This window comes from Veillonellales bacterium (assembly GCA_039680175.1).
GTDB lineage: Bacteria > Bacillota > Negativicutes > JAAYSF01 > JAAYSF01 > JBDKTO01.
Genome location: JBDKTO010000112.1, coordinates 1 through 56,044, shown reverse-complemented (window position 1 = coordinate 56,044; position 56,044 = coordinate 1). Strand labels below are relative to the sequence as shown.

The window sequence follows — 56,044 nt, the reverse complement described above, 5'->3', positions numbered from 1 at the left end:
GTGAAACAAGGTTGCTGTGGGCTCCGTATCATGGCAAGCGGGCAGGAGTAAAGCTTCATACTGCCTTAAATTTATCTACGGAACTTCCGCAAAAAGTGCTGGAAACCACCGGCCTGCAACACGACGGCCCTTTGTTGAATGAATTAGCGGATAAAGCTTGTATTATAGTTGCAGACAGAGCCTATTTTCAAATTGAGCGTTCCGATACTTATTTTAAAGATTGTCAACCGTTTGTAATCCGCGTAAAAACAAACATTGAAATCACAAAAAAGAAATCTTTACGCCGGGTATGTCTTGACTCTTCAAACGTCACTGCAGATTACACCTGCCTGCTAGTACATCACCCATTTAGCAAAAAGATACGAATATGCATCTGATAAGAGTATAATAAAGTAAAAACCGCAGGTGCAAAAGAATGAGTCAAAAATATTATGTTACATTGTCTGAAGATGAACGCAAAGAATTGAAAAAAATCATTAAAGAAGGAAAAACCCAAGGCTATAAAATCAAACATGCGCAAATTCTTCTAAAATTGGACGAAATACCGGAAAACAAAGGCTGGACGAATAAAAAGATCGAACAAACCTATGATGCCTGTCGGTGTTCCGTAATCCAAATTGCCAAACGGTATGTTGAAGAGGGTTTGGAAAGTGCTCTGGGTCGAAAATCGCAGAAAAACCGAGCCCATAAATTTGATGGAGAAATTGAAGCAAAAATTATAGCCTTAACTTGTACAGCACCGCCTGAAGGACATGAACGTTGGACAATACTCTTCCGCCCAAAAATGACGACTTCCAAACTTGTATTTCAAATTTAAGTGCCTCTCAAATAGGCATAATGGCACTTTTCCCTTTTAGATACCCCATGATCTCCGATACACTGTATTTTTGTGGAATCGAAATTAGTACGTGTATATAATCTGCCATCATATGTCCCTCTATAATTTCAATTCCTTTCTATTATTTACACAAATCTTTTATAATATCCCTTATAGACAAGCGAATCGACCTATTAAATCGGCCGTTGCAAATATCACTAGCATATAAGCTATTCAGATTCTTATGTATAAAAAAATACTGCCAGTGCGAGGCAGTAAAAAGAAATCATGCAAAAAGTATAGGGATTATGTTCAATGGTTAGAAGTTGTTATGTTTGGGAAATTCTCCAACACAGTCAAAAATATAATTCTCAACTTTTTCTATTTATTTTGTAAACAATACTACCAACCGCGTTCCTGCATACACTCATTTCCCGGGATAGTAGATATATCAATTCCAACCATTGCATCTCCCAGATCTTTTGACACTTCGGCGAGTACATTTGGATCATTATAATATGTTGTAGCAGCAACAATCGCTTTGGCTCGTTTAGCCGGATCGCCGGATTTGAAGATACCGGACCCGACAAAAATACCATCGCAACCTAGCTGCATCATAAGTGCAGCATCGGCTGGAGTAGCAATACCACCTGCTGCAAAATTTACGACAGGTAACTTTCCTAATTTTTTTGTCTCTACAACAAGTTCGAGCGGTGCGGCAATCTTTTTTGCAAAGGCTGAAACTTCTTCATCCGGCAGATTCTGTAATTCTCGAATTTGACTCATGACCATACGGATATGGCGTACCGCTTCAATTACATTGCCGGTTCCAGGTTCTCCTTTTGTGCGAATCATTGCTGCACCCTCGGCAATACGACGCAAAGCTTCACCTTCGATTTTTTGCACCACAGACAAAAGGTATTTTAAATTTATGCTTATTAATATGAAACTTATCATCAGCAGGTGTTAAGACTTCACTTTCATCTATATAGTCCGCGCCGAGCGACTCTAGAATCTGTGCCTCGACAAAATGACCAATTCGCGCCTTGGCCATAACGGGAATCGTAACGGAATCCATAATTCTTTGTATAATAGCCGGATCAGCCATACGCGCCACACCGCCGGCGGCACGAATGTCAGATGGAACACGCTCGAGAGCCATTACAGCACAGGCACCGGCCTGTTTGGCAATTTTGGCTTGTTCTGGCGTGGTGACATCCATAATAACGCCACCTTTAAGCATTTCGGCCAATCCAGATTTTACTCTGAATGTTCCTTGGTCCATTTTATTACCTTCTAATTTAATATCTCTTCAACTTTTTTTACATCTAATTCTTGTTCCCATTTCGAAACTACAATAGTAGCTACGCCGTTCCCAATAAGGTTAGTCACAGCACGGCCCTGAGACATAAACCGATCAATGCTAAAGATTAGCGCTAAATCGGCCATCGGAATACCAGGAATAACCGATAAAGTTGCTGCCAGAACTATGAATCCGCTTCCTGTTACACCAGAGGCATCTTTCGAAGTGAGGAGTAACACTGCTAGAATACTCAGTTGGTGGACTAAAGTAAGTTTATCTTAACGGTGAGTCAAGGCTCCCGCCTCTATAGACAGGCAAAGCCGCCCCCACCTGCATTACCGGTGTTTCAGCTTTGCTGAAACGAATTACTCTGAACCAGATTGATAATATCACCTACAGTCCTACACTGCCGCAGTGTATTCGTATCTGCCATCACGCCAAAGGATTCCTGAATCAGCACCGCAAGACTCAGCCTTCCAAGTGAATCCCAGCCTTCCAAATCATCAAGCACTGTTGCCGCATCAATATTCCGCTTTGTTTCAAACAGCACTTCCCTGATCTTTTGGATGAATTCCTGTTGTTCCACTCCGCATCTTCCCTTCCGCGTCCCATAATCGAGGCCTGTGCTCTTAAACTCGCGTTCATACAAGACTTAACTCTATACATAGTTTAAATATTGTTTATGTAAGACTCTTCCCGGCACTCCTACAGTAGTAACATCATTCGGAACATCTTGAATAATGACTGCACCGGCGCCTACTATCACATTGCGGCCAAGGGATCGTTGCTGAATAATTGTCGAACCAATACCCAGCCACGTATAGTCCCCGATCTTTACCTGACCCGCTATATGCACACCGGGAGAAACATGGACACCACACCCTAGCAGGCACTCATGATCAACAGTTGCTCCCGTATTAATTATGCTTCCAATGCCCACTACTGTTCCTGCGTTTATCGCAGCCTGGGCAAATACTACTGACCCGTGGCCTATGTCAGAAAATCTGCTTACAAAAGCTTGGGGATGAATAATAAGCGGCAGTCTAAACCTGCAATCAATGAATCGGCGAATGAGTTCCACCCGCAGCTTATTATCACCGACAGCAACGACCACATCTTGATAACTGCTATGGAACGGCAGATATTCATCAACTTTTCCCAGAATGGGAAAATTGAGCACAGAGGTTATTTCTGGATAACGATCATCCAAAAAAGCAATTTTATCCCATTTGTCCATGCTCAGCGCAGTATCCGCAACCACTTTACCGTGGCCGCCCGCTCCGATAATTAATAATCCTGCCATACGTATCTTACTCCCATTTTTTGTGGCATTAAACGTCTTTCCTATATACCGGAAAATAGTCACATATATCGTCTGCTTTTTTACCGTTATATTGCTCCCATTCGCTAACTAATTGAGAATATATCCCTTCATTGACAATGATATGCCAAGTATAAAACGCATGTCTGGTTTGTGAAAATCCTGCTTTAAATCTGAATAATGAATCTTCGTTTCCACCAATCCCGCCCCCGATATGCAGTATGCGGCTGCCCCGTTTTTTTTCATAGAGTGTTATAAAATAAAGCAAGAGTTTCGAACTTCCGCCCTTTAAATACTTGTCCGCAGTTGCGGATAGATGATATTGAACAATCCCGTTGCTTTCAGTGAAAAGGCCGGCAGATGCTACCTCCCCTTGATCAAGAACAACGCCTAAATACATGCATTCTCTCATTGCCTGCCTTAACTTTTCAAAGTAGCGAGCACTAAAATAGTAGTATTGATCCGCCTTATTTCGCTCCATAGTTTCATAATAGATGGCAATAAATTGCTCCCAATATTTCCCCTCATAATCTACAAATGCACTATAGCCTTTCTCCCCGGTCCGTTTTATACCAGCACGATGATTCCGCCGCATTTGCTGCCACAGTTCCCCTTCGGATAAAGTAAGATCAATGGAAACTGTGCTGCCATGGTTGACTAATGTTCCATAGCCATTTAGCATTTCATGATTCGTTAGAAGCGGATGCAGTCGTGAAAAGACTGCTACAACATTTCTCCGTTTCATTTCTGCCAAAAAAGTACTCATTGCTTTTTGGCAAAACCGACCTGTCGTGTCTTCCGTTAACAAGAGCGGACTGGAATACCCATAGGGCGATATTGCATCATACAGCACTGAATCTCCCATTTCATGAAACGCAAGAGAAATCGGCCGAATAATAAAAGGGAAAAAAAATATATTAGAACCATCTTCCATAACATATGCATACGCATCGCCTTTTTCATAGCTTGCATTTAATGCTACATATTCAGGCAGATGATAGCTGTCATGCGGCAGCTTATGAATGGTTTCAAGCCAGCAATGCGAGTCAGGCGTAATAAATGTGAACTTCATTAAAATCCCCTCATTATACAATTATTGACACATATATTTTTTTACAAATTCAATTTATCTTTAATTCTCGTTCCTTGTCTAAGGCCAGCATCATACTATCCTGCACGCTAACTACCCCACTTCGGTTAACCACACGCAAGAATGTAAGAAAAAGGATCTTTAAATCTAACCATAGTGACCAATTTTCAACATATTTTGCATCAAGCTCCAACTTTTCATCCCAGGATAATAAATTCCGGCCAGATATCTGTGCTAAGCCCGTTATACCCGGTCGTACAGTATGCCGCAATGATTCCCTCGCGCTATAATAAGGCAGATATTTTAGGAGGAGCGGTCTCGGTCCTACTAAACTCATATCGCCTCTACTTACATTATATAATTGTGGCAATTCATCCAAACTAAAATTACGTAAGAACCTTCCCAGCCTAGTCACCCTAACTGCATCCGGTAAAAATTCCCCATATTCATCCTTAGCATCTATCATCGTGCGAAATTTATAAATATAAAAGTGGCTGCCATATAATCCCGCTCTTATCTGCTTAAAGAAAATAGGCGATCCCATATTCAGCTTGATTAATAATGCAGCAACCAGCATAACGGGCGAAAAAGCCGCAAGTAAACACACCGAACTAACAAAATCAAATACTCTTTTCAAATTCATCGAAATATCCTCTCTTTAATAATTTTCAGCATTAAATTCCAGAAAAAATATTCACCCGTCCTCGCCACCGATGGCAGCTTTCCCCCCAAAGGCGGCAAAACGAACGTTCTCACTCATAATCAATCATCTCACAGAAATCCAAGCCGCCTACTGTAAGCAGCATAGAACCCCAGGCTAACCCCGTACCGAACCCACTCAGGCAGAGCCGCAGCCAGTCTTTCCGTAGCTGCGAGCCCAGATTAAAGGTGATGTTGGCAGGAATAGTAACCCCGCTGGCATTACCAAACCGTTCGACAATATTACTGGGCATTTTGCGGCGCGGTACTTGCATCTGATCTGCCAATTTTTCCAGCATAAAACGGTTAGGCTGGTGAAACATGAAATAATCCACTTTGTCTTTATCTTCCCCGCTAAAATTCAGCAGATTGTCCACCATTTGCGGTACCTCTGTTTGGACAAATTGAAAGATGCCTAGTCCATCCATAACCAAATTTTCCTTGCTCCGCAGGTTGCCATCACCATCATCCTCCAGTACTCTTGTTTCCGCTGTAACCGGCATCCTAAGCCCCCCGGCAGGAATCATTAATGCCTCGCCCCGGCTGCCGTCCATCTTGATATTCGCATAAATGGTGTTATCCTGATCAGTCTTTTCCACTATAGTCACCGCTGCTCCGTCGCCAATCAACGGATAGCTGTTCCGATCCCTGCAGGAAGTTTTTCGACTGAGAATATCCCCGTTTAGTACCACAGCCTTTTTGACCGCATCTTGCTCTAACAGCATAAATGCTTGAATCAGTCCAATGATATAGCCGGCGCAGCCTTGATTGATATCCAGACAGAATATATCTTGCTTGAGGCCCAATCTTCCTTGGATAGTATTGCTGGTAGGCGGCAATAGGTAGTCCGGCGTTTGCGTGACAAGAATAAGAGCGTCAATGTCGTTCTTGTTGACCAAACCACGAACCAGCAGTGATCTCAGTCCGAATATGCATAAATCCGAAACACAGACTCCCGGCTCAGCAATTCGATGCCGGTCATAACCCATAATCTGCTTGAGTCGCAGTGTATTTTCTAAAGGGAAATTATACTGATTCATCTCGTCTTCAAACTTTATTTCATTGTGAGGCAAAACAGTCAGAACTCCACTAATTCGTTTATGCTGAAAAGTAAAATTCATGGCTGTCCTCCGTACTTCAGCACTAATTTTTGAAGGCTCGCCAGATCAGTAAAATTTTCCGGCACAATATCAAGTCCGTTAATCGATATGCTGTAAGCTTCATCTATAGCCGAAACAAGCATTACGATATCAAAGGAATCCAGTATCCCAGCTTGTATGAAGTCTCCCGCCTCCGTCTCCGTGAAATTTATCTCCGGTCTGATTTCCTGCAGCAACTTTCTCAGCTTCTCCATTTTCCTGTTCCTCCACCTCATCTTCTTGTGCCCTTTGAAGCGCTATGTGAATCCGCCTCTGGCCATCCTGTAAAATTATTTCTTTTTCGCATAAATCCATATGGTATTCCGGCGTTATCGCCGCTATAATGCGGTACTTTTTAATGAAGTACCGCTGTCCCAGCAGTACTACCTTAGACGGTGGAAAAAGCTGAGCTCTACCGTAATTAAGCGATCTCAAAAAAGCAGATACCTTGTCCAATGACCAGGAAACTTCCAGATAGCCATTATTGGGAATATCCTTGGCATAATGGAAATTCTTTCTTTGCTTCACATCCTGAATATTACCGGAAAATTGACCTTCCAGTATTCCTGGCAGCATCTCGCGGAAGGCCTCAGCCCCAGCGTCCATACATTGTTTAGTCAATTCTAATGCCGTCACCGTTGGAGTGATCCCAATTGTTTTTTGACTGAGTATATTGCCGGTATCCACCCCTTCGTCCACCAAATGCCAAGTAATTCCCGTTGTTTTTTCATCGTTGAAAATTACCCAGGTTGGCGCATTTCTCCCGGGATAATCCGGTAAAAGCGCATTATGGAAATTGACGACGCTGAAGTTTTTCTTTCTCAATATCTTCGCTGGGAAAAGATAATTATTATTCGCACTAATCACCAGCGTTTCCGCCTCAATTCTGTCCAGATATTCCGTTAGATCCTGTTTATTTGTAATCCGGTGATACTCCAGGCCATACTTCCTCCCAATGACCCGAACAAAAGATATTGGCTGCTCTTCCTGTTCAACAGCGATCACCTTAATCGTATACCCCACAAGGCTGTCTATGCACTCAACCGCTATTTTACCCGACCCCAGGACGATCACTTGTTTAAAATTCATCCATCTAGCCTCCATACCTGCTCTCCAAAACCGGCCGGTCAATTTTCCCATTGGCATTAAGCGGCATCTCATTCAATTGATAAGCAACTGCAGGCAGCATGTATTTTGGCAGCAGCGGCAGCAAATTTTTCCGAATATATTCTATACTAAGCGTCCTTAATGACCGATAAATCAGGACAATCTCCTGCCGGTTTTTATTGTAAACCACGCAGGCATGTTCCACCTCCCGCAGACTGAGCGCAGCATTTTCAATTTCCCCCAGCTCAATTCTGTATCCCCGGTGTTTTACTTGATGGTCCTTCCGACTTATGTACATAATTTCTTTATGATCGTTATAATACACCAAATCGCCGGTACGATAGATGCGTTCAGGATAATGATCGTGAAGTGGATTTTGCACAAACGCAGCTTTTGTTTTATCCGGATCATTCCAGTAGCCTAGCGCAAGTGAACTTCCCCGGACGCATAGTTCGCCCGGTTCATGCCCCGCCACAGGCCGGCCCTCATTGTCAAGCACCAAAATATTACTGTTACAGCACGGTATGCCGATAGGCAATGGTTCCTGATCGGCAAATTCCCGCTTGACAATATAATAGGTACAGTCCACCGTGATTTCAGTCGGACCATATAAATTAGCATACAAAGCATCCGGTATGTACCTGCGCCAGTAGTTAAGGTGCTTATTGGGCATTACCTCGCCGGCAAATAAAATCTTGGTCAGAGTGGAACCCGCCGTACTTTCCAAAATACGCCGATTGGCCACATTGACCAGAACAAAGGGCACCCAGAAAATGAAATTAATCTTCATAACATTGACGTACTCCATCAGTTTCGCCGGAAAAACAAAATACTGGGCGGGAATGAGCACAAGGGTTGCCCCTGCGGCCAGGCACAAGTAAATATCCAATGTTGAATTATCAAAATAAAACGGCGATTGATTGCCAATAACGGTCTTCGAATCCACCTGGAAGCAACGTACTGCCCAGTCAATATAGTCGATCACGCCCCTATGGGATATCACCACTCCCTTAGGTGCGCCGGTTGAGCCTGACGTATAGATAATATAAACCGGATCGGTATCAACTACTTGTGCCAGAATCGTCTCCAGTACTTTACCATCATACCGGTTCCCCTGACTTGCAGCTTTTTCAAGCATGACCAGCTGCTCCTGGTTAACGCCGGCGGCCAGCAGCTTCGTCTCATATTCCGGAGCTGTAATGACTGCCATTGGCTGTAAATTATCAATCATCCGTTTTAGCCTGAGTCCAGGCAACTGTTCGTCAAAGGGTACATAGAAATTGCCACTGTATAAAATTCCCAAAAAAGCTGTCAGGCCGTCAACGCTCTTGGGCAGCAATACGGCTACCGGCTGCCCGCTAGATTTATAAGTTAAATACAAATAATAGCCTATTTTTTTGCCGGCAATAGTAAGCTGCTCGAATGTCATCCGGCGTTCGCCATCAACAACAGCGGTTTTATCACCATATCGCTCAACCGTCTGTAGGAGATATTCCAGTACCGTATGCTTCATCCCGTTCCCTCCCTCACTCCTTCAGCTTGTCCTGAATCAACACAATGATATTCTATCTAAACCTCCGTACCAGCTTAATCCACCATTGTCCCGAAATATTCATGAAACATTGAATCCCACCCTTCCACGCATCATTTTTAATAAATTTGTTTAGCCGGGTTACCAAAGACGCTGACATTGGACGGGACATTCCGGATTACCACACTTCCCGCGCCAATTCTAGATTGTTTGCCCACACGCATGCCGGGAAATATCCTGGCTCCGCTTCCCAGAAAAACTGCCTCCTCCAAGTAAGCACCTCCCATCAAGTCACACTGAGCACTCAATGTACAGCTTTGTTCTATTGTAACGTCGTGTCCCGCCACACAAAACGTATTGATTAAAACAAAATCACCGATTTGAACGTTAGTTGAAATGATCGTTCTCGGACAAATAATCACACCTGTGCCAATGCGGGAATCATCCGCTATAATCACGGTTGGATGAATTACATTCGCAAAAATTGCCCCTTTTCTCTTAAAATCGTTACATAGTGCAAGTCGAGTAACCGGATCGCCGATAGCACAAATAATCTCATCACCGGCACAGGGCTGATAGCCCTTAATCGTCCCCGCCATGGCCTCTTGCAGTTCAAAGCTGTTTAACATCTGCGGATCATCATCCAAAAAGCGGATGGAATTCCAGATTTGTTTCTCGCTTTGAATGTCTTTGGCCCACTGAAAAACTTCCCGGCCACACCCCCCTGCACCAATAATCAATAAATTTTTCACGAAAGCCCTGCCCCCTCCGCAATCCTATTTCTCGCAGGCCTTCTGCCCAGCATAAACGATAATTGACGGCGAATTAAATAGATAAACGGCAGCAAAAACAAAATTGTAATTACAGTGTCAATTCCACTGATCAAAAATGACTCTTTCATTTGTACCAACGGCATATCTAAAACTTTGCTGGTAAGACTCGCAACTGCTCTTTTAATGGGAAAATGCAAGGCTAAAATAATCAGGGAATTTTGTCCCAAATAAGACAACGCCCTGTTTTTTCTAAAAAGCATCGCAATAATGACAACATTGGTTATTCCCAAAGATGCCCCAAGATAAAAATATAAGTAATTGCCATACACGTTGTCTGCCATAACGACACTGCCATTAAGCTGTGAAATTATAAATCCTGCCGGTACACAGCAGCAAAGCACCCACAACCGCCTACAGCTGGATTTTATAAATGTTACTTTCATTTTTTTTATAATGAACCCCATCCCATAAAATACAATAGCAGTTGGTGCCACATCAATACTCCAGGGAAAGGAACTTGGCAAATACAAAGTTGCAGCATAGCCTGCAGTTGAGCTCAGCAAGAGCAAAATACCTATATGCAGCAGTTTTTGCTTGCTTGCCATTCCATAAAAGGCAATTGCAACAATAAATAAGCAGGTTAAAAACCATAGTGCAGGGTTATGAGGCAAATATTGGTCAGCGCCGGGAGAAATAAAAATATTTATAAATGCAGCTGCGGGACTGACCTCATTGCCGGAAAACTTTCTCTCAACAAGGACCCAATATAAATAAGTAAAGAAAGAAAACCAGAAATATGGTATGACCAGACCATTCAGTTTCACCACTATAAACTGCCTTAAACCATCATACTTTGCAAAATTGACTATGTAGCCTGATAAAAAGAAGAATAATGGCATATGGAAAGAATAAATATAATTATAGCCTTCCCTCATCAGCCAAATATGCCCCAGCACAACCAGAATAATACCGATTCCTTTGGCAGTATCGACCCATTCTACTCTGTCATTTAGTGATATCGGAATCATCTCCCCGAATACATTACAACAATCAAGCATCTTGTCTTTGCAGCTATATAATTTTCTCAGTTACTATCATTACAGTTGCTTTTCTATATGATTCCCAATATTACCCTTATTTTATATTAATTGTATTTTTTTTGCAATTACTATTTTTATTTCCCGCTTCTGCTAATCAGCAAGCTTATTATTCCAGTTGAGCCCTTAACAAACCGCTCCCTTGCATCTGTCGTCTTCCGGGCTTTTATGTTAAAATTGAAATAAAAAGGTTGATTTATAATGAAATGTTCTATTTGCAATGCGGAAATGAAAACATCTTTATTAGGTCTCACTCAAATTTGCGTAAATCCAGACTGCCCTTTATGTTGTCCAATCTGTAAAGAAAAACATCCCCTGCAAGAACGCTTAATCGGAGGATTAAGCTATAAATGTAGAAGATGCGGTTATAAATGGAATAAATAGAACCTTTGTAAGCCTTCATTGCGTAAAAGTGATTTCTGCAAAATTTTAGCCGCGTCAAAACCGTGCCAAAACTTTAAGCTATTGTTACAGTATTAACCTCCGTATGGGTTGATTGTTTGACTAATATGATTGACCCCTGATTTACATTATTGATAAAATAAGAAGCTGAAACCGTGGAACCCAAATCAATAGTTATACTATTTGCACCCGTATTTCTAAAGTTGCAATTTTGAATTATGAATACGGCTGGGTCAAACGCAACAGATTTAATCAGGGTTATCGGCGTTGCTGCATTCATTTTTATATTGCAATCCTTTAGCAAAGCATCCTTATACACCCATAAAAACTGACAGGCATTGGTTTCTATCGTGCACCCCTCAAATGTTACTCGATTGCCGGCAATAATATAATAAGCATTTTTACCTGCAACATTACTAATAGTTCCTTTAAAAATACAATTTTTAAACTTAAAATTGCCATCGTAGGCTATTAACTGCTTAGTTTGGTCAGCAGCCATCGCATTAAAAATACAATTTGAAAAGACAGCATCTGCATCCGCCACGCAGCCAGATAGTAAACAAGAAAAGAAAGATGAGGATACTACTGGTATATTTTTAGCTAATAGGACTGTTGAATTATAAATTGATTCGCCGGCTATACTGCCATCTGCAATAGTACCTAACCAGTCATAGTTAGTATAAGTGTTATTGTAATAAGTGTTGCCTTTAACAAATAAATAATTTATGTTATCAAATGTAATGCTGTTCTCACAATTCTCTATATGGTTATTTTCTACAATTGCCGTATTTGCCTTGCCTATCCCTATACCTCGCGAAAATCCTTTTACTATATTGCCTTTAACAATAAACCACTTAGCGGAGTAGTCCTTTGCGCCCGAATTACACGCTATACCCACACCCGTTCCGAACCCGGTAATAATATTATCCTCATAAATAGAATTATAGCCATATACATTAGCTATTGCGTAAGTATTAATACCCCCGACACCACCTTGCATCGTATTGTTACGTATAATAACATTTCTGCCATTGAAATTATTTACATCTCCATGATTATTACCTGTAAAACGATTATTTTCGATTAAAATATCGTTGCCATACCCTGTCTCATCTTCTATATCAATGCCATATTGAGGATCTGTCCCCTTTATGTTTTTAATGGCATTATTTATAATCGTTATATATTGCCCGCTGACAATCGAAATCCCTTGCCGCCTGCTGCCGTCTAAAACGCAATGATCTACAACTATCCCTGTATTAGGATTTGCATAGGCTGGGCTGTGATCAAAAATAATCGAATCACCGGTACATTTTCCTATATAACAATCGGCGATTTTAATATCTGTGCATTGCAATAACTGTATCCCATAGCCAAATTCGTGTGTAGGATAGATGCCATTCCGCATATATACTTGCGCGCCTGCAGGGTCTGCCTGTGTTATGACGATTTTAAATTTTACAGCATTGGCATCTTTTAATTGCGCATTAGCTGAATATACATCCGTTTGTAGTGTAACCCCGGTAATTTTACTTATGAAAACTCCATTCGCGTCATATTGGTATACATCACAAACGCTTGAGGCAATCGAGCTGTTTTTTTGTATTAAAAAAAAGTTTTCATCAAAAAAATTATTGTATATTGAAGAATCCAAAAAATTTATTGTCCTAATTTTAGTGGAATCCGCAGCAGTTGCGCCGGTAGTCTCATTGATGCTGCCCGATTCAAATAAACTGGTTAAATAAAATATGTGCTCTGTCGTATCACCGATTATCTGTCCCCCTCTAATTTCTAAATTGCTGCAATTGACCAGCTTTACAATACTATATAAAGGACGAAATGTTGTTTCCGCTTGCAAAATACAGTCAGCATGCATATAAAATGATAATTTATCAGGAATTAATATGGGGTGGGATACGGCGTCAATAAGATAGGTGCCACTAGATAAGTATCCTCCATTATACTTGTTGTCGCAGGCATATTGCAATGCATTGTTAATGCCTGCTGCGGTTTCCAAGGAATGCGTTCCGTCTGGATAAATATTCCATTTTTTAGGATCTATAGCGTATATATTTTTTATGTCATCCATAACAGCTTTCCTCCTGTGCCTTTAGCATTTATCACTTACTTCAACATATGCTGGCCGCGTCTGCTGTGTGACATGACATAATATTTTTCGATTAAGTACTTACACTCATCGGTTCTATAAAATAAAATAGCAAAGATAACATTGGGTATTAATAAGCATAGTATCATTTTCTTAATAAAGGCAGCGACAGAGCCGTCATTGAAAAACGATGCTATAAAAGAAATCAGTCCGCAGATTATACAAAGCAACGCAAAATATAATACCTGTTTACTAAAATATTTTTGAGAACTTTTTTGAAAATATTTTTTATATAACATCATCGGCTCAAACCAAACATTTGTCAACATTCTTGAAATTGCTGTTGCATATAGAATTCCAGCCAACCCAAAATGCAGCCCTAAAAAAAATGACAACCCCAAATTTATAACCGCTGTAATCAAAAAAACATATTTAGTCTGTTTAAATAATCCCGTTGTATCTCTAAACAAAGCAGTACTCCGCAACATACCTGGAATATAAAAATTCAATAGGATTGCAACTACAATAGGCAACCCCAAGCAAAACTCTTTCCCCAGCCATAACGTTATAAAGTCATCTAGCAGTACGAAGAAGCATATACTGCAAAACCCATACAGCCAAAATGTCGAAAAATCTATAACTCTAAATAATTTCTCTTTAATTTTCATATCTTCACTCACATTGAGATTACCTACACTCGCGCTAATTGATGAGTACACAATTTCGGTAAACCCTTGTACCGCACCTACAATTAAGAAATAATTCGAATAAATTCCAACCCAAACGGTACCTATCATACTTGAAATAAAAATATTATCAGTACTATTTAAGATTACACCGCCAATCCTATATAAAAACATGGATTTTATATTTTCAATAATATTTCCCCTTTCGGCTTTATTTAATCGTCTTGCTGCATTCTTTATGTAGGGATACAGCTTATTTGACTTATAGGCAATAAATAAATTGTTCAAGAAAGTACATAGCAATTGAACAATTAAATACAGCATATAATTATGTGTGGTAACAAGAATCACTATTTGGAAAATAAATCTTATAATTTCAAAAGCAAATGAGTATATTTTTATCAAATATAGTTTCTGATCGGCAATTATAATTGCCGACTTATAAATAAAAAGATAGCTCATAATCGTATTGCTTAAAAACAATACATAATAAAGTTCAAGGTTTTGGATAGGTGTATCCGTTTTGACCAGGATGTCCAAGAACGGCACCAGTGCAATGCCAATAACACCTACTGCAATCGCAATATACCGATAGATTCGCTTATAAAAATTCATCAATGCGCTTATCTTTGCTATATCATTTTCTGCCAGCGGCTTATATATACAATATATTATCGCACTTCCTATGCCTAAATCCGCCAAAGATAAGACTGATAAAATATTAGAATAAAGACCATTTATGCCTAAATACTCTGCTCCTAACGTTTTAATAAATATTGTTCTTGACATAAAACTTAGAAATAGCAATATCAATTGATAGCTTAGACTAACTATTATATTCCTCACAGAATTTATAGTTCTTGTTCCCGCATTCATATATGCAATTCCCCGTATAATAAGTTTAGCTGAATGTCAAACATTGCCTGATTCTTTTACTTTATCTATTTGATTTTTTATTCCCTGTATTATCATCCAAAGATATGACAATTTGGGAATAGGGTACTTTAATCTATTTGCCTGCGAAATAATATCTGCCGCAAATTCGTCTTTAGTCCTCCATTTTATATATCTAAGCTGCCCCCAATACTTATTTTTTTTGTTATAATATGTACTCAAATCAAATACATTGTCATAATTCCGTAATTCCCCAAGTACATCCAGAGTGGTCATGGTACGAATGCACTTATAACATTTTGAACAATTAATTTTATTAAATTCTTTTCTTGCTCTCGCTGAATCTACACATATATTTAAATTTTTATTTACACTGGCAGAATTAATTATATATTTCGTCTTATCAAATCGGGAAATCAATCCGCCGAATGATACCATTTCAAAGTCCTCTGTCTTTAAAGCAATTTCGTTAATCAAATCATAATGCGAACTATCCGAAAAATTCAATTTAAACGCACCGACAGAATAGCCTGATGAATAATAATAGGTTTTAATTAAATTTTGCAATATCAGCGCGGCAGCGATATTGCAAAATGTATGTACCTGCCCAAATGGGAATTTGACAAACTCCATTAAGTTTGAATTTAACCATAGCAGCGGTAACTTTAATGAGTTGCATGCCGGTTGAATATACTGAATCTGCTTTTGAAATTCTCTTAATGAAGTTTCATATTCTAAACCAAAGTTGCCGGTATTAAACAGCACTAAATGAGTCAGCCTATGGGAACCGGGAATATCCGCTCCAATATTTTTCAAAACAGTGTAAAATGAGTCTACGCCACAGGAAAAGCCCGTGGCAACTCCGGCAAATTTATTTGACTTTTTAGCGGCGGTTGTATGCCTGGCATAGATATTAATACTTTGGAATTCAGAGTTCATCTTGACTAATGCGGGTATTAGCACAGTAGTGAGTCCATATAACAGTCTTTCGGAAACAGGAAATTCTACCGTTATATCCGAATGCATTTTTAGTGCAGCAATTAATAATCCTAATAAAAACCCATCTGCTTTATCAGCGCATAAATATTCAACATTCTCTTTTTTAGTTTCGAAAAATAAAATCTTATTATACCCCTCAATGGCAATCTCTGCACTGACACGAGCTTTATTGTTGATAATTTCTTTTTTTATATTTCCAATATTTATCAAGTTACCCTCCCCTTGTTAGTGCATGTAATCGCGCTTATATACTTGTTTAAGCAGCCCTTGTTGATAATTTTTCATACCTTCCCATACCTTTTGCTGATTAAACCGTTGTTCTACGCTTCGTCTCGCTTCCTGGCCCATTTTGATGGCTAAGGCTCTGTCCAGCAGCAGCAGCTTGGTGCGCTCCGCCAGCAATGTACTGTCCCCTACCGGCACTAAGAAGCCCGTTTTACCATCATCCACCACATCAATAATCCCGGTTGTTCGACAAGCCACAACAGCAAGTCCGGAAGCAGCTGCCTCCAGCAGTACATCACCCATTCCCTCCCTGTGGCTTGGCAGCCACAGCAGATCGAAGAGGTGGTAATAATCCTTAACCGTGGTAACAAAACCAGTTAAAATAACTCTTTGATCCCGATGAATTAGTTCTAAAGTTTGCTCGGGCAAAGGATCGCCCGCCTCGAAGCTGCCAACTAAAACCAGAAATATATTATCAAAGGTTTGTTTCAGCTCATTAAATGCCAGCAGCGCCTCCGGCACACCCTTGTCTTTTGTTAAACGGCCAACAAAGCCAATTACAAAAGAATTAGGCGGAATGGAGTGCTTTTTTAATAAGGCGTCGCGTTCCCCCATTGTTTGATACAGCTGAAATTTCTTTAGATCTATCCCATTAACGCTGCCGTACCCCAGAAGGTCTATTTTCCGGGGATCCGCCAAGCCCAATTCTAACAAACGATTCTTGACACTTTGGCTAATACACCAAATTCTTGTAGCACAGGCGGATGTAACACGCTCAGTTATGAGTAAGACATTGCGCTTCCACCCTTTTGTCGTTTCCAGGCGCAGTCCAAGGCACATATAAACCCGAACCGGCACCCGAGCCACAAACGCGGCAATCCCTGCCAGAAAACTTGCTTTGGGAGTTCCGGCACAAACACTGTCAGGCTTTAAAGTGACTAATAGCTTTATAAGGCGGATAAGGCTAACGAAATCTTTGCCGAGGGATATTTCACGTTCCATTGCTAGCGGATAATATTGCGCAGCGGTTTCATTGTGCCATCCCGGAGAGCATATTACTGCTACGTCGAATCCGGAATCAATTAAATATTGGATTTGACCGCTGAAAAAACCCATGGTGTCAGGAATCGTGACGGAAAAAACAATTAATGCCCGCTCTCTTGATCTGTGCACCTTATTTTCATTCCTTTCCCTGTCATAATACCATTTACATTGACGTCATCTTTTTTAGCCTAAAAAGTAAATTAATCAAAAAATACAGCTTATGTTCAAATAGACAAATTACCATTTGCATATTCTTTGATAAATTGCCCGATGGTTTGTAATTTTTAAAACTTTGTTGTATAAATTCACTTTCTCTTATTTGCTTTAACTGCTGCAAATAATCTTTATGTGCGATATTATACGTATTTGTTAATAGGAGGATTAATGAATGCTCAATATTATTTCTGCAGAAATCCTGCCTGTATTCAATATCCGCCAAATATGGTATTTTATAAAAAAGTTCTTTCACCTTATATTGAATATAAAATTTTTCCAGTAAATTTTCCTTATACTTTGTCTGAATTAGACCGTTCGGGTTTGATATATAATGATATAAACATTTATCTACAGAATACAGCGATTTTGCATAGTAAAATGCATATAAGTTGAAAATTGAATCCTCCCCAAATCTAACTTCTTCGGCAAAAAAAATATTATTCTTTATAAGAAAGGATCTTCTGTATATATTCCTCCATACAAACCAAATTATTGTTGTCGCGTGAGCTTTCTTAAGATATTCTAAGATTTCTTCATTATAAATAACTTTATCTTTTTTTAAACTGCTGCTTCTTGCTTCTGATGTTTCACTTTCCCAATAATAATCACAATTAACAATATCTATATTAAATTTTTTTGCTGTTTTATACATACACTCGCAAAAAGTTTGTTCGACATAATCATCGCTGTCAACAAAGCCAATATATTCGCCGCTAGCTTCTCTGATTCCAGTATTTCTTGCCGAACTAAGTCCACCATTTTTTTTATGAATCACTTTAATTCGCTTGTCTTGTTTCGCATAATCTTCACAAATTTTACCGCAATTATCCGGTGAGCCGTCATCAACTAAAATTATTTCTATATCTGTTAAGGTTTGGCATATTAATGCGTCTATACATCTATGGATAAATTTTTCGGTTTTATATACCGGTACTACAATTGAAACTTTTATCTTCACGCTATCTCCCCGCTTATTCCATGGCAATCAACATTTTAAAACTACTTGTCTACCATAAATCTGGATTTTTAAGTCTGTGATATGCAGTTAAAATATGGGGCCAATTTTGGCTTATCCATGTTACTTTGATCAATATTTGCTGCCGCAGTAATATATTGTGATACTGTATCCGCCTCATATTCTTCACAAAACTTTATATATTTGCAGTCTTTAATCCATTCAAACGACGCTTTGATTTTATGATTACGATTCGGGAATACTACGCACGGAGTTTTTGTTATATAGCAAAAAATCATGCCATGCAATCGATCGGTAACAACTACTTTTGCTTTTTTGAAAGCTTCCCATATTGCCGCCAGTTCTACCTGCCTTTCTTGTACCGACATATTGGATTTACCTATATGGGTGTCATAATATTGTATATCATCGAATAATTTTTTTAGTCTGCTGATAAGCTTTTCTTGGCTATTCATCGCGATCAGCTTTTCTTCATCATTTCTTAAACATAACAGAATGCCATGCCGCTCAAATTGCGGTTCTGTCTTCTCTAAACTCATAACAATGTCCGGAGCAGTTAAAACAGTATTACTGCCAAAGTACTTTTTCATTAAATGATAGGAAACTTTTTCCCGAGCTATAAGAGTAAGATCTTTATGCTGAGAATATATTTTAATCGTCTTTTCAAGCATTCTATTGCCGTGTTCTGTTTTAGAGAAATCTATCGTTTGCGGAAATGAAATAATTTTGTTGTCGGGAAATTGTTTTATAATGAATTGCCGGCAATTTTCGATTTCATTATATAAATCTCCCATATTGCCGCCGCCGGCAATCGTTATAATATCCTCTTTACTGCATATGTGCTTTAACGCTTTTACTTTTGAAAAAGTTTCACTAATTGGCAGCTCTATAATTTTATACTCCGGGTATGTCGTTTCTAAAAATCTAGTTTGGGCATACGTAATAGCAACATCGCCTAAATTCCCATAGTCAGCCGCCAGGGTTACAATTATTTTTTTTTCTCTTTTTATCCTTTCAAAAAAGGTATCGCGCTGTGAACTTAGCAAATACGTTAAGTAATACTTTATATTTATCGGTATCAGTTGCTTAACTTCTTTTATCATTATTTTGCCCAGCTTTTCAATTTCTTTCTGGCATTATAGCTATATAACATAAGCAGCAATATATTCAATCTGTATTTAGTAATATATTTCATGATTAAATCAGTTTTATTCTTACTGCGAACACTTTGTATCATCTGCCTGGTAAATTGATCGTTTAACATTAATTTTATATAGTTATATTTTTCTTTTAATTTCAACTCGTTTTTATAATAAAACATATTGGCACAGCAATATCTAATTCCGCTAATATGGCCAAAACTAATAAATTCATTAATCGTATTTTGATTGATTCCCCACGCTTCAAATAGTTTCTTCCTGCTCGTTATGCCCTTTTTATGCAGTATAAATACATCTTTATGAAACATATTCACCAGAGTTTTTCTTTCTCTATGTATGTAATGGTATAAAGGACTATCTATAATTATTAGTTTTTTTAACTTTGAAAATACGGCTGAATTAAAGACAATATCCTCAACCACCGATAATCCCTTGGTAAACATAAAATTATTTTGTTTTAACAACTGTGAAAGATACATTTTGTTCCATGCATAGCCAACCATTTGTAGTAAGTTAGCATTAATCTGTATGTTTTTTAAATCGGCATATTCATAAATGCCATATGGATAATAAATAGTTTCCCGATCTGCTAACTGCTCTGCCGCATTAATACGATCAATAAAATAGCCAAACATGACAACATCCGCCTGCTGTTCTTCGGCAGCATAAACTGCCTGTTCCAATAAATTGTCCTCCAGATAATCATCGCTATCCATGAATACTGTATATTTCCCTTTGGCGGCAACTATACCGGCATTCCTGGCGTCTGACAGCCCCCCATTTTCTTTATGCAGAACGCGGATTGCATCCTCCTTTTTTGCATACTCTTCTGCTATTTCTCCACTTCTATCAGGTGAGCCGTCGTCTACAATTATTAACTCAAAATCTCTGTATGTTTGGCCGAGTACACTTTCAATGGCTTTAGAAATATACTTTTCTACGTTATAGACCGGCATAATAACACTAACCGTCGGCCGCCTGTGTCTGTCTGCCTGGAAATTATCAATAAGTTCCGTTATATCCTTTGCCCCCCTATATTTCATCAAATAGTTTCTCTACTTCGCCAATCGTGGCTTTTGTTTCAAACTGTTTGCCCCGCTGGTTTGCCTTAGCTTTATAGGCAGCCAGTAATTCTTTATCTGTAAGTAGTTTTTTTAAACCTTCATACAATGCTGCTTCATTATTCTCAACAATTACCCCATATTTACCACAATCCAGCATTTCTTCCATTCCCGAGCAAAGCGTTGTTATGACCGGGGTCCCCACGATTAACGCTTCCGTCACTGCGGTGCTAAAGCCTTCTTTATAGGAAGAACACACAAATAGATCCGCACTTCTAACATATTTATAAGGGTTCTCTTTAAAGCCTAACAAGGTAACACTATGGGAGAGATTGTTGTTCGCAATATACTTTTCCAGTCTTGTCCGATATTCACCTCGTCCTAAAATATATAAATGGAATAAAATTCCGTCGTTAATAAGTTTTTTATGTAGTCTAAGCAATCGTTCATATCCTTTTTCTTTGATTAATCTTCCCACCGAGCAAAGATTAATCACATCTTTCTCAAAGATAACATCATCAACCGATTCACAAGCTTTCGCTCTGATTTGTTCCGTTTCAACGGTATTATATTTAACATACAATTTTTCGTGTATGCCTGTCCCTCTTTTAAACGACTCAACTACAGTCTGAGAAACTCCTACAATGGCATCATACTTTTGATAACACTTTATACCTTCTGCAAAAGAACGGTAAGGTCCCATAAATTTTTGCGGATTTGTCATTTCCGTATGAATCCAGCTAATCTTTTTTATAGAGTTATCAGCGCAGCCACTGAACACCCGTGATGGGATTCCCTCTAAATAAGCTACGACTATATCGTAATGTTTCTTCACATATAATTTATAGAGAAACGTAGGCGTAAATATTTTCAATAAATAAGTATTCCCCCTGAATACCCTTTTAAATATATATTTATAATGAATATCTTTTTTTAGATACTGTTTATTAACTCCCTCATCAAAAAGAGTGAGCAAAGATAACTCATATTTATTTCTGCTTAAATTATTTAAAAGGTTTACTAAAACTTTTTCAGCTCCGCCATACCTTAAATCCGGTATAAAAAATAATATCCTTTTCTTCATTTTCTCCCGCTTCCAAAGAGAATAATGCCTCTTTTCTTAGTCCTGCGTACAAACTTACCCTAGCTAAATAATGGATACTGAGAGACGGATGGACATTATCCCCTATATTAAAGTCCGATAAAATCACTTCTATATCCAATTCCCCAATAACTCAAATAACTTTCCAGCTCGAAATAACAAAAAATGATATACAATAGCACGCAGCTGCCATAGACAATTGCGCTCGTTTTTTTATCAAACAGTTTTTTTATTAGCCACGGTAAAAGCAGCAGCCCATACAAACCAAAATACACATTCATTCTGGCGAAAATCCAGTTTTGTACAGCTAAAACATAAAAAGTAAGATTTAATACACTAAAGTTAATGAGTATATTGACAAATTTATCATTATTTTTTTCAATTTGTTTTCTCCCTAAATAGGCTAATATCACCGGGACAGCCCCAACAAATACTCTGAGTATATTGGCCCCGCCGCCTGCTGCAAGTATTGATTTTTCATAACCAGCATATTGAGTACCGTCGAAAGTACCTAACAAAAAAGCGCCAATTTGATCAAATAATAAGAGAACAACGATAGCTGCGATCAGTGTGATACTAATCAGCTTGCTCCATGGCTTTAATCTGACAAAAAAATAGACGGGAATAAAGATCAACGCCGACGTATGAATCGTACTTACTAAGCCGACGAGAATAAAGAAAGGCAGCCATTTCCCTGTTGCAATAAGTTGAGTCCCTAAAAATACTATTGCCGATACCAGACATTGTCTGATGCCATTCATCGTAACTAAATAATTACCGGTGGTGATATAGAGAAACAGGCTGAGCTCGAACATAGCGGAGTATTTATAAAATACAAGCACGATCAATGCATTGGTAATCAAAGCACATATGAATATAAAAACTTGCGGGTCATTGGAGATGAGCTCTTTGATAAGACTTTGAAAAACATCAAAACCCGGCTCACCCTTATATGGTATAGAATGAACAAAACCATATATATAGTAGCCAGTATCGCCGATATTGTTGCGTAGGCCTGAGACTAAAACCAGTGCTGCAGCAGCGATAAAGGCCAAGCCCTTATTGGGCCTGTTGGAAGTAAGAATAACGCCGTCTATTGCAGCAACATTGCCATTGTACCTTCGGGCAAAATATCCGCTTATAAAAACTATAGCGAGTGTTATCCACAGCACAGACATCGTATTTACCTCTCAATTTTTTATTTCGCCTCTTTCAGATTATGATAGTACTTCAGCAATTTGGGCGGTATTAAGCTGGATACTATTGGTTTTAAGGCAAAAATATAATATTTTTTGGGATAATCTAATAATTTATAACCTTTATAACAAACTTTAGCTGTATTAATTGCGTATGACAATTTTCTGCGTTTAAAATCCTGAATCCCTTCCCTGACTTTATATAAAGGAATTGGTATATTATAGCCCTGCAATCCTTCCTTAAAAAATCTAAACCATAAATCAACATCTTCGCATCTTGTTATTTCTTTATCCACCTTATAGCCGGCAAGTTTATCATAAGCATCCTTCCGCATCATGATCGTAGCATGAGCAAATGGAGTGGTATATCTGAGGTATGTTTTATCTGGTTTTTCAATTCCCCCTCTGATTCCTTGATCGCCGGTTTCATTAAACGTGATCATTTGTGTGCCAACGACTTGATATTGAGGGTTGGCATTCAAAAAAGCGACCTGCGTCTTAAACCTTGCGGGGAGAGATATATCATCTCCGTCCATCCGGGCAACATATTCACCCGTTGCGTATTCCAGACAGTGATTTAACGTCGCTGCCAGACGAAGATTTTTCTCGTTTTTTATCAATCTGATCTTATCCGGATACTGATGTGCATATTCCAGCGCAATTTTATATGTATTATCCGAAGAACCGTCGTCACAGATAATGAATTCCCAGTTAGTATAAGTTTGGTTTATGATTGAATCAATACTTTCCTTTACTGTGTTTTCACAATTATATACTCCCATAATCACCGAAACTTTCTTTGACTCCATGTAACGTTCATCCCTTCTCAGCTTCAGGAAATACCTCCCATTGCAGCAATCAAACTACATATCCCGGACCTTCCGCTAACTCATCGACCATTTTTTGTTTTCTCTGACCAGTTACCTTTTTTCTTACGGTATACTCTTCACCATAATAAGGCCTATATTTCTTAAGTTCCTTGTTCTTATTGATAAACTCCTCGATGCTGGACACATATTGGGCAGGATTGCCCGCATAAACAGTATTGGGCGGTATGTCTTTTGTAACAGTGCTGTTTGCGCCAATTACGACGTTATCGCCAATTGTTACATTAGGTAATACAACGCTTTCTGCACCGATAAAAACATTATTTCCTATGTTCACTCTACCTATTTTTGTATAGCCCAGATATAAGTACGTGCTGGCATCATGGGCTAATATATGAACCCGCGGTGCGATTGTCACATTATCACCGATAGAAATAAGCCAGCAATGTGATGGATCAAGAATTACACCGTACTGTCGATTGAAATTTTTCCCAATTCTCATACCCATGCTAAGCAGCTTCTCGGTAGTACATTCTCCCCGCACTCGATATAAAAAAGCTCTCAGCAGATAAGTTAATCCCCTCAGCATCTCTTTTTTACCTTCCCATACTTAATTCCATTTCTTGCTCAATTCCCATAGTAATAGTAGTAATCGGCCTGATCTGTGTCAATTTCCACCCGATTCAATACAACACCGAGAATATCGCCATGCGCTTTGATGAGCAGGTCTTTTGCCTTTTGCACCATCTCCGGCCGAGTGGTGCCAGAATTGACAACAAGTATCACGCCGTCAGTTCTGGCGGCCAGCACCGATGCATCCGTTACCGCGACAACCGGCGGGGCGTCAATAAGCAGGACATCGCACTGCTCTTTCAAGCTGTTAAGTATCTGCTGCATTTGACTTGTTCCTAGCAGTTCGGAAGGATTAGGCGGTATCGGTCCGCTTGTAACAACCCGTAAATTTTTAATATCTGTTTCCTGAATTAAGCTAGTGACCGGCATACCTTCCGCCAAGGCATTCGTCAGGCCTTTGCCCGTGAGCCGAAAAGCACTATGTTGTACCGGTTTCCTAAGGTCACAGTCTAAAATCAAAACTTTTCTGCCTGCCTGAGCCATGGATACTGCAATATTGGCAAGGACAGTCGATTTCCCTTCTGCCGGACCGGGACTGGTAACCATGATGATGCGAAGTTCGCCGTCAGCTTTTGAAAACTGTATGTTGGTTCTCAGGGCACGGAAAGCTTCGGCTACCGGTGATCTAGCCCGTTCATTGACAATTAGCTTCAGCTTATTCGTCATCGTTGCACCCCTTTCTGCATGTTGCCTGATGTTATTTGTCTGAGCTTGTCCGTCAAACTGGCCGCAGGCGCTCGATACTCCTGATCAAAATGCGGTATACTTCCTAAAACAGGCAGATTAAAATAACGTTTAACATCATCCGCAGTTCGAACAGATTGATTCAGATATTCCGTAAGCAATGCCAGACCGATACCGGTAAGAAGGCCGAGAAGTGCGCCAATCACAATAATTTTTACCTTATTAGGGCTGATGGGCCTGTCCGGCCGGGTAGCGGAGTCGATCAGCTGTAAATCCGTGGGCTGCATTACTTCGCTGATCCGTGCCTCTTCGTAGCGTTTTGCCAGCATAATATATATTTCCTGTGCCACTGTCGCATCACGCATCACTTTGGCCAAACCGCGCTCTTTCATTGGCATCTTGCCTAATTCCTGCTGATTTTGGTTTACAATTCTATCAATAGCCCCCTGCTGCGCGGAGGCAGCGGCAATCTCGGCTTCCGCCGTGATCCGGCTTTGCAGTAATAATTGATGAATAGGGTTCAGGGAAGGTGCTTCGGCGTTAATGACACTGGCGGCTTCCTCATTCAGCCGCCTTTGCGTTTCCTGAATTGCTGCCTGGGCAGCGATTACAGCTGGGTGGTTCGGCGTATATTTTAAAGTTAACTCAACGAGCTGCACCTCCAAGTCACTCAGCTTAGCCTTATATTGCTGTATTAATAAGTTATCAGCAATGGCCCCTGGGGTTTCGCCCGCCAGCTCCTGCTGGGCATTCGCCAGCTTGCCTTGTGCTGCCGCTTGCGCAACAGCACTATCAGCAGCTAACTTGTTAATGGTGGACAGCGTATCAACCAGCGCCTTGGTTTCCGTACCGGGATCGGTTAATTTATTGACGCTCTTATAATCCTGCAAGGCGATTTCGGCTTTCTCCAGTTTAATTTGTGATTGAGTTAAACGCTCGCCGATAAATTTGCGAACTGCCGCCTGCTCAGATCTGGACCACTCTGTCAGCTTGCTGTTAAACGATTCTGTCAAGGTCTGAGCAATGAACTGCGCCTCCTCCGGCGACGAGGCTGTAACTTTTACTCTAAGAATCTCAGTATCCTTAACCGGCTGCGTCGTGATGCGGTTGATCATGTTGTTGTAATCAAGGTTTTTCCCATTAACAGCTTGCGTTTTTCCAATTACATCCTGCACAACGGTCCGGCTTTTTAATATCTCGGCATATGTTAACAGTGGAACGGCGGCACCAGGATTTTTTATCGGCATATCAACCACCAGCGAACTCGCCAGGCCGTTTGGCTGTTTAACTCTGAACGTTGTTTCGGATTCGTAAACGGAAGGCATGCTAAAGCTGACAGCTGCAGCGCATAGGGTAATTCCGGCAAATATGCCAACAATCAGTTTGCGGCGCCGTTTTACTATTTTAATCATATTTTGCAAGTCCAGTTTACTTTCTTCCACTGTTTCTACCTCCGTATTAATCATCAAACTGATGAACCTGATAAACGATGGAAATCACCGGCAGTATGTCTCTGAGCAAATCGATTCTGCCGTTGCTGGCTAGATAAACGATGTCGCCCTCATTTAAAGCATAATTTTGCGATAAGTCCCCTTTACTCACCAGGTTGAGAACATTGGCGACAACTGGTTGTCCGCTTTTATCCCGCCTAATAATCAAAACCTTTTTCTTGGCGGCGTCTTTAGTATATCCTCCCGCCATACCGATGGCGTCCAGCAAATTATGCTGCTTTTCGATTTCGTACATTCCTGGTTTCTCTACTTCTCCTAGCACATAAACCCGGGTGGTGCGAAAACGCATAACGTTTACTGTAACATGGGGAGTATTGATATAATGCGATAAGCCAGCCGTGAGTATATCGGATACTTCAGCCGGTGATCTGCCGGCAACTTCTACCTCGCCGAGCAGCGGAAAAGCAATTTTGCCATCCGGCCTGACGATAATAGGTTCTTTATTCTGAAATTCGTCGTAGCCCCATACCCCGATACCCAGCACATCACCGGCACCTAGTTGGTAATCCTGCGCGGATGCGCTTGCGCCGCAGCCCATCATCGTTATTAGAATCAGCAATACAATTTTTGCAAGACGATTCATAGTATCTCCTCTCTCCAAAATGCTTCATTATGCTTATTTTAGTTGTAATTATTTACCAAATCAAGAAACTAATCCCGACCTATTATGCACATTCCTAACATTTGAGTATCAATATTGTATAAATCCGACAATTCTCTTTTCCCTTAAACCTTCTCTTCTATTTGGCAGCCCCCGCCTTTACTGAAAAGCGGTTTGTCGAAAAAATCTTTTAAAAATATTTTAGCTAGTCCTGCCAAACTGGTTTCGACCTATAAGGGGGTAAAGTTGCATCAATTGTCAACCGAGCAGCTATACTACCTTGTTTCGGGATTTCTTGTCATAAATATCGGCAAACTTAACGCAAAATAGGCAAAAAAAATATAAACCCCAGGCAGTTATTGACTCTGCCTGGGGTTTATAAGAAATTTATAACTATTTGTCAATGCAAGTAAGCAGTTGATTTGAGACGGGGCGTGTTCTTTTCATATGGTTCTATATAGAATTTGAAATTTCCTCATTTCAGCTTACATAAAGCAAGAATTTCGCTACTCTTGGACGGATCCGTTAATGTCAGTGGATCCATTAGCGTTTCCGCTTCTTCCTCAGTAAATAGACCCATTTTTAAGGCTACTTCTTTTACCGTTGCACCGGTACGATACGCTTCTTTCGCAACTTTCGTTCCCGTTTCGTAACCGAACAGAGCCGCAATCACCGTTGAAATAGCCAACGAGTATTCCGCATTTCTTTTACAAACTGCTTCGTTTGCTTTTATACCGCTAATACAATAATCGGTAAACCGAAAAATGCCTCGGGTTAGAATTTTAAACGACTCAGATAGACATTTTATGATTAATGGCTCCCACACGTTAAGATCCAACTCACCTCCCTCAACAGCCATGGAAATCGCAGAATCATTACCGCAAACCTGATAACATATCTGATTCATCAATTCAGGCATCACGGGATTCACTTTCCCCGGCATAATGGATGAGCCGGGCTGTACGGAGGGTAATTCGATTTCATTAAAACCAGCCCGAGGGCCTGAAGACATAATTCTGAGATCTGTGGCGATTTTACCCAATCCCGTTGCAAGCGTTTTTAAAGTTCCGGATACTTGCAGATAAGGATCGGCATTTTGAAGTCCATCAAACAAATTGGCTTTCACCTTCACGGGAATGCCTGTCAGACGAGTCAAGTACTCGTAAACCTTTGAAACATATCCGGAAAAAGCCCCTAATCCCGTTCCTACAGCTGTTGCCCCAAGAGACAGCTCTGCACAGGAATGCATTATCTGCTCGAATTGACTGATGTGACGCCTAATAAAGGATAAATATCCGCTAAACTCCTGGCCCAACGTTATAGGCACGGCATCTTGAATGCATGTGCGCGACACTTTGACAATCAGCCTAAATTCATCGACTTTTTTTGCCAAATGCTTTTCTAAATACCGCAGACTATCAATCAGTTCTTTTAAATAAATACAGCAGGTCAGACTCATTGCGGCGGGAATAACATCATTCGTCGACTGTCCCATATTAACATGGGTGTTCGGATGAACGCTGTCATATCCCTTGTGCCCAGTCAGAATCTCATTGGCCCTATTGGCAATTACCTCATTTACATTCATATTGGTCGAAGTACTGCCGCCCCCTTGAAAAATATCAACAGGAAACTCTTCGGTAAACTTACCAGCAATAATTTCTTCAGCGGCCTGACAAATTGCGCCGGCTATTTGATCATCCAGTACCCCTATATCTCTATTGGCAAGTGCCGCCGCTTTTTTTATTGTTGCTATCGAACGAATAAATGTAGGCAATTCGCTAATGGTGTGCCCCGACACATCGAAATTATGTTTCGCACGTTCTGTTTGGATACCGTAATAAACATCTGCTGGAACCTGTAATTCACCTAAACAGTCTTGTTCAATTCTCATTGCATATTTCCCTCCGTTACTCTGGTTTATTTTACAAGAAGGTCACCTACGATTTACAGTTTGAATCTCTATTTATTCAGCCTATCCAATACTTCGAACTCTTCGTTAAAGGGGCGAATGGCTTTATCCCCCCAGATCAAGTAGTACACGACCGCAATCCCATACGCCAGCGCTACCCATTTCAGGATCTCAACAGTGGTATAAACCACACTGACCAAACAAAAAATGGCCATTAAGAAACTAATCGCTGGAACAACCGGATAAGGCACCTTAAAAGGCCTTTTGAGTTCTGGTTCCTTAGCCCGCAACACAAACAAACTTACCAAACTGATTAGATACATAATTACCGAACCATATACCGCAATAGTGATAACAATATCAGTCAAACCTGTTAATGCGGCACTCAAGGCGACCATCCCCGGCACTATCAGAGCCCATACCGGAGCATGATGATCTGGATTGATATACGCTAAAAATTTAGGCAAATAGCCGCTGCGAGCCATGGCATACGTTTGGCGGGAATAGCCGACAATTACTCCATGGAGGGAGGCAACTAAGCCGAACAGCGCAATAAAATTAATCAGCGCAACGCTCCAATGCCCTTGTCCATATACCTCACTTAAGGCCATTGGCAATGGAAAATCGACTTTCTTGACGAGATTATAGTCGGCGATACCAGCCGTCATAGTCAGAGTCATAACCGCCATTATCAAAAGAGTGCCCATTCCATACAAAAACCCGATGGAAATATCTTTTTGCGGATTGACCATCTCTTCCGCCGCCATGGCGACGCCTTCAACCGCCAAAAAAAACCAAATTGCAAAAGGCACCGCCGCCATAATACCATGGTAGCCGTTAGGCAGAAGCGGTTCAGTCATTATTCTGCTAATTTCAAAATATGGTGCCGCAAAACTCCAATATAGCATCAACCCAAGCAGCGCAACAACAGTGACAACCAGTTCAAATACAGCCGATACTTTAATACCCCAGTAATTAATAAAAATAAAGAGTAAAAGCGCAACTACCGTAGCCGTCATAGTGGAAACAGGCGGGACAATGTTATGAACATAACCCCCTACAGCTAAAGCAATAGCGGGAGTGGCAAACACAAATTCAATCAAGCAGCTTATGCCGCTTATATACCCCCAAAACTTGCCAAGAGCGCGCCGGGAATAGGCTGATGGCCCCCCAGCGTGCGGAATGGCTGTTGCTAGCTCGGAATAAGACAAAATAAAGGTGATATAGAAAATGGTGACCGGAATCAAGGCGATAGCCAAGCCAATAGGTCCACCGGCCCCAAAGCCATAACTCCAGCCAAAATAATTGCCGGAAATAACCACACCTACCGCAAGCGCCCAAAGGTGGATGGGTTTTAATGCCCGTTCAAGACGAGGAGCCTCCCCCTTTGCCTCAGTATTAGTTTGACTTTGACAAGCAGCGTTGTCGTTGACAAAAACCATATTCTTAGAATTTTTCATCGTTGCAGGGCCTTCCTCCCTTTTCGAATCTCCCCTGTGCTATAGCAGCTCCGGCATATACAATAACATACAGCACAGATTACTTTATCCCAAGAATTTTCTCCTCCTCCGCTTGTATCTTCTGATAGGCTTTCTCGACTCGATCGATCTGTTCATTCAGCCATTTTTTTTCACTCGTCAAAGCTAAATCGGCTTCGGCAATCATTTTCTTGACCGACCCTTTACTTGGACCACCCATGCTCGTTTTTGATTCAATATTTTTACACGGTTCCAGTACATTTTTGATTTCTTCCTGGCTTACATTCAGTTCATTACCAAGAATTTCTTTCGAAGTCTTTTTAAGCAGAGAACTATCCATTTCATTAATGGACAGGCCTCGATCAATCACTTCCGCAACCATACTTCCGACAATATCATGTGCTTCGACAAAAGATATATCGAACTTTCCAACCAAATAGTCGGCAAGAGCCGTGACGGTTGAAAAATTCTTCTCTGTCTTTTCATAGGCAATATCTTTTCTTAAATTTGAGTGCCGTATAGTTTCTTTCAACAACCCTAAGCTGCTTAAAACTTCATTACGGGCATTCCAATAATCGCCGGGTGTCTCAAATAAATCCATACACAGTGAAAATGGCGTATTTTTTAAAGAACAAAAACCGGATACCAAGGCCCCCACAATATGCGATGCTTTTGCCCTCGCATACTCTAGCGTAACGGGATTCTTTTTCTGTGGCATTATACTGCTGCAAACAGCAAGTTCACCGCCGATATCTAACAAACCAAACTCATTTGTAGCCCACAAGTAATGATCCTGAGCTATCCTGCTAACATTAATCATCATAATCGCCAGTGCTGCTTCTATTTCCAGTAAATAGTCTCTTGAACCGACACAATCAAGCGCATTCACCAATATCCCCTCAAACCCCAGCAAATCGCTTAAAGCCTGGCGATTAATCGGAAAACCCGTACCAGCAAGTGCTGCAGCTCCGAAGGGAGACATATTTGTTCTTATGTAGCCGTTTTTTAAGCGAACAAAATCACGATTCAGGACATTAAAAGCCGCCATATAATAAAACGCCAGAGTAATTGGCTGGGCCGGCTGCATATGAGTATACCCGGTTAGAATGGTTTCCATGTTTTCTGCGGCTTTTTTTAAAAGTGTTTCTTGAAGATCAATAATGCTTTGTAAAATATCCCATGCCGATTTTCTTGTCTCCATACGCCAAAGAGTTGCATAAATATCATTTCTACTTCTCCCGGCATGAAGTTTTCCGCCAATTTTAATTCCTATTTCCTTGACTAATGCCTGCTCCACATTGAAATAAAGCTCTTCATATTTCCCATCAAGGTCTTCCGGTTTCAAGTTTTTTTGAACCTTGGTTAACCCCTGAAGAATTAACTTTCCACTTCCTTCATCTAATATTTTCTCTCTTACCAGCATGATTGCGTAGGCCTTATTTAATAAAATCATTTCATTAAAGCCAACCTTATACTCCTGAACAATGCCAGGATATATGACTTCATTTTTAAAATAATCCAGCAGTTCACTTTTTATTCTATCTCGCATCAATTATCTCTCCTTGTAATTACTTTTCATCCAACCTACTTTATTATTTTTGCTTTATATTTCTCCACGACCTCACTACACTTCGTCTGATCCGTCAAAAGCATAGGATCTAATATAATTTCTGCTTCCTCCTGAGTAAGAATCTTATTTCGAATTGCAGTATCCTTGATCGATTCATTATTTTTATAGGCTTCTTTTACTATAGCAGTTCCTTTTTCATATCCGTAAATAGCCGAAAGAACCGTCGCATTAGACAAAGAGTTTTCTGCGTAATTACGGCAAACTGCTTCATTTGCTGTAATTCCCTTGACACATTTTTCCGTAAATAATTTTAATCCATTTGTTAAAAGAACAAACGATTCCTGTATACATTTACGCAATGGCGCATCCCAAACATTAAGATCCAATTCACCAGCTTCAACCGACATGGTAATCGCCAAATCATTACCACAAACTTGATAGCAAATATGATTCATCATTTCAGGAATAACCGGATTGATCTTGCCCGGCATTATAGACGAGCCAGGCTGCAAAGAGGGCAGATTTATTTCATTAAGCCCTGCCCGTGGCCCAGAAGACATCAGTCTAAAATCGCGTGATATCTTACTGATGCTTGTTGCTACGCTCTTTAGCGTGGCTGAAACCAAAAGAAATCCATCATCATTTTGATAACCGTCAATAATATTTTCACGACATTTTACCGGAATTTTACTTACGTTTTTCAACTGACGGTAAACTGAATCTAAATATCCTGGAAATGTACCAATACAAGTTCCAACTGCACTCCCACCAAAGGAAAGATGCGTGCATGCTTCCTGCGCTTTTTCGCAAAGATGAATTTGTCGATTAATCACAGCATAATACCCGGAAAATTCCTGTCCCAATGTAATTGGGACAGCATCTTGCAGGCATGTCCGAGCGATCTTAACAACTTGAGCAAACTCTTTTGTCTTTTGCGCTAAAACCTTTGATAATTGCCCCAATTCTTCAATGAGCGCTTGAAAATAGTAATAGCTACTCATTTCAAGCGCCGCCGGAATAACATCATTCGTCGACTGCCCCATATTAACGTGTGTATTGGGATGAACTTTTTCATAGCCTTTATGCCCTGTAAGAATCTCATTGGCTCGATTAGCAATGACTTCATTAACATTCATATTAACAGATGTTCCTCCGCTAAAAACATCGATTGGAAACATCCCTTTATGTTTTCCTGCAATAATTTCCTCCGCAGCCTGACAAATTGCAGCTGCAATATCTGTAGGTAATGCGCCAATTTCTTCGTTTGCCTTTGCTGCCGCAATTTTTAAAAATGCAATTGACTTTAAATAAATTGGATAGGATTCATATGTGGTATTTGAGACAGCAAAATTATTCCTGGCACGTTCCGTTTGAATTCCATAGTACAGTTCATCTGCTATCTCCATTTCACCAACACAATCATGTTCAAGTCTCATAAAAACCACCTTTTCATTTATAAAGTATTATTACCTTACCAATCGATTTCTTTATAAAATAGCCTTTGCAATAAAGAAACCAATGCTTACACTAAGTATTGTCGTAATTAAACCTGGGACCATATAGCTATGATTGAAAATATACTTTCCAATTCTTGTTGTCTTGGTTCTATCAAATGCAATACCCGCAATTAATGTTGCATAGCTAGGAATAAAGAAATATCCGTTTACTGCTGGAAACATGCCTACAAGAAGCGGCGCCGGAATACCCAAAGCAAGTCCAAGCGGCATTAAAGCCCTCACGGTTGCAGCCTGACTTAAAATCAAAGCAGAAACGGCGAAAAGCGCAATAGCAAATACCCAGGGTGCAGTTTGTACAATTCCCTGAACACCGCTTTTTATAAAATCAAGATTATTTGCTACCAATGTATCTCCAGCCCATGCCAGACCAAAGATGCAGAACACTCCCATCATACCCGCTTTAAATATAGACATTTCAATGATCTGATCCGCCTTAACACGACAAAATACCACCGTTAATGCTCCCATGACCATCATTACAATTTCAATAGTACTAGTCATAGAAATCGGTGCCATTTTCCCACCATCTTCAAAAATTGGCCGCAGCGACGGAAACATACCAAGAACAACAACCAATAGTGCTGAAGCTAAAAAAATAGCAACGGACAATTTAGCTTCGGTACTAAAATGTTTGACTTTAACCTCGTTCGTTCTTTCTACAATAGGCGGTACTTCGCCCGTTTTTAGGCGGGATAAATATTCTTCATCCTTATCTAAATCTTTCCCCATATGACTGGCATAAATTGCTCCCCCTAAAACACCCAGCAAGGTTGATGGAATACAAATTATAAGAATATCTACAAGTGAAACATTATATGGTGCCAAAAGGCCAACCATTGCAACCGTAGCCGCTGAAATTGGACATGCAGTAATTGCCTGTTGCGATGCTATAACCGATATGGATAACGGACGTTCCGGGCGCACCCCGGCTTCCCGTGAAACTTCAGCAATAACAGGGATAATACTGAATACAACATTTCCCGTCCCAGCCATTAGTGTAAATAAATAGCTAACCAATGGTGCAACAAAACTTATATTTTTAGGATTTTTTCTCAATAATTTTTCTGCAAGCGAAATCAAATAATCCATACCGCCAGCAGCCTGTACAGCTGCTGTCATTACAACAACAGCTGTAATAATCAACATTACATCAATTGGTGGCAGAGCTGGTTTTAAATGAAAAACAAAGACCAGAATAGCTAAACTTACACCTCCAGCCATCCCCAAAAAAATTCCACCATATCGTACAGCAAAGAACAGCATTCCGATAACAATGGCTAGTTCTATCCAAAACATATTAAATCTCTCCTTTCACTTTATGGAAACATTAGCTATGTAGATAAAGGAAAAGCAGTATGAGCTAAACCAAACCTGGAAGCGATTCCCCAAATTGTAATACACTTTGTTTAATCATTACAGAAGTTCGCTGCAGTATATCTATTCCATATATAAATGCAAAATATTTTTAACCACCTCCTTGAAAAAAGTGTACTCTTGCGGAACCAAAAGATATGAACTAGAGCTCCTTTTTACCCCCCCTCGCATTGGAGAATATTGAAAAATGATATTTCCCAATTCAGAATCGTACAACAATTCTGCTGAAGGCACTATTTTGCTTTTCCCCAGCATTGACAACTTCAGAACATTCTTAAAGAACATTTACAAGCCAACTATTGCTGCTTGGGTAAAGCATCTCAAGCCTGATATGCGCGTTCTCAGTTTATCTGGCAAGCAGAATTTGATTCACCAACTTCTTCCTTCATCAGAAAATTAGCCGCATTTGTCGTGATTGACCTAGTTCTTAAAAAATGGCATTGGCAAGATCTTTTTAGCATGCCCTTCGTTATTTAAGTCTAATAATGATATGATATCCTTCAAAAAATATTTGATGAATAAAATCCTTCGTTTTTTTGAAAAAAATAATAAACTTGAAAATTTTATTAATATTGAATTATATCCTTCATTCTACTTTTGATGAATAATATCCTTCATTTTTTGAAAAATATTATCCCTTTTCTTTCATCTCTAAATAAGTATGCCCTTCTCCAAAAATGAGCATCCTTCAGAGGTGCCCTAAATGGTTCCCCTTAGCTTAAGGTATTTATCCCCATTATACAAACATTGAATTATTCTATCTCTATTTGAGGAAAAATATGTTTGGACAACGGCGCCCACTGTAAAAAAATGTTGTTTCCTTTGGCATATTCCTCAAATCTCTCCAAATAAATGCGGGTTTTCTTTTGATCCCTATAAGCCGTCCCTAAACAAACTGCATTAATCAGACACATATTGGCTGCATGGCAATCAATAAATGAATTTTTCTGTGGTATTGTAATTAAAAGATCAGCAAAATGAGTTGCCGGTGAAACAATGCTATCAGTAACCACAATCACGGGAATACCTCTATGTTTAAATATTTCCATAGCGGAAATTGTTTTTCGAGGATACCTTGTAAAACAAAAAACCAAAGCCACTGTGTCACCATCAACGGTATTAAAAAAGTTATAGGCATATTCATCGACATCATAAAATTTAAACACATTCGGTCTTATTTTATTAAAGCTATAACCAGCATACTCGGCCAAACAACGAGTTCCCTGTAAACCAATTATTATTAGATTTTCTTTTTCGCTTAGCAGTTGGGTCACTTTGTCAAATTTTTCCTTATTAATTTCTTTAAGCGCCTTATTTATCATATTGACTTCTTTAGAAAACACTTTTTGATATATAGTACTTTCATCAGAGACCTCCGCTACTGTAAATCTATCTAATGTAGATATTTCTTTCTGCATAAATTCCTGTAACGAATCCTGAAAAGCAGAATATCCTGAGTAGCCTAAAGAAACCGCCAATCGGATAACTGTTGACTCTCCCACAGACGCAGCTCTTGCTAATTCCGCAGAGCTCATAAAAGATACTTCTTGGTAGTTACTTAAAATATAATTCGCTAAATGCATTTGTTTGGGCGACAAAACTGCCGCCCCCTCTTTAATCCTTCTTAACACGTTATTCTTCATATAAGACTCCACTTTTATTTTAGATTTTTACGATCATATCGCAACTTTTAAAATACAAAATCGACAATACTGTATATTCGGTTTTTAAAAATAAAATCCTCTTTAACAATACAGGTACTGATTCTTCTGAGTTTATACTTATGGTAAAATTCAAAACGAAACGCCCCATTGCGGAGCGTTTCGCTAAACTTGTAGATCAATGTTATTACCAATACCGAACATCTTCAGCATTTCAGAAGCACTTTGGGTCGATGCATCCATAGCTTTTTTCAAAATCATCGTCCCGGCCTGAGATTGTACTTGCTGTTGACTGTTTAGTACGGAAAGAGCCGCTATGTCCATATCATCATCCTCACTATTTGTTGTTTTATATGTATCTTCTACTTAATTTTATCTATACCTGCAAGATATCCAAATATGAATATAATGTTATGCTAACACTCGCTTTAACCTATTGACTTAGAGTATACTCAAAGTGGTAAGATTAAGGTATACGCAAAATCTTTCAGTGAGAAGGAGAACAGCATGGAAAAAGCAAAAGTTTATTTTACGAATTTACGGGCAGCACCCAATATGAATCTACTGCAAAAACTAGAAAAACTGGTCAAGCAAGCAGGGATCGAGCAAATTGATTTCAAAGATAAATTCACTGCCATAAAAATACATTTTGGCGAGCCCGGCAATCTGGCCTTTCTCAGACCGAATTATTCCAAGGTGATTGCCGATCTGATCAAAAGAAAAGGGGGAAAGGTCTTCCTTACCGATTGCAACACGCTTTATGTCGGCCGGCGTAAAAATGCCCTTGAACATTTGGATGCGGCATATGAAAATGGGTATAATCCCTTCACTACCGGCTGCCAGATTTTGATTGCCGACGGACTAAAAGGCACCGATACGGTCAATGTCCCCGTCCCTGGCGGCGAATATGTGAAAGAGGCAAAAATCGGCAGGGCTGTCATGGATGCCGATATCTTTATCAGCCTGACCCACTTCAAAGGTCACGAACTTACCGGCTTCGGCGGAGCCCTAAAAAACATCGGCATGGGATGCGGCTCAAGAGCCGGAAAAATGGAGATGCACAGTGAAGGCAAGCCTCATGTATCCGGTGAAACCTGTGTCGGCTGCGGCACCTGTGTTAAAATTTGTGCCCAAAGCGCCATCACCGTTACCGATAAAAAAGCGGCTATCGACCACAGCAAATGTGCCGGCTGCGGCCGCTGTATCGGTGTTTGCCACTCTAATGCAATCGTTCCGGCCTGGGATGAGTCTAACGACATTCTCAATAAAAAAATGGCGGAATACGCACTGGCGGTATTACATAACAGGCCCCATTTTCATATCAGCTTAATGATTGATGTATCCCCTAACTGTGATTGCCATGCCGAAAACGACCTGCCCAGTATTCCCGACATTGGTATGTTCGCCTCCTTCGATCCTGTAGCTCTCGACATGGCCTGTGCGGATATGGCGAATCAGGCTCCCGTTCTTCCCGGCAGTTACCTGGCAGAGCAGCTTAAACAGCAGGCTTGCAGCGACGGCAAACCGGATTATTTCCACGCTGCCCATCCTGAAACGAATTGGCGGGTATGCCTCGATCATGCCGAAAAAATCGGTATCGGCACCAAATCCTATGAACTGATTGAAATTTAAATGAAGCTAAGGAGGTTTCTCAATGGATAAGCTCAAACTGGGACGAACCGGTTTAATGGTCAGTCGAAGCGGGTTCGGCGCTTTGCCCATCCAGCGTATTTCTTTTGAAGAAGCGAAGGCAATCCTCCGAAAGGCCTATGACAAAGGCATCAACTTTTTTGATACCGCCCGGATGTATACCGATAGTGAGGAAAAGCTCGGTTACTCCCTGTCTGATATCAGAAATCAGATTGTCATCGCCACCAAGAGTCATGCTGCCGATAAAAAAACATTATTTGCGCATCTCGAGACCAGCCTGAAAAATCTAAAGACAGATTATATTGATATTTACCAATTGCATAACCCTAAGGTTCTACCCAATCCGGAAGACAGGGAAAGCCTTTATGCCGGCTTACTGGAAGCCAAACAAAAAGGAATGATCCGTTTTATCGGCGTTACAAATCACAATATAAAAACAGCGATACAGGCGGCCGAATCGGGCTTGTATGATACGATCCAGTTCCCTTTAAATTCCCTTGCTAGCGAGGAGGATTTGAAGCTAGTTGCCGTGTGTAAAAGAAAAGATATCGGCTTGATCGCCATGAAAGGGTTATCCGGCGGATTAATTACCAACGCTGCCACCACCTTTGCCTTTTTGCGGCAATTTGATAACCTTGTTCCTATCTGGGGAATTCAAAAGATGAGTGAGCTAGATGAATTTCTGGCTCTGGAAAAAAATCCGCCGGTACTGGATGACGCTATGTGGAAACTGATTGAAGCGGACAGAGCGGAATTGGCGGGAGACTTTTGCCGCGGTTGCGGCTATTGTCTGCCATGTCCTGCCGGAATTGAAATTCCTACCCAGGCCAGAATCTCGCTGTTGCTGAAGAGAGCCCCCTATCAACCCTTTATGACAGACAGCTTTCGGGAAAAAATGAATTTAATCAACAAATGCATCGAATGCGGACACTGTAAAAAGCATTGTCCTTACGGTCTGGACACGCCTAGCCTCTTGAAACGGGAACTGAAGAAATACAATCAGTTTTACGAAAAGCATCATTAAATTACAGCTGAATGTTCCGCAAAACAAACTTCCAGGAAGTGATGGCAATGAAAAACGTATTTTTTTATCAAATGGACATTGGTCGCATTGGAATGGCAGAAAACGGAACTGCGATTACGAATGTGTATTTCAACGGGGGCTCCCCGGGAGATGCTCTATTACAAGAAACAGACTTGCTCAAAGAAGCCGGCAGGCAGCTTAAGGATTATCTTACCGGCAAGCGGAAAACATTCGAGCTTCCCCTTGCCCCTGACGGTACCGAATTTCAGCAGAAGGTATGGCAGTCTTTGCAAGAAATTCCCTATGGCGAAACACGAAGCTATGGAGAAGTTGCAAAGAGTATCGGAAATCCACAATCCTCCCGTGCAGTCGGTATGGCGAATCACAAAAATCCTATTCCTATATTTATACCCTGCCACCGTGTCATTGGTGCGAAGGGAGATCTGGTCGGCTACGCAGGCGGGCTGTCTGTAAAAATATCCCTTTTAAAATTGGAAAAACAGCATGCAAACGACTACGCCCAAACTATTTGCCGAACAGGGAACAGTAAAAAACTTCCTCCATCTTGACTTTATATTTTTTTTATAATAACATATAATTGTATAAATTGTATTTATACATAAAGGGCAACTCTATCGAAAGATAGCAGACGCAAAGCTATGGGTCTAAAGTCAAAGAATGACTATGATTGCCAGGCCGCAAGGATAACTAGCGCGGCGAGACCTAGGTTATAACCTAGGTCTTTTTTGTTGCACTATATATAGCGGATTGTCGGCAAGATCATCTGCTTCATCATATCTATGCCATTTCCATAGGCAAAGGAGAACAATAGTGTGTTTAAAAATCTCTCAAAATTTTACGTCCTTTATGCGCTTTTCAGTCTCATATTCACCGGTTTTTTATTTATTGCAGTTCCGCCGGGAATTTTTAACGCCGCCACTATATTATTTCCTGCATTTCTCTTGCTTGCGTTACGATTTAGACGAAAAAATACCGCTTATGGCTTTGCCGCAGCAGCCCTTATCAGTCATCATTGGCTGTTGAATGCCATAGCCGCTTATAAAAGCATAGGTGCGGATGCCTTTACTCCTTTTATTATTAATGCCGGGTTTCTATATGCCCCGGTATTACCGAACCCTTTTTTTTCTATATTGGCAGTAACAACTCTTACATTTCACTTTATTAATTATGACGGAGGTATATCTGCACTCATTGTTGTAAAAATCATCTGCACTATTTTATTTGCCTTATTAGCCAGTATGGTGGTACGCTTTTTCCGCAATTTATCAGTAGAGCGCAATCGTTTTTATCAAGCAAGCATCACCGATCCGCTTACGGGATTAAGCACTTTTACCCATGCAATCCATCTTGGTCAAAAAATGCTGTCTGCCGGCAAGCAGGTAATCGTAGCTCTTATTGATTTTGACAATTTTAAAAGTATTAATGATACTTACGGACATGTTATCGGTAATAAAGTCCTGATTCAATTCGCTGCGGCATTGCGAAAGCTTGTCATTTCAGAATCAGCGATTGCCCGGCTAGGCGGGGATGAATTTGTTCTTATCCTTGGACAAGAGAGCGGAGATGCTTTGGCAGTTGCTGCTATGCTTGAGCAGTTAGAAACAACCTGTTATGTCACTGATAATGATCTAAATCCAATACAAATTGCTTTTTCTTACGGAATAGCCTTACAAAGCAAGACAGAAAAGATGAATATTGAAGAATTGATCAATTTAGCTGACAAGAATATGTATTGTAATAAAACATTAAAAAATATGCATCCCACCTTGCATGACAACGTTAACAATATTCCGGAGAACTTTCAGGAAATTCTAACTGTATTGGAACAAAAAGATATATACAGTTATGTACATTCCCAAGCCGTTGCTCATTACAGTGCGTTTTTAGCAGAAAAAGCAGGAATGGATGCTTCCTTCGTTGACCGTCTTTATCTGGCGGGCTGGCTTCATGATATTGGGAAAATTGCTGTTTCAAATCATATCCTGCGTAAGCCCGGCAAATTAAGCGAAAAAGAGTATCATTTAATGCAAAATCATGTTGAGTTCGGGATGAGTTTTTTAAAATTGTTCGCTATTGATGATACCGTAGGAAAGGCGATTGAGAATCACCATGAACGATATGACGGATACGGATATCCCCATGGCCGGATGAAAAACGGAATCCCTTTTGAAGGCCGTATTCTAGCGATAGCCGATGCTTACGCGGCGATGACGGTAAAGAGAGTCTATCGAAAAATTATGGCTCCTGCGGAGGCCTTGCAAGAACTCAAGAATGAAAAAGAAAGTCAATTTGATCCGCAGCTTGTAGATATATTTGTTGCTAATATGCTAAAAAGCCACCCTGTCCCAAATGACAGAGTGACTCTTGAATAATTCTCTTACCAACCGCGATGTTCAAATTCGTGATGAATACGTTCTAGTTCGTGTTGATGACGTTCATTCTCATGTTTCTGGCGTTCATGCCAATGCCTTCTCGATTCGCCAGGATGCCTTTTCATTTCGCTCTCATGCCGATCATTTTCTTCTCGTATACGCCTATCATGTTCACGCTGCCGATCGTTATCGTGATTACGATGATGTTCTTCAAATTGTACTCTTTCAGGACCATGTGCAGGAGAGGCAGAAACCATTGAAGCACCCAACCCAATTTGCAGCATACCTACCATTGAATAGACAACTATTTTTTTTACAATATTTTTCATGGGGCATCCCTCCTCTATTTCATGGTTTTATTATAATTGGTAAATATGACAAAATTGTGACTGAACAGTCATTTTTTTAAACCCCATCCCTGGCGCTATGCTAGGGATGGACGGTGTCCGTTTTGTTAAGATACGGTCTACACTTCGATGGGAGGTTTTCTTTTATCATCTGAAATTCGTTATTTCATCAAGCAGCTCAATTTTAAATTTGGATGCTGCGCTTTTGTCCTTACTAAATCGCCAAAATCACACCCGGCTTATTCCCAAAATTGTATGAGCCGCACGCAAAATCTTAGTAATTCCTAACGATCCCCACAACTCCCGAATTGTCGATGGCCTGCCGCATCTATGCGTGGATATGACTAACCCGCACCGTGTACATCTTGTAAAATATCTTGTTTGCATAATTCCCGTAGGCGTTACATCAATGTTTTCAAATTGTTTACTCCCACAAGAACATTTCCTTTCGTCCAATTCTTACATCTCCCTGGTCTTAATCTTGGCGGTTTAAACAAAATCAAATAAAAATTGCCAGACCGCACTTTTATGCAGCCTGGCAATCGTAGGTGAAAAACCTGTAGACCCATGGCTTTGCGTCCCTGCCTTTCAGCAAGTTTGCCAGTTAACTAAGAAGCTATATTAATTCAAAATGCAAATAGCTTTTGTTAATTTAATTGTATCAGTCCATTCTGGACATTTTCTGAACAACCGGGCTCTTTCTATAAAATTCCACATAATACATCATATTCAGGGTCCGGCGTCCAACAAGAGCAGTTGGACACCATTGCCAGTAATTAATAGCAAGACCGACAAAGACCTAACGCCGAAAGTATCATACTCAATCTGAATTCAACTGGCCGTCACATTAAGCATTGTGTTTTCCTCTTTCTGCCTCGTTCTCCAATATCTTAATCCAATAGACTATCAACATACTTTTTAACTTCCCGTATATAAACTTCATCCGGAATAAATTTTTGTTCTAGCAATTCCATTGTTTTTGCTGTCAATTTTCGATTGATGGCAATCTCCCTGCCTGCAATTTCCAAAGTCTTCAGATAGTTAGCGACAACCATGCCCACCTCGTTTTCCCGGACACTCAACAGCGCCCCCTGGGGAACATATATTTCACCAATTATCTGTGCATTGAGATTCCGCGCATGTCGTTTAAGCCAATGGGAGATCACCTGGAAATGTGATCTTTCCGGAAAGCCACAATTTGCCAGCATGACCATCTGTGGAGCCGCTTTCGTTGTTAAATGACGGCATTCTCCTTGACTATCTTTTCCCCAATAGGGGCTGGCTGTTACCATGAGTCGATCTATAAAAGTTTTTAGCATACTTGAAATATTATCAAAATAAAGCGGCGTCGCCAAAACACGAACATCCGCATCTTCGATAAGAGATATAATCTCCGCCATATCATCTTTGATGACACATTTCCCTGGTGTTTTAAACCAACAGACCTTACACGCCGTACAGTATTTAATTTCTTTTTCTGCTAAAAAAACAGTTACCGTTTCTGCTCCTGCTTCCTTTGCTCCCTTTAAGAAAGCAGAACTCATAATATTCGTATTGCCATTTCTGCCGCGATGGCTGCCGTTAATCACTGCAATTTTCATTGCATCACACTTCTTTCATTTTGCTTTTTGTTTTATTGTGCTTTATTTCAACCGGAAAATAAAATTTACTGATACTGTCCAAAAAACGCTGCTTCATCTATTTTTACCCATTATACAAAACAAGTACAAACATTTCGTTGCCATAATATTGCTTTCTAACGTATCTGTCAATACCAGTCATCTGACAAAAACTCAACCACCACCTGCTAAAGCAGGTGGTGGTTGAGTTTTACAGGAAAAGTTCCATACGGGAACAGAGGACATGACGTATTGGCGAAAGCATTATCGTTTTACAAAACTCCAGACCAAAACGTACGTCGGAAGCGTTTTGGTTGGAGTTGTTCCTAAAATATAATCAAAGGCTATTGCTGGGGGGTGTTACCTTTTTTATATGACGGGAAATAGCGGTTACTACTTCCGGCCAAGCCCCCTTGGGGAGGTCGTGCCCCATTCCGTCAATGATCAATAAATTTGCCCTAGGAATTACGCGAGCCGTATCTTTCCCCGCTTCGATAGGGATCAGCGGATCTCCGGACCCGTGTATTACGAGTGTGGGGGCTTTAATGGACGAAAGCAATGCTGTTCTATCGCCGCGGGAAAGAATCGCCATATTTTGACGCGCCATTCCCTGTGGATAATAGGATCGGTCATAGCTCTTCTCCAGGTATGTCCGAGCTCGCTTCTCCTCAAAGGGAAAACCGGGACTCCAAATCTTTCGCCATACATTCATATTGTGTTCAATATATGCTGTGCGCTCCGCCGGCGGCGGCGCGACAACGGCAGCTATGGCCTCCGGCTTTCCCTGCGGAAGATGGGGATTCCCCGTGTTTGACATGATGGAAGTCAGGCTCAGAACACGCCGTGGATGCCGATAAGCAACAACTTGGGCTATCATGCCGCCCATCGAAGCGCCGCAGATATGCGCTCTTTCAACGTGCAATGCATCCAGTAACCCCGCACAGTCATCTGCCATATCGTCCAGGGAATATGCCGCTGCAACATCCTTACCTTCCATAGCGGCTTTGATTGCAGCCATAATATCCGGGACTCCGGCTTCATCAAATTTGGTCGAAAGGCCAGCATCGCGATTGTCAAAACGAATTACAAAAAGCCCTGTTTTCGCTAATAGTTCGCAGAGCTCGGCATCCCAGAAGAGCATTTGGGCACCATTGCCGGCGATTAATAGTAAAGCTGAAGAAGAGCTATCGCCGAAAGTATCATACTCGATCTGAATTCCATTGGCCGTTACATTAGGCATTGGTTTCTCCTTCCTGCTTCATTTTCAAATTGGCGTTTACCAATATACTGTCAACATGTTTTTTAACTTCTCGTATATTCACTTCATTGGGAATCAATTTCTGTTCTAGCAATGCTTTTGTTTCTAATGTCAGTTTTCTATCAATAGTACGTTCCCAACATGCGGTTCCCAAAGCCTCCAGATAGTTAGAGACAACAATGCCCACCTCATTTTCCCGATAAGAGCCAACGTTGTTGACATTTCGGATTATTTTATCGCCCCCTTTCATTAACTATTACTATCCTAGCCTTGGAAATAAATTTATCGCATTATCCCGGTATATCGCACGCCGCTGCTCATCAGTAATCACGTTTGTCTTGTCACGCGCCCGCCAAATAAATACAGTCACCCGCCGGCGTATAGGGATAATCAGCCGTATAGTAAATGAGCCGTTTCTACCAATGGCAGCAACGCAGCCAACTGTCTAGGCAGGCAGACTCCTACGTCTTTTTCTTTCTTCAGCGTCTTTTTGCGACTGTTTTAAAAGTTTTTAAGAAAATAATTTTATAAATCCATTTACCTACTTGATTGCTTTTCGTTTTGTCGTGTACCAGAAAGACAATTATAGTACGCTGGTTACAATAATGATATGCCTCTCGTAATCATTTGTCAATAAAAAAAAATGTGTTTATTAAGTTGGTCATTAATTGCTTAATAAACACCTTCATTATCATAATTAGAAGCATTGCCTCACAATTTTAATTTCTTACATGATAGCTATTGACACATGTTAAAAAGTGGTATAATCTTAATTTGAATTCAATAGTACCCATTTTGTCATTTCGGTACAAAAGTAATGAGGTGGTTTTATTTGCGTAATCGAATTCTTATGGCCGCGGCCGACGAGATGAAAACCCGCGGTGTAAAATTTACAATGAGCAACCTTGCACGGCGTCTCAGTCTTAGTAAAACTTCTTTATACGAGCACTTTTCCTCCAAAAATGAACTGGTGCATGATATTTTAGCTACAGCGATCCACGATGTCGAGGAACAGGCGGATAAAATCTACAATAACCCTGGGCTATCCCCTGCGGAAAAATTTCAGGCTCTGCTAAAAGTTTCACCGCAGGTATTCGGTTCCATAAACAATAACAGTCTTTATGACGATCTGCGCCACTATTATCCAAATGAATGGCAGCTGGTGTCAGACTTCCGCGACGAACATCTGAATCGCCTGACTTCTCTTGTCGTCCAGAGTATTGAAACCCACTCACTTCGCCCGATTAATGTATCTGTGCTTAAACAAATTATAACGAGTGTGACAAATGACCTGTTCAACTACCGATTCCTGGAAGAAAGCAACCTGACATATGCAGATGCATTATCAGCAATGGCGGATATTATCGTATTCGGACTGAGCACATCTAAAAAATAAAAATTTTTTGTCTGCTATTTTAAATCACACAAAAGTGTGATTTAAAAATGCGTATCTGTACCATAAATACCGATAATGTAATATCGGTACAAAATTAGTTTCTTCCGTCACCTCCGGTTGTTTGGGCCAAAATCAAATCAATCAACCGGATGCCAGAATGAAAAAACGTGTTTCCTTATCTATGTTTCTTAATAGTAACCAAAACGAGGAGTGAAATCATGCACCAATGGAACTGGTTGACCAAACTGCCAAAACAAAAAATATATTACGGATTAGCTGCACTAGTAATCGCATTGTGTATTATCGGCGGGATTATATGGAATTCACACCGTCAAGTCAAAACAGTCACAGATGATATTACAGTGGTCCAAACCGCCGTAATTGGCGCCGCAGGCTCTGCGCAGGAATACACGTATTCCGGTGAAGTCCGCGGACGCTATGAAAGCCAGCTGGCTTTCCAGGTCAGCGGCAAAATTATAAAACGGAATGTAGAACTGGGCAGCGTAATAAATGTCGGCGATGTGCTGATGCAGATTGATCCCAAGGATATTCAGCAAACTGTAAACAGCGCTTCGGCCCAAGTATACTCCGCTGAGTCACAGCTCCGGCTGGCGGAAAGCAATTTGAACCGCTACCGGCAGCTCTACGAAGACGGCGCTGTCGGCCGCATGACTTACGAACAGTATGTCAGTGCCTATGAAGTAGCCTCCGCTACGGTACAGCAGGCTTCTGCCCAACGTACGCAGGGGGCCAACCAGCTTGACTACAGCCTGCTGCGTACCGACAAACCGGGCGTCGTCTCTGCCATCAAGGCGGAAGCGGGTCAGGTGGTCAGTGCCGGACAGCCGGTACTGACTATTGTTCAGGATGGGGAACGGGAAGTAGAAATCAGCGTTCCGGAAAATCGGATCGAAGAGTTACGAAAAGCGCAGCAAATTAAAGTGACATTCTGGGCATTGTCTAATGTATCAGCGGCAGGTAAAGTGCGGGAAATTGCCCCCATGGCTGATCCGGTAACCCGCACCTACAAAGTACGCATCAGCTTACTCAACCCGCCGCCTGAAATGAAATTGGGCATGACCGCTGCCGTTAGCCTTTTCGATAGCGAAGCACAATCAACGGCAACGATTCCATTGTCGGCTGTTTACCAAAACGGCGACACCCCGTATGTTTGGGTCGTAACCGACGGCACGGTTGCCTTACGTCAAATTAAAACCGGTAAATTCGGCAATGGAACCATTCAGGTTGTCGCCGGACTGCAGCAAGGCGACCGGATCGTAACGGCCGGAGTCCATAAGCTCAATGAGGGGCAGAAAGTGAAATTGGGCGGTGACTCTTTATGAACCAATTCAATCTGACGGAGTGGGCGCTGAACCATAAGCAGTTTATTTACTTTTTTGTCATCCTCGCCTTCGTTGCCGGCCTATTCTCCTATAAAAGTATGGGCCGGGCGGAAGATCCCGATTTCGTAATTAAGCAGATGGTCATCGCGGTTCCCTGGCCGGGCGCTACCGCCCGCCAAATGGAAGAGCAAGTCACCGACAAAGTCGAAAAAAAGCTTCAGGATTTGCCGGGGCTTGACTACTTAAAAAGCTATTCCACACCGGGCCTTACTGTTATTTATGTGAACCTCAAAGACAATGTGCCAAAAAAAGAAATAAGAAGCAGCTGGGTGGAAGCCAGAAATATGGTCAATGACATAAAGAGCACCTTCCCTACCGGCGTCATGGATCCGGTGTTTAATGATCGCTTCGATGAAGTTTACGGTATTGTGTACGCGCTTACCAGCGACGGCTATTCCTACGAACAAATGAGGGAAAAAGCGGAAAAAATCCGGCGGGTCTTTCTGGGGGTTCCCAACGTAAGGAAAGTCAAACTACTGGGCGTGCAAACCGAAAAAATTTACGTTGAGATTGAAAACAGTAAATTAGCGCAACTCGGGATTCCTCCGGAGACAATTCTATCCACCCTGCAAGCGCAAAACGCTATGGCGCCTTCGGGTATGCTTCAAACCGCTAGTGACAATGTGTATATGCGGGTTACCGGCATGTTTGAGAACCTTGAAGATATTCAAAGCCTTCCCATTGAAGTAAACGGCCGCAGCTTCCGGTTAGGGGATATCGCCAAAATAAGCCGCAGTTATTCCGACCCCTCCGATCCCCAGTTCTATTACAACGGCCAGCCGGCTATCGGCATTGCGGTGGCCATGGATACCGGCGGTAATATTCTGAACCTGGGAAAAGATATGGAAACAGCCGTGGATCACATCCAAAAAGAACTTCCGGCCGGTTTGGAACTCCACCAAACGGTGAACCAGCCCAAAGTTGTGGAAAACTCCATCGATGAGTTTGTCGAATCACTGGCGGAAGCGATCGGCATTGTTTTAATTGTAAGTTTTATCAGTTTGGGCGTTCGCTCCGGAATGATTGTGGCGCTTTGCATACCGCTGGTCATTGCGACCGTGTTCACGGTCATGCAAATTGCCGGTATCGATTTGCATCGAACCTCCCTGGGTGCCCTGATTATTGCTTTGGGTCTGTTGGTTGATGATGCTATTATCACCATAGAAACCATGGTCGTGAAGCTGGAAGAAGGCTGGGATCGTTTAGCCGCCGCCAAATTTGCCTATGCTTCCACCGCCTATCCCCGGCTGACCGGTGAATTAGTTACCTGTGCGGGCTTTATTCCTGTAGGCTTCTCAAACGGAAATGCCTCTGAATACTGTGTAACCATGTTCTACGTTATTGCTATGGCGCTCCTTATATCCTGGCTGGTAGCCGGCACCGCCACTCCGCTGTTTGGCTACTTATTCATTAAAGTCAAGCCTCATTCCGGCGAAGACAGCCATGACGTTTACGACACTCCCTTATACCATAAGTTTAGAGGACTTCTTTCCTGGTGCCTAAGCCACCGCGGTATAATGCTGGGAGGCACCGTCATTTCCTTTGCTTTAGGCGTGCTTTTACTTACAAATATTACACAGCAGTTCTTTCCGTCATCATCCCGTCCAGAATTGATTGTGCAGCTTAGACTCCAGGAAGGCGCTTCCCTCGAGAATACGGAACAAGTTGCCAAGGAGTTTGCGCAAAGAATTAGTGATGATCCCGGAATTGATTACTATACCTATCATGTTGGTGAGGGCGCCCCGCGCTTTGTTTTGACAATTGAACCTGAACTGCCCAAAACTAATTTTGCCGAATTTGTCATTGTCGCCAAAGATGATAAAGTAAGAGACCAGTTGCGTGCCAAATACGCAAAAGTGCTGAATGACGATTTCCCCGCCGTACAATATCACACTAAAGTTATTAGTATCGGCCCTGCCGCTGATTATCCTGTCATGCTCCGGGTAAAAGGGTACGACGTGGACAAGGTTCGTGAAATCAGCGAACAGGTAAAAGCGGCCATGGCTTCGAATCCCCATGTGCAAAATGTCAACCTGAAGTGGAATGAGAAAAGCAAGATTGTCCATCTTGCCATTGATCAGGATAAAGCCAGGAAACTGGGAGTTGCGTCCGCACCGTTGGCGACCTCTCTGCAAACCCAGCTTTCCGGCTTGCCTATAACGCAATTCCGGGAAGATGACAAAACCGTGGATATGGTTTTTCGCTTTGACTCTCAAAACCGCAACAATCCCGAATCCGTAAAAAATATCAACATTCACACGGGTAATGGCCGCTATGTACCTTTGGATCAAATTGCCAAAATCAGCTATGATGCCGAAGAAGGCCTTATTTACCGCCGTGATTTAAAACCAATGATCCTGGTGCAGGCAGAACTCAAGGCTGAAAATGTAACCGGCCAGGATGTGGCCACACAAATATACGATCAGCTTAAACCGCTGCGCGAAAGCCTGCCCTTTGGCTACAGCATAGAATACGACGGTTCGAATGAAGACAGTGTTAAAGCCCTTCACTTCCTTTTGGAGCCGGTACCGGCCATGTTCATTATTATTATGATCATCTTGATGGCCCAGTTGCAAAGTATCCCAAAAATGATGCTTACGATGCTGACGGCGCCTTTGGGCATTATCGGTGTATCCGTAGGCCTGTTCATCTCCGGCAAGCCTCTGGGTTTTGTGGTGCAGCTTGGCATTTTAGCCTTGTCAGGCATCATAATGCGTAACTCAGTCATTCTTATCGACCAAATTGACCAACAGCTCGCCGCCGGGGCTTCTCCGTGGAATGCCATAATTGAAGCAACGGTCATCCGGCTGCGGCCTATTTTGCTGACAGCAGCCGCGGCAATTTTGGGAATGGTTCCCCTTCTATCCAGTGTTTTCTGGGGGCCGCTGGCTGTAACCATTGCCGCCGGCTTATTAGGTGCCACCATACTTACTCTCCTGGTTTTACCGGTTATGTATGCCACCTGTTACAGGGTACAGTCCAACCATACGCTGCCGGTTCCGCTGGGACCCGATAAACAAGGCGATGCTCCGTTAGCATAAATTCTTTGCAACGGTTCTATTCAGAAGAAAAATTTATGACTACCACGAACCTACGAGAAAGGAGCTCATTGTGAAGTTACATTCTACTTATTTTAAAACAACTTTCTTATCCATTCTAACTTTCCTGGCATTATCTCAGCCTGCATTTGCGCAGCCAATAGACCTCTCCCTTGATGACAGCATTGCGCTAACCTTTAAAAATAATCCGGCATTGCAAATTGCAGCGGCACGTGAAGAACAAACCGTTTGGGCAATCAAAGAAGCTCAATCCAATAAAAAAGCATCCCTCGATTTCACACATATTGATCTGCGCTCCGATGCGCCGCATTCATGGCAGCCGACATTGTCATCGGTCGATGCATACAATTACTTTAGCAATACACTGACTGCCAGTATCCCGCTGTACACTGGCGGCAAAGTAGAAAATTCAATTAAACAGGCTCAACTGGGACAAGAAAATTCCCAGCTTGAAATAGCCGCCACTAAAAATAACCTTAAGTTAGAGAGCCGTCAGGGTTATTACCAAGCGCTACAATCCCAACTGTTATTAGAAATTGCTAAACAAACAGTCGCTGATTTTAAAGTTCACCTGAATCATGTTCTAGATATGTTTGATAAAGGGGTAGTCCCTTGGCATGACGTATTGCAGACCAAAGTCAAACTCGCCAATGCGGAAAATACTTTGGTAAAAGCGCAAAATGATTATAACTTAGCGATTTATCGTCTCAATAAAACTATGGGATTGCCTTTGCACAGTGAAATCAATCTTACAGAACCGTTAATTTATCAACAATTCACTCTCAGTCAAGATGATGTCATTACGTTTGGATTAGACCATCGGCCAGAAATGCGGCAACAACAAACAACTGTAAAAATAAGAGAAACCCAGGTTAACATTACCCGGAGCGAGAACCGCCCCAAGGTTATGCTAAAAGGCACGGTAGCCTGGGATGACACCGACTTCGCCGGTACTAAGAATGAAGACAGCACTGCCATGCTGATCACACAGCTTAATGTGTTCGATTCGGGTAATACGGATGCTAAAATCAAGCAGGCGCAATCAGAAGTATTAGCTGCCAAGGAACAAGCCAGACAAACACATGATGATATTTCGTTGGAAATCAGCGACGCCTATTTGAATATGAGAGAAGCGGAAAAGCGAATTTCTACTAACAAAGTAGCGGTTGAAGAAGCCAGTGTCAATTTTGAGATTGCCCAAAAAGCTTATAGTGCCGGAGTTGATACGAATCTGGATGTTATGGATGCCGAACTGGCGTTAACCCAGGCAAAAACAAATTATACCAACTCATTGTTTGACTACAACATCAGCAAAGCCCGACTCGACAAAGCTATAGGAAGCAATTAAAGTATTTACCATAAGAGGTCAATGGCTGGGGCGGCCAATTTGCCAGACCGATAGGGAGTTAAACTTTATGATTATGCGATATCTGAACTATCTATTTTATATCGCCTTACTGACAGCCAGTCAAATATCATATGTTCTTGGCGTTCATAATGAATGTATCTGCGAGGATTGCGGGAACAGTTTCGATTTTAAGGATTTTCTCTATGGTCAGGGGAGAGCCCGCTGCCCTTTTTGTGGTTCGGATAACTGGGAAATAAGAAGTTAAGCCGTCTTCAAAATGCCGTTGTTCTATATTTACTGTGGTGGATTTGTGTTTGCTAATCAACATTAGCAGATTTTTATGCCCCTACCCCAGCCTGCGACCGGATGGAAGATCAGGTAAGTCATTCCTTTTAAGGATTGCTTGTTAATATTAAGTTCTATTTGCTAGAAATCGTCGTTATTATCTTTAATAAGCAGGTCTTTTCTCATATCTATATATAATTCTCCCTCAGGGCTTAACATGCACAGCATTATTTCCTGTGGCTTCGCAATCCCGCGCAAAGCTAATTTATTAATTAATTCTTCATAAGAGAGCCCAGCAATTTTTAAGTTTTCAAATATAATTTCCCCATCAATAATTAATTCCTTGCCAAGCATATTACTAAAAGGGAGTTTATTTGTTTGTGAAGCATATGATGACTCATTTTGCTTCTCTGTTTTCTTTAATACGCTTAATGCCCCATCAGTTTCAATCAATGCTGCCTCAACATGGGAGGGTGAAAATACTTCCTGTTCTCTTAGCAATTCCAAAAGGTCATTAACATTATAGTACCTTCTTTTTAAATTTTCTTCTAATATGCGCCCTTTATATATGACTAATATCGGCTGAGACTCTAAAATCTTTCTTGCCGGTAATGACTTTCTGGATACAAAACTAATAACAAGAACCCAAAAAGTAACAATAACTAAGCTCGACAATATTAAAACAATTTCCATATATCTATCTGATAGAATCAGCACTGCTATATTTCCGATAATTATACCTACTGCAAAATCAAAAAAGGTCAATTGTGCCAATGTTCGTCTGCCTAATATTCGTGCAATAATTAATAATAGACATAAAACTAGAGAGGTTCGCCAACCTATATCTAACAGTTCATTCATAATAGTCTCCTTAATAAGAGCTGTCTATGATAGTATGAGATTTTTGCTTACGGTTCTATGCAGCAATATTCCATCCCTGATGATGTTTTTACTAAAAATGAACAGCCGGACATTGGGCAGTTATAGAAATTATATATATAGAAGGCGCCCTCCATAAGAGGGCGGCTTTATCTTATACAGCAATTGAATTAATAATAAAAATCATCGTAATCATAATCGTAAATAGGATAAGCACCCAATAAATATCCTAATCCCAGCCCCAGTCCCAAGCCACCAAAACCTCCATAATAATGTCCAAAGTGGCCGAAATGACCAAATCCGTGACCAAAGTGACCAAATCCACCATGAACGCCATGGAATTGACGCCAGCCACCACATTGGGGACAACGATATTGCATGTTTTCATCCCTCCCCTTACTACACTACATATTATGTAATCTCATGAAAGACTGCTACTGATTCTATAAAAAAATCCCGGCAACATTGTGCCGGACGCCAAAAGGACGGGGTTATGACACCACCTCTCCCTATCAAGATCATGTCATCGATTGGACAGACCGAAGTACAAATGAAAGGTTGAATCAGCAATGTCAACAATATGGGAATGGTTGGACAATATATCAGTCTGCTGGTATGCCGCAACAATAGCTTTTATCCTGGCAATAACCTGGTTAGCATATAAAATTCACCGCGCTCCAGCTATGGAGGAAGAGGAATTGGTACATCATCAAAGAAGTACAGAATTACCTGCGGATGTTATCGCATACCAACGCCAAAAAGATCAACTTCTGACAGAAATAGAGCATTTAATCCATGAACTGGAACAACTGCACCAAACCGGGCAAAAAGGGAACGCATCCAGGATTACGGACAGGTTAGAAAAAAAGCTGAGGCAATTATCTGGTTTAAAGGCCGCAAAAACATGTAAACAGCTTTCAACGGAAAGACGGGGCGATATTCCTTGAAACGATTACTTTTGCTATTACTCGTCGCTGGTGTACTGGTATGTATACCGATCATAAGTTTTGCCGGACCAAAAGAAGATTATGAGCAAGCTTACAAAATCTATCTGGCTGCCGGAGCAAGCGCGGCTGCCTATAGCGATCGGCTTGGCGATCTGGCCAATCGCTACATGGAACAGGACGGCTGGCAAATTGATCATTATATTCAGGTGCAGGGCCATACCGGTGCCCGCTACCTGATTGCTCGAAAAGAAGGTATCCCCTACTACATTGTTGCCATTGTCGGTACAGAAAATAAAAGAGATATTAAAACCGACCTCAATGTTGGTAAAGTCTATTTTGCCGGCAGCACTCCCGCAGAATTTGCCGCCAATGCCGCTAAAAAAGATATTCCTGACACGGAACCTAAAGTACACAGGGGATTTAATGAATTCATTCAGGCTGGCCCGTCGGCTGTCCTACAAAATTCTCAACATACCCCAATCTCACTGCCCGCTCTTCTCACCGCCGATAAAAGCCGTAAGCTATACCTAACCGGCCATAGTCTCGGCGGCGCAGCCGCCACTCTGGCCGGGGCAAGACTGCTAAGTATAGGCATCAGCCCGGAGCAGATGGAAATTATCACCTTCGGTGCCCCTGCTGTAGGCAATGCCGCTTTCGCCGCCAAATTCGGTCCAAACCTCCCCTTAACTCGAGTGGTGAATTCCGGTGATCCGGTAACCGGCGTTCTGCAAACCATGGTCGGCAGCTATCAGCAGTTCGGCCGGGAAATTAAATGGTACCCGCCAGATACAATCAATGATGCTCATCGATTGACCAGCTACATGGACGCCGCAATCAAAAACTATTATGACAAACGCCGCCAGGCGATTGAGGCCGGAATGGAACTGCCCGCCCCGACTGCCGCTAAACAGACAGCCAACGGACGCGTCTACATTGTCCCACTTCGAAATAATCTGCCGTCCGACTTAACAACAGATTTTTGGTATATGCAGGAAGCACTGCAAGATGAATACCGGCAAACATTGCCGGACTATGTTACAGCCAACTCGCAGGCGGTTCCCGCCACATGGCAGGAAGAGGCTACTGCCTCCGGCTGCCGCATGGCGCTTACCTCTGAAGTAAGCGCCATGCGCATAAAACAAGAAAAAAATACCTATTACATAACAGTAACTCAAACCGTGTATGATGTGGCAACAGGTACAGCCGTTGACACAGCCACATATTCTACCGGGACTTACAACTTAACACCTCTGGAAGCATTCATCCATGCTTTCAAAGATATGAGTGCCCATCAAAACAGCTGGCTGATGAAGAATAAAGCGGTAAACGAAAAAAATACTAAGATGTGATGTTTCGATGAAGCAACTAAAAATGGCTGTAATGTATATCCTCTGCGTAGTGACCGTCGGAATTATTGGCTTCGCCTCTATCGAATATCTACCCTGGCTTGATGCTATTGGACAACCAGGGACGTCAGACTGTGCGAAAATGCTTAATTTCTCTGCCTTAATATTGCCCAAAATAGCGATTTTGCATAAAAATAGCGGCTATAATCAAAAGTGAGTCTTAACCCTACTTGATTGCCGCTATCAATTGTTTGCACGTTTTACTCCGATAGAGTTTTCTTTTTGCATCATTTTTGCTTACATTACAAAGAACTGCACCTTGAGGGCAAATATAATAATCATTAGCTGCGTCATACTTGAAGTTATCCACAATATAA

The 56,044-nt window shown here is 41.2% G+C and carries 49 protein-coding genes, 3 pseudogenes and 2 riboswitches; of the genes and pseudogenes, 13 read left to right on the top strand and 39 right to left on the bottom strand.

The annotated features are described in order from the left end of the window. Together ABFC84_17935 and ABFC84_17930 are read left to right on the top strand one after the other, a co-directional pair. On the top strand, positions 1–377 hold a 377-nt coding region (locus tag ABFC84_17935; GenBank protein MEN6414620.1), incomplete at its 5' end, for a transposase. A gap of 38 nt (positions 378–415) precedes the next feature. Beyond that, positions 416–817 carry a hypothetical protein gene (locus ABFC84_17930; GenBank protein ID MEN6414619.1) on the top strand — a complete coding sequence of 134 codons (402 nt, stop codon included), beginning with the start codon at positions 416–418 and terminating at the stop codon, positions 815–817. Here the strand turns inward: ABFC84_17930 and tnpA are convergent. The 33 genes and pseudogenes from tnpA to ABFC84_17765 form a co-directional block, all read right to left on the bottom strand. After that, positions 767–983 (bottom strand): annotated as a pseudogene (tnpA, locus tag ABFC84_17925) (IS200/IS605 family transposase). The gene ABFC84_17930 and the pseudogene tnpA sit on opposite strands and share 51 nt — an antisense overlap. Positions 984–1,219: 236 nt before the next feature. Beyond that, positions 1,220–2,102: pseudogene (gene pdxS, locus ABFC84_17920) on the bottom strand (pyridoxal 5'-phosphate synthase lyase subunit PdxS). 11 nt (positions 2,103–2,113) lie between these two features. Continuing rightward, a pseudogene (locus tag ABFC84_17915) lies at positions 2,114–2,380 on the bottom strand (cation:dicarboxylase symporter family transporter). 86 nt (positions 2,381–2,466) lie between these two features. Continuing rightward, positions 2,467–2,706 carry an acyl carrier protein gene (locus ABFC84_17910; GenBank protein MEN6414618.1) on the bottom strand — a complete coding sequence of 80 codons (240 nt, stop codon included), beginning with the start codon at positions 2,704–2,706 and terminating at the stop codon, positions 2,467–2,469. Between the two features lie 72 nt (positions 2,707–2,778). Further along, complete coding sequence (locus ABFC84_17905) at positions 2,779–3,423, bottom strand: acetyltransferase (GenBank protein MEN6414617.1); 645 nt, start codon at positions 3,421–3,423, stop codon at positions 2,779–2,781. A 28-nt stretch (positions 3,424–3,451) separates the two neighbouring features. After that, positions 3,452–4,513, bottom strand: a complete 1,062-nt coding sequence (locus ABFC84_17900; GenBank protein ID MEN6414616.1) for a hypothetical protein — start codon at positions 4,511–4,513, stop codon at positions 3,452–3,454. 49 nt (positions 4,514–4,562) lie between these two features. Then, positions 4,563–5,174 carry a sugar transferase gene (locus ABFC84_17895; protein MEN6414615.1) on the bottom strand — a complete coding sequence of 204 codons (612 nt, stop codon included), beginning with the start codon at positions 5,172–5,174 and terminating at the stop codon, positions 4,563–4,565. Between the two features lie 109 nt (positions 5,175–5,283). Beyond that, a complete protein-coding gene (locus ABFC84_17890; protein ID MEN6414614.1) occupies positions 5,284–6,351 on the bottom strand; it encodes a ketoacyl-ACP synthase III in 1,068 nt (355 codons plus the stop codon). A gap of 129 nt (positions 6,352–6,480) precedes the next feature. Then, positions 6,481–7,458, bottom strand: a complete 978-nt coding sequence (locus ABFC84_17885) for a formyltransferase family protein (protein MEN6414613.1) — start codon at positions 7,456–7,458, stop codon at positions 6,481–6,483. A gap of 4 nt (positions 7,459–7,462) precedes the next feature. Continuing rightward, positions 7,463–8,989: an amino acid adenylation domain-containing protein gene (locus tag ABFC84_17880; GenBank protein MEN6414612.1), complete on the bottom strand. Its 1,527-nt coding sequence runs from the start codon at positions 8,987–8,989 to the stop codon at positions 7,463–7,465. 137 nt (positions 8,990–9,126) lie between these two features. Beyond that, positions 9,127–9,759, bottom strand: a complete 633-nt coding sequence (locus ABFC84_17875) for an acetyltransferase (GenBank protein ID MEN6414611.1) — start codon at positions 9,757–9,759, stop codon at positions 9,127–9,129. Then, positions 9,756–10,808: an acyltransferase family protein gene (locus tag ABFC84_17870; protein MEN6414610.1), complete on the bottom strand. Its 1,053-nt coding sequence runs from the start codon at positions 10,806–10,808 to the stop codon at positions 9,756–9,758. Before ABFC84_17870 ends, ABFC84_17875 begins: the two co-directional genes overlap by 4 nt. A gap of 526 nt (positions 10,809–11,334) precedes the next feature. Beyond that, complete coding sequence (locus ABFC84_17865) at positions 11,335–13,368, bottom strand: right-handed parallel beta-helix repeat-containing protein (GenBank protein ID MEN6414609.1); 2,034 nt, start codon at positions 13,366–13,368, stop codon at positions 11,335–11,337. A gap of 35 nt (positions 13,369–13,403) precedes the next feature. Beyond that, complete coding sequence (locus ABFC84_17860; protein ID MEN6414608.1) at positions 13,404–14,948, bottom strand: hypothetical protein; 1,545 nt, start codon at positions 14,946–14,948, stop codon at positions 13,404–13,406. A gap of 36 nt (positions 14,949–14,984) precedes the next feature. Then, on the bottom strand, positions 14,985–16,175 hold the full coding sequence (locus ABFC84_17855; GenBank protein MEN6414607.1) for a hypothetical protein: 1,191 nt from the start codon (positions 16,173–16,175) through the stop codon (positions 14,985–14,987). Between the two features lie 15 nt (positions 16,176–16,190). Then, the gene (locus ABFC84_17850; protein MEN6414606.1) at positions 16,191–17,306 is read right to left on the bottom strand and encodes a glycosyltransferase family 4 protein; all 1,116 of its coding nucleotides are present in this window, start codon (positions 17,304–17,306) and stop codon (positions 16,191–16,193) included. Positions 17,307–17,397: 91 nt separating this feature from the next. Continuing rightward, positions 17,398–18,408, bottom strand: a complete 1,011-nt coding sequence (locus ABFC84_17845; protein MEN6414605.1) for a glycosyltransferase — start codon at positions 18,406–18,408, stop codon at positions 17,398–17,400. Positions 18,409–18,476: 68 nt separating this feature from the next. Next, on the bottom strand, positions 18,477–19,529 hold the full coding sequence (locus ABFC84_17840) for a polysaccharide pyruvyl transferase family protein (GenBank protein MEN6414604.1): 1,053 nt from the start codon (positions 19,527–19,529) through the stop codon (positions 18,477–18,479). Further along, positions 19,529–20,629: a glycosyltransferase family 2 protein gene (locus ABFC84_17835; GenBank protein MEN6414603.1), complete on the bottom strand. Its 1,101-nt coding sequence runs from the start codon at positions 20,627–20,629 to the stop codon at positions 19,529–19,531. The genes ABFC84_17840 and ABFC84_17835 overlap by 1 nt, the downstream gene beginning before the upstream one ends. After that, on the bottom strand, positions 20,619–21,731 hold the full coding sequence (locus ABFC84_17830) for a glycosyltransferase (GenBank protein ID MEN6414602.1): 1,113 nt from the start codon (positions 21,729–21,731) through the stop codon (positions 20,619–20,621). The genes ABFC84_17835 and ABFC84_17830 overlap by 11 nt, the downstream gene beginning before the upstream one ends. Positions 21,732–21,838: 107 nt before the next feature. Continuing rightward, positions 21,839–22,921: an EpsG family protein gene (locus ABFC84_17825; GenBank protein ID MEN6414601.1), complete on the bottom strand. Its 1,083-nt coding sequence runs from the start codon at positions 22,919–22,921 to the stop codon at positions 21,839–21,841. Between the two features lie 26 nt (positions 22,922–22,947). Continuing rightward, positions 22,948–23,733 carry a glycosyltransferase gene (locus tag ABFC84_17820; protein MEN6414600.1) on the bottom strand — a complete coding sequence of 262 codons (786 nt, stop codon included), beginning with the start codon at positions 23,731–23,733 and terminating at the stop codon, positions 22,948–22,950. Positions 23,734–23,803: 70 nt separating this feature from the next. Then, the gene (locus ABFC84_17815) at positions 23,804–24,361 is read right to left on the bottom strand and encodes an acyltransferase (protein MEN6414599.1); all 558 of its coding nucleotides are present in this window, start codon (positions 24,359–24,361) and stop codon (positions 23,804–23,806) included. A gap of 38 nt (positions 24,362–24,399) precedes the next feature. Continuing rightward, positions 24,400–25,071 (bottom strand): polysaccharide biosynthesis tyrosine autokinase, encoded by a 672-nt coding sequence (locus tag ABFC84_17810; GenBank protein MEN6414598.1) that lies wholly within the window; start codon positions 25,069–25,071, stop codon positions 24,400–24,402. Further along, the gene (locus ABFC84_17805) at positions 25,068–26,555 is read right to left on the bottom strand and encodes a GNVR domain-containing protein (GenBank protein MEN6414597.1); all 1,488 of its coding nucleotides are present in this window, start codon (positions 26,553–26,555) and stop codon (positions 25,068–25,070) included. The genes ABFC84_17810 and ABFC84_17805 overlap by 4 nt, the downstream gene beginning before the upstream one ends. Continuing rightward, positions 26,548–27,183 (bottom strand): polysaccharide biosynthesis/export family protein, encoded by a 636-nt coding sequence (locus tag ABFC84_17800; protein ID MEN6414596.1) that lies wholly within the window; start codon positions 27,181–27,183, stop codon positions 26,548–26,550. Before ABFC84_17800 ends, ABFC84_17805 begins: the two co-directional genes overlap by 8 nt. Before the next feature lie 493 nt (positions 27,184–27,676). Next, on the bottom strand, positions 27,677–29,095 hold the full coding sequence (locus ABFC84_17795) for an aspartate ammonia-lyase (GenBank protein ID MEN6414595.1): 1,419 nt from the start codon (positions 29,093–29,095) through the stop codon (positions 27,677–27,679). A 68-nt stretch (positions 29,096–29,163) separates the two neighbouring features. Then, positions 29,164–30,573 (bottom strand): ethanolamine permease, encoded by a 1,410-nt coding sequence (gene eat, locus ABFC84_17790; protein MEN6414594.1) that lies wholly within the window; start codon positions 30,571–30,573, stop codon positions 29,164–29,166. Positions 30,574–30,652: 79 nt separating this feature from the next. Continuing rightward, positions 30,653–32,140 carry an argininosuccinate lyase gene (argH, locus tag ABFC84_17785; protein MEN6414593.1) on the bottom strand — a complete coding sequence of 496 codons (1,488 nt, stop codon included), beginning with the start codon at positions 32,138–32,140 and terminating at the stop codon, positions 30,653–30,655. A 35-nt stretch (positions 32,141–32,175) separates the two neighbouring features. Continuing rightward, on the bottom strand, positions 32,176–33,597 hold the full coding sequence (locus tag ABFC84_17780) for an aspartate ammonia-lyase (GenBank protein ID MEN6414592.1): 1,422 nt from the start codon (positions 33,595–33,597) through the stop codon (positions 32,176–32,178). Between the two features lie 51 nt (positions 33,598–33,648). Beyond that, complete coding sequence (locus ABFC84_17775) at positions 33,649–34,974, bottom strand: anaerobic C4-dicarboxylate transporter (GenBank protein ID MEN6414591.1); 1,326 nt, start codon at positions 34,972–34,974, stop codon at positions 33,649–33,651. Positions 34,975–35,804: 830 nt separating this feature from the next. After that, positions 35,805–36,695, bottom strand: a complete 891-nt coding sequence (locus tag ABFC84_17770) for a MurR/RpiR family transcriptional regulator (GenBank protein MEN6414590.1) — start codon at positions 36,693–36,695, stop codon at positions 35,805–35,807. 183 nt (positions 36,696–36,878) lie between these two features. Continuing rightward, positions 36,879–37,037 (bottom strand): YjfB family protein, encoded by a 159-nt coding sequence (locus ABFC84_17765; protein ID MEN6414589.1) that lies wholly within the window; start codon positions 37,035–37,037, stop codon positions 36,879–36,881. Positions 37,038–37,220: 183 nt separating this feature from the next. Between ABFC84_17765 and ABFC84_17760 the strand changes: the two genes are divergently transcribed. From ABFC84_17760 to ABFC84_17745, 4 genes are all read left to right on the top strand, one after another. After that, positions 37,221–38,345: a DUF362 domain-containing protein gene (locus tag ABFC84_17760; protein MEN6414588.1), complete on the top strand. Its 1,125-nt coding sequence runs from the start codon at positions 37,221–37,223 to the stop codon at positions 38,343–38,345. A gap of 22 nt (positions 38,346–38,367) precedes the next feature. Continuing rightward, entirely contained in the window at positions 38,368–39,387 is a 1,020-nt protein-coding gene (locus ABFC84_17755) for an aldo/keto reductase (GenBank protein MEN6414587.1), read from the top strand. 47 nt (positions 39,388–39,434) lie between these two features. Next, the gene (locus ABFC84_17750; protein MEN6414586.1) at positions 39,435–39,956 is read left to right on the top strand and encodes a methylated-DNA--[protein]-cysteine S-methyltransferase; all 522 of its coding nucleotides are present in this window, start codon (positions 39,435–39,437) and stop codon (positions 39,954–39,956) included. Between the two features lie 46 nt (positions 39,957–40,002). Beyond that, a riboswitch (cyclic di-GMP riboswitch) is annotated at positions 40,003–40,091 on the top strand. Positions 40,092–40,220: 129 nt separating this feature from the next. Then, entirely contained in the window at positions 40,221–41,780 is a 1,560-nt protein-coding gene (locus tag ABFC84_17745) for a diguanylate cyclase (protein MEN6414585.1), read from the top strand. A gap of 5 nt (positions 41,781–41,785) precedes the next feature. On the opposite strand, the gene ABFC84_17740 is transcribed toward ABFC84_17745, so the two are convergent. The 4 genes from ABFC84_17740 to ABFC84_17725 form a co-directional block, all read right to left on the bottom strand. Further along, positions 41,786–42,109: a hypothetical protein gene (locus tag ABFC84_17740; protein ID MEN6414584.1), complete on the bottom strand. Its 324-nt coding sequence runs from the start codon at positions 42,107–42,109 to the stop codon at positions 41,786–41,788. A gap of 544 nt (positions 42,110–42,653) precedes the next feature. Further along, positions 42,654–42,739: riboswitch (cyclic di-GMP riboswitch) on the bottom strand. A gap of 278 nt (positions 42,740–43,017) precedes the next feature. Next, on the bottom strand, positions 43,018–43,728 hold the full coding sequence (locus tag ABFC84_17735; protein MEN6414583.1) for a flavodoxin family protein: 711 nt from the start codon (positions 43,726–43,728) through the stop codon (positions 43,018–43,020). Positions 43,729–44,083: 355 nt separating this feature from the next. Continuing rightward, positions 44,084–44,986: an alpha/beta hydrolase gene (locus ABFC84_17730; GenBank protein MEN6414582.1), complete on the bottom strand. Its 903-nt coding sequence runs from the start codon at positions 44,984–44,986 to the stop codon at positions 44,084–44,086. Further along, positions 44,979–45,254 carry a hypothetical protein gene (locus ABFC84_17725; GenBank protein ID MEN6414581.1) on the bottom strand — a complete coding sequence of 92 codons (276 nt, stop codon included), beginning with the start codon at positions 45,252–45,254 and terminating at the stop codon, positions 44,979–44,981. Before ABFC84_17725 ends, ABFC84_17730 begins: the two co-directional genes overlap by 8 nt. Positions 45,255–45,836: 582 nt before the next feature. On the opposite strand from ABFC84_17725, the gene ABFC84_17720 reads away from it, so the two are divergent. The 5 genes from ABFC84_17720 to ABFC84_17700 all read left to right on the top strand — a co-directional run bounded on the left by ABFC84_17720 (position 45,837) and on the right by ABFC84_17700 (position 52,475). Then, positions 45,837–46,400: a TetR/AcrR family transcriptional regulator gene (locus tag ABFC84_17720; protein ID MEN6414580.1), complete on the top strand. Its 564-nt coding sequence runs from the start codon at positions 45,837–45,839 to the stop codon at positions 46,398–46,400. Positions 46,401–46,618: 218 nt separating this feature from the next. Then, complete coding sequence (locus tag ABFC84_17715; protein ID MEN6414579.1) at positions 46,619–47,743, top strand: efflux RND transporter periplasmic adaptor subunit; 1,125 nt, start codon at positions 46,619–46,621, stop codon at positions 47,741–47,743. Further along, complete coding sequence (locus ABFC84_17710) at positions 47,740–50,844, top strand: efflux RND transporter permease subunit (GenBank protein ID MEN6414578.1); 3,105 nt, start codon at positions 47,740–47,742, stop codon at positions 50,842–50,844. Before ABFC84_17715 ends, ABFC84_17710 begins: the two co-directional genes overlap by 4 nt. 70 nt (positions 50,845–50,914) lie before the next feature. Beyond that, complete coding sequence (locus ABFC84_17705) at positions 50,915–52,210, top strand: TolC family protein (protein MEN6414577.1); 1,296 nt, start codon at positions 50,915–50,917, stop codon at positions 52,208–52,210. A 67-nt stretch (positions 52,211–52,277) separates the two neighbouring features. Next, complete coding sequence (locus ABFC84_17700) at positions 52,278–52,475, top strand: hypothetical protein (GenBank protein ID MEN6414576.1); 198 nt, start codon at positions 52,278–52,280, stop codon at positions 52,473–52,475. A 161-nt stretch (positions 52,476–52,636) separates the two neighbouring features. Here the strand turns inward: ABFC84_17700 and ABFC84_17695 are convergent, their stop codons facing one another. Both ABFC84_17695 and ABFC84_17690 read right to left on the bottom strand, forming a co-directional pair. After that, positions 52,637–53,356 (bottom strand): DUF421 domain-containing protein, encoded by a 720-nt coding sequence (locus tag ABFC84_17695; protein ID MEN6414575.1) that lies wholly within the window; start codon positions 53,354–53,356, stop codon positions 52,637–52,639. A gap of 247 nt (positions 53,357–53,603) precedes the next feature. Continuing rightward, entirely contained in the window at positions 53,604–53,762 is a 159-nt protein-coding gene (locus tag ABFC84_17690) for a hypothetical protein (GenBank protein MEN6414574.1), read from the bottom strand. Positions 53,763–53,943: 181 nt separating this feature from the next. On the opposite strand from ABFC84_17690, the gene ABFC84_17685 reads away from it, so the two are divergent. Together ABFC84_17685 and ABFC84_17680 are read left to right on the top strand one after the other, a co-directional pair. Then, on the top strand, positions 53,944–54,321 hold the full coding sequence (locus ABFC84_17685; GenBank protein MEN6414573.1) for a hypothetical protein: 378 nt from the start codon (positions 53,944–53,946) through the stop codon (positions 54,319–54,321). After that, positions 54,318–55,670, top strand: coding sequence for a hypothetical protein (locus ABFC84_17680; protein ID MEN6414572.1), 1,353 nt, complete (start codon positions 54,318–54,320; stop codon positions 55,668–55,670). The genes ABFC84_17685 and ABFC84_17680 overlap by 4 nt, the downstream gene beginning before the upstream one ends. Positions 55,671–56,044 lie beyond the last annotated feature (374 nt).

Bases quoted from the DNA above. Each gene is read 5' to 3' on its own strand.
- ABFC84_17930 (MEN6414619.1), top strand. From the start codon at position 416: ATGAGTCAAAAATATTATGTTACATTGTCTGAAGATGAACGCAAAGAA.
- ABFC84_17905 (MEN6414617.1), bottom strand. From the start codon at position 3,423: ATGGCAGGATTATTAATTATCGGAGCGGGCGGCCACGGTAAAGTGGTT.
- ABFC84_17900 (MEN6414616.1), bottom strand. From the start codon at position 4,513: ATGAAGTTCACATTTATTACGCCTGACTCGCATTGCTGGCTTGAAACC.
- ABFC84_17895 (MEN6414615.1), bottom strand. From the start codon at position 5,174: ATGAATTTGAAAAGAGTATTTGATTTTGTTAGTTCGGTGTGTTTACTT.
- ABFC84_17890 (MEN6414614.1), bottom strand. From the start codon at position 6,351: ATGAATTTTACTTTTCAGCATAAACGAATTAGTGGAGTTCTGACTGTT.
- ABFC84_17885 (MEN6414613.1), bottom strand. From the start codon at position 7,458: ATGAATTTTAAACAAGTGATCGTCCTGGGGTCGGGTAAAATAGCGGTT.
- ABFC84_17880 (MEN6414612.1), bottom strand. From the start codon at position 8,989: ATGAAGCATACGGTACTGGAATATCTCCTACAGACGGTTGAGCGATAT.
- ABFC84_17870 (MEN6414610.1), bottom strand. From the start codon at position 10,808: ATGATTCCGATATCACTAAATGACAGAGTAGAATGGGTCGATACTGCC.
- ABFC84_17865 (MEN6414609.1), bottom strand. From the start codon at position 13,368: ATGGATGACATAAAAAATATATACGCTATAGATCCTAAAAAATGGAAT.
- ABFC84_17860 (MEN6414608.1), bottom strand. From the start codon at position 14,948: ATGAATGCGGGAACAAGAACTATAAATTCTGTGAGGAATATAATAGTT.
- ABFC84_17850 (MEN6414606.1), bottom strand. From the start codon at position 17,306: ATGGGTTTTTTCAGCGGTCAAATCCAATATTTAATTGATTCCGGATTC.
- ABFC84_17840 (MEN6414604.1), bottom strand. From the start codon at position 19,529: ATGATAAAAGAAGTTAAGCAACTGATACCGATAAATATAAAGTATTAC.
- ABFC84_17835 (MEN6414603.1), bottom strand. From the start codon at position 20,629: ATGAAATATAGGGGGGCAAAGGATATAACGGAACTTATTGATAATTTC.
- ABFC84_17830 (MEN6414602.1), bottom strand. From the start codon at position 21,731: ATGAAGAAAAGGATATTATTTTTTATACCGGATTTAAGGTATGGCGGA.
- ABFC84_17815 (MEN6414599.1), bottom strand. From the start codon at position 24,361: ATGCTGAGGGGATTAACTTATCTGCTGAGAGCTTTTTTATATCGAGTG.
- ABFC84_17810 (MEN6414598.1), bottom strand. From the start codon at position 25,071: ATGACGAATAAGCTGAAGCTAATTGTCAATGAACGGGCTAGATCACCG.
- ABFC84_17805 (MEN6414597.1), bottom strand. From the start codon at position 26,555: ATGATTAATACGGAGGTAGAAACAGTGGAAGAAAGTAAACTGGACTTG.
- ABFC84_17800 (MEN6414596.1), bottom strand. From the start codon at position 27,183: ATGAATCGTCTTGCAAAAATTGTATTGCTGATTCTAATAACGATGATG.
- ABFC84_17795 (MEN6414595.1), bottom strand. From the start codon at position 29,095: ATGAGAATTGAACAAGACTGTTTAGGTGAATTACAGGTTCCAGCAGAT.
- eat (MEN6414594.1), bottom strand. From the start codon at position 30,573: ATGAAAAATTCTAAGAATATGGTTTTTGTCAACGACAACGCTGCTTGT.
- argH (MEN6414593.1), bottom strand. From the start codon at position 32,140: ATGCGAGATAGAATAAAAAGTGAACTGCTGGATTATTTTAAAAATGAA.
- ABFC84_17780 (MEN6414592.1), bottom strand. From the start codon at position 33,597: ATGAGACTTGAACATGATTGTGTTGGTGAAATGGAGATAGCAGATGAA.
- ABFC84_17775 (MEN6414591.1), bottom strand. From the start codon at position 34,974: ATGTTTTGGATAGAACTAGCCATTGTTATCGGAATGCTGTTCTTTGCT.
- ABFC84_17770 (MEN6414590.1), bottom strand. From the start codon at position 36,695: ATGAAGAATAACGTGTTAAGAAGGATTAAAGAGGGGGCGGCAGTTTTG.
- ABFC84_17765 (MEN6414589.1), bottom strand. From the start codon at position 37,037: ATGGACATAGCGGCTCTTTCCGTACTAAACAGTCAACAGCAAGTACAA.
- ABFC84_17760 (MEN6414588.1), top strand. From the start codon at position 37,221: ATGGAAAAAGCAAAAGTTTATTTTACGAATTTACGGGCAGCACCCAAT.
- ABFC84_17755 (MEN6414587.1), top strand. From the start codon at position 38,368: ATGGATAAGCTCAAACTGGGACGAACCGGTTTAATGGTCAGTCGAAGC.
- ABFC84_17750 (MEN6414586.1), top strand. From the start codon at position 39,435: ATGAAAAACGTATTTTTTTATCAAATGGACATTGGTCGCATTGGAATG.
- ABFC84_17740 (MEN6414584.1), bottom strand. From the start codon at position 42,109: ATGAAAAATATTGTAAAAAAAATAGTTGTCTATTCAATGGTAGGTATG.
- ABFC84_17735 (MEN6414583.1), bottom strand. From the start codon at position 43,728: ATGAAAATTGCAGTGATTAACGGCAGCCATCGCGGCAGAAATGGCAAT.
- ABFC84_17730 (MEN6414582.1), bottom strand. From the start codon at position 44,986: ATGCCTAATGTAACGGCCAATGGAATTCAGATCGAGTATGATACTTTC.
- ABFC84_17725 (MEN6414581.1), bottom strand. From the start codon at position 45,254: ATGAAAGGGGGCGATAAAATAATCCGAAATGTCAACAACGTTGGCTCT.
- ABFC84_17715 (MEN6414579.1), top strand. From the start codon at position 46,619: ATGCACCAATGGAACTGGTTGACCAAACTGCCAAAACAAAAAATATAT.
- ABFC84_17710 (MEN6414578.1), top strand. From the start codon at position 47,740: ATGAACCAATTCAATCTGACGGAGTGGGCGCTGAACCATAAGCAGTTT.
- ABFC84_17700 (MEN6414576.1), top strand. From the start codon at position 52,278: ATGATTATGCGATATCTGAACTATCTATTTTATATCGCCTTACTGACA.
- ABFC84_17695 (MEN6414575.1), bottom strand. From the start codon at position 53,356: ATGAATGAACTGTTAGATATAGGTTGGCGAACCTCTCTAGTTTTATGT.
- ABFC84_17690 (MEN6414574.1), bottom strand. From the start codon at position 53,762: ATGAAAACATGCAATATCGTTGTCCCCAATGTGGTGGCTGGCGTCAAT.
- ABFC84_17685 (MEN6414573.1), top strand. From the start codon at position 53,944: ATGTCAACAATATGGGAATGGTTGGACAATATATCAGTCTGCTGGTAT.